Source organism: Bacillus sp. PSXD-155 (genome assembly GCF_049310765.1).
GTDB classification, from domain to species: Bacteria; Bacillota; Bacilli; order Bacillales; family Bacillaceae_G; genus Bacillus_A; species Bacillus_A cereus.
Genome location: NZ_JBMOWC010000002.1, coordinates 57,672 through 114,928, shown reverse-complemented (window position 1 = coordinate 114,928; position 57,257 = coordinate 57,672). Strand labels below are relative to the sequence as shown.

Sequence of the window (57,257 nt, the reverse complement as noted above, 5' to 3'; positions counted from 1 at the left end):
GAAATATTTCTCGTAATCCCCAACAAGAGTATAACACAATTATATAAATAATGTATACTATTTATTTCTTTTTGTTTGTGTGAATGCATTATTTCCCTATTAATATTTCATTTCAGGCGTATTGAGAAAAACTTTCAGGAAAATGTGAATATTAATTGACAAATGAATATCATTTCTTTAGTATAGGTTGGGACGGATACTCTCTTATCCCGAGCTGGCGGAGGGACAGGCCCGATGAAGCCCAGCAACCTCACTTGTATTGATAAATGCAGGTGAATAGGTGCTAAAACCTGTGCGAGGCTACAGGTCTCGAACGATAAGAGCGAAGGGCAAAAAGCAGTATGCAAGTAGCAAATTAAACCTTTCCTCTATGTAAAGTAGGAAAGGTTTTTCTGTATGCTTGTGTGGGAGAATAAATGTATGTCGCAGTTTGTGGCAAATTAAGGATGAGTTCCGTACAATATATACAATTACTGTAGGGAGGTTTACCACATGACAAAAAAACGTCATCTGTTCACATCTGAGTCTGTAACTGAAGGACATCCAGATAAAATTTGTGACCAAATTTCTGATTCAATTTTAGATGCGATCTTATCAAAAGACGCAAATGCACGTGTAGCTTGTGAAACAACTGTAACAACTGGTTTAGTATTGGTAGCGGGGGAAATTACGACTTCTACTTACGTAGATATTCCAAAAATCGTTCGTGAAACAATTCAAGGCATTGGTTACACACGCGCAAAATACGGATTCGATGCAGAAACTTGTGCTGTTTTAACATCTATCGATGAGCAGTCTGCTGACATCGCTATGGGTGTTGACCAAGCGCTAGAAGCACGCGAAGGTCAAATGACTGACGCTGAGATTGAGGCAATTGGTGCAGGAGACCAAGGTTTAATGTTTGGTTTCGCATGTAATGAAACACAAGAGTTAATGCCACTTCCAATCTCGCTTGCTCACAAATTAGCTCGCCGTTTAACTGAAGTACGTAAAGATGATACATTATCATACTTACGTCCAGATGGAAAAACGCAAGTTACAGTTGAGTATGATGAAAATGGTAAACCAGTACGTGTTGATACTATCGTAATTTCTACACAACATCACCCAGATGTTACATGGGAAGAAATCGATCGCGACTTAAAAGAGCACGTAATTAAAGCTGTAGTACCAGCAGAATTAATGGATGGAGAAACAAAATTCTTCATTAATCCAACTGGCCGCTTTGTAATTGGTGGACCACAAGGTGATGCTGGTTTAACAGGACGTAAAATCATCGTTGATACTTACGGTGGATACGCTCGCCATGGCGGCGGTGCATTCTCTGGTAAAGATGCAACAAAAGTTGACCGTTCTGCAGCATATGCAGCTCGTTATGTTGCGAAAAACATCGTAGCAGCTGGTCTTGCTGACAAAGCAGAAGTACAACTTGCATACGCAATCGGTGTAGCACAACCAGTATCAATTTCAGTTGATACATTCGGCACAGGTAAAGTATCTGAAGACGTACTAGTAGAACTAGTTCGTAACAACTTCGATCTTCGCCCAGCTGGTATTATTAAAATGCTAGACTTACGTCGCCCAATTTACAAACAAACAGCAGCTTACGGCCACTTCGGACGTACTGATGTAGATCTTTCATGGGAACGTACAGACAAAGCTGCAGCTTTAAAAGAGCAAGCTGGTCTATAATATATGAAAAAAAGCTTTGCGCGGTGAGCGCAAAGCTTTTTTTATTTCGTTTTACTTACAATTTGAATGCATGATTTGCAATATACTTCGCCTTCTAGCTCAATATACTTTTTCGTATTAGTCATGCCTTTTCATACGTTTGTATTTCCTTTTTACATGATTTACAAAGGGTGGGTTTCTTCTGGAAGATATGCAATCAACCTTTCATTTGACGTGCTTTACCTGCGCAAAAGGCACTGCTTAGTAAAAATAGTGTCGCGAATATAATGCTTACTAATGTAGCGTATGGAATTGCACCTTTTAAGGAAAAGCCGACAGTGATTGAAGCGATGAATAAGAGGATGAATGTTGTTGTTAATTTTTTATAAAGTTCCATACTATGTAGACCTCCAATTTATTTTTTAGTACAAGTTTTAAAATTGAATTCTATTATGTAGAAAATATAAAGAGTAACTAAAGATGTGTAGTCTAGGAGTATAAGAAAGTGCAATTTCCTTTTTGTGGGTTAGTATACTTATATTGTATCATGGCGCATTATTGGCTTCATACATAATTGTGTAAAGATATGTATGATAAAATGAAGAAAAGTCTTTAAGAAAGGAAAGATAAAAAATGAGTGTAACTGAACATAAAAAACAAGCTCCAAAAGAAGTGCGTTGCAAGATTGTTACGATTTCCGATACACGTACGGAAGAAACGGATAAGAGCGGACAACTATTACATGAATTGTTAAAAGAAGCGGGCCATACAGTAACCTCTTATGAAATTGTAAAAGATGATAAAGAAAGTATTCAGCAAGCAGTGTTAGCTGGTTATCATAAGGAAGATGTAGATGTTGTATTAACAAATGGCGGTACTGGTATTACGAAGCGTGATGTAACAATTGAAGCAGTGTCAGCTCTATTAGATAAAGAGATTGTCGGGTTTGGTGAGCTGTTCCGCATGATTAGTTATTTAGAAGATATCGGAAGCAGTGCAATGTTAAGTAGAGCGATTGGGGGTACAATTGGGCGCAAAGTAGTTTTCTCGATGCCAGGATCGAGCGGGGCGGTTCGCCTTGCGATGAATAAATTAATTTTACCGGAATTAGGCCATATTACATTTGAGCTACATCGCCAATGAGTAGGTGGGCTGGAATTGTATTAGCGGGCGGTATGTCGAGTAGATTTGGTGAGCCGAAAGCGTTAGCGAGCTGGCAAGGTAGTACTTTTATTGAGCATATTTTGAAAGAGATGACAAGTGCGCTCCAAGAAGTTGTAGTCATTAGTCATTCTGATATAAAAGAGCGAGTAGAGCAATTCGTACAAGTTCCTGTTATAGAAGATATTCCGCACTATAAAGGAAATGGGCCGCTTGCCGGCATTGTATCAGGAATGGAATACATAGAAGCAGATTGGTACGCTATTATGCCTTGCGATGCGCCAAATGTTTCGCATGAATGGTTTACCATTTTACTGGAGCAAACGAGCAATGAATATGATGCGGTTGTACCTATTATTAATGGAAGAAAACAACCGCTGCTTGCGGCGTATCATAACCGCGTGAAAGAAAAGATTTATGCTTTACTTCAGGAAGAAAAAAGAAGTATGGGGCAGCTTTTATCACAATGTAATGTGAAGTATGTTTCTGGAGAAGATGTACAAGCGAATGCTGATTGGTTTATAAATGTAAATACGAAAGAAGAATATGTGCAGGCTCAAAAAGACCTTTCAAATGAATGAAAGGTTTTTTGATATACGGAATTGGGGAACAATTGCTGTATAAAGGTATGTGAGTAAGTTGATTTTAAGGGGAATTCTTAAAATCATTATACAGCAAAAACACTGTATAACCATATATTAATTTTTATGGGTTTTTATCACAAGTCTGTTTAGTTATGTTTATTTTTGCTATAATAAATATGGAAATAAATGATATTTCACCTTATGTATCATTCATTCAACTAAAATTTACAAGTGTGTAATAAACTCCCTTCGTTTTTTGAAGGGAGTTTTTCTATTTAAGCAAGCAACTCTGATGCGTTATGCTGAAGGACTTCTTCATATTGGTTAAGCAAGCCACGAAAAATCTCATCCCAGTTCTTTGATTTCGCAAAAGATGAAGCTGCTATTCCCATCTGCTCAAGTTTTTCTTCATTTTGTAATAAAAAATAAATGGATGATAGAAATGCATCTTCATTTTTAGGCGGACAAAGAACTCCCGTTTTTCCATCTGTAATAATATTTTTAACCCCGCCACTATTTGCACCAATAACAGGTGTACCGCATGCGAGTGATTCAAGTACGACATTTCCGAATGTTTCAGTAGCTGATGGAAATACCATTATGTTAGAACAAGCATATGCAGCGGCTAAATCTGCACTTTGTAAATAGCCAGTAAAAGTGACATTTGTTTGCGGAACAGCTTCACGCAAATTTGTTGCTAGAGGTCCGTCTCCTGCGATGAGCCAATGAATGTCGTTTCGAGTATGCGATGTTTTAACGATAAGGTTTTGCAACGTATCAATATCTTTTTCAGGAGCAATTCGTCCTACATAGGAAAGAACGTACTTCGCTGTAATATTATATTTTTTTCGGAATAGGTCTGTATTGTAAGCTGGATGAAAGAGTGTGCAATCTACACCACGTCCCCAAATGGAGAGGGCCTGAAAGCCTTTATTTTTTAATTGATGTAATGTTTCAGGGGAGGGAACAAAATTTTTTTGCATATGACTATGAAACCATTTTAAATAGTTCCAAAGCATATTGGAGAGAAATTCAATTTTGTAATAGCGTAAATACGCATCGAAATCAGTATGATAAGAACCGACAACTGGGATGTTTAACTTTTTGGCGTAATACAGTCCACAAAGTCCCATGTTGAAAGGTGTGGCAATGTGAATAATGTCAGGTTTAAAGGAATGAAGTTCCCGTTTAATACGCGGAGTAGGAAAAGAAAAGCGACATTCTGGATATAATATTGTTAACGGGATACTTCTCATCTTGTTCACATTAGCTACGAAATTATCTTCAGCTGTATGCTGAGGAGCGAAAACAGAATAGGCGATCTGTTCTTTCTGAAAGTAACTTGTTAATCGTTCTAACGTTTTCGCAACCCCGTTAACTTGTGGCGTAAAAGTATCGGTAAAAATGGCGACTCTCATCATATCACTCCTTTATGTGAAAAGTGGGATGAATTGATAAAAAGAGATGATGCCAGAGCAAGTGCCAAGGCACATGCCGACGAATACATCTGACGGATAGTGAAGTCCTAAATAAATACGTGAAATACCGACGCATAATGCTAACGGTAATAGGAAAGCAAGTAAGCTTGGATTATAGCAAATAAATGGAATGAAGACAGAGAAAACGGCTGTTGTATGACCAGACGGGAAAGAGTGGTCTTTTAATGGATGGACTGGATATTTCGCATCCTGAATTGTTAAATAAGGACGTTTTCGTGGATACCACCTTTTTAATATTTGTACAGGAATATGGCTAATTGCTAAAGAAATAGCAGTAGCGATTGCTGCTTGGTGTAAAGTCCCTTTTGCAAAAATTAAAAAGAAAAGTGTAAGTGCAATGGAGAAAGTAGCACCACCGATATGGGTAATATTGCTGAAAAAGATATTTAACGTTTTTTGATCAAAGTAGCGATTAATTCCTTTAAAAATGTAACATTCTATTTTATATAATCCACTGACCTTCATGAAAATTCTCCTCCCTCGTTTACATATATATGGAGATATTAGCTTTTATTTTAATAAGATTTTGTTGAGGGAGTAATAATGTTTTGTAAAGAAAAAGTTAGTTTTTATATAAAAAAAGCTGCCAGTATTATGGCAGCAGTAAAATCATTTTTGTAGTGATTTATAATATTGACCTTTTTCAACATACTGCGTACGAATACGCTCCATATCTTTACGGTCTTCTTCTGTTAATTCACGAATGACTTTCGCGGGGCGACCGAAAGCTAACGTGTTTGGTGGAATTTTCTTTCCTTGTGAAACGAGGCTTCCAGCGCCGATAAAAGCTCCTTCGCCGATTTCAGCACCATCTAATATAATGGATCCCATTCCAATTAAAGCATCTTTTTTAATATGACAGCTATGTAAAATAACTTGATGCCCAACTGTAACATCATCTTCTAAAATAAGAGGATATTGAGGGCTTTGGTGGAGTGTACATTGGTCTTGTACATTTACTCGGTCTCCAATTATTGTTGGTGACACATCACCACGGATGACTGTATTAAACCAAATACTTGATTCCTCGCCAACGGAAACGTCGCCTGTAATCGTAACATAGTCAGCGATAAAAGCACTACTCGCAATTTTCGGATTTTTTTCTTTGTAAGGATATATCATGTAAAGTCTTCCTTTCCTAGAGACTAGTTTTAGTGTATCAAATTATGAGAAAGAGTGAAATGGAGGAGGTCCATATGTGGAATTATGAAGCAGAGGAAGCAAAAGCTGTCATTGTTATCGTGCACGGCGCAATGGAATATCACGGACGTTACGAAGCCGTTGCGGAAATGTGGAATCATATCGGCTACCACGTAGTGATGGGGGATCTTCCATCACATGGAACAACTTCAAGAAATAGAGGACATATTGATTCATTTGATGAATACATAGAGGAAGTTAAATTATGGGTGAAAGAAGCAAGAAAGTATAGGTTACCTATTTTTCTATTCGGTCATAGTATGGGTGGTCTTATCGTCATTCGTATGATGCAAGAAACGAAGAGAGAAGATGTAGAGGGTATTATTTTGAGTTCGCCTTGTTTAGGGGTAGTGACTGGACCCTCTGCTCCGCTTCAATTTGCTTCAAAAATATTAAATGTTGTGGCTCCAAAATTGCAATTTGCAACGAATCTTACGGTGGAAATGTCAACAAGGAATCATGAAGTGAGAGATGCAATGGAGAATGATTCATTGTTCTTGCGCAAAGTATCAGTACGTTGGTATAGTGAATTGTTTAAGTCTATCGAAATTGCTCATAAAAAAATAGACGATTTTCCAGACGTTCCGCTCTTGCTAATGCAAGCATGTGAGGATAAACTTGTAGATAAAACACGTGTCCGCATGTGGTTTGATAATGTTAAAATAGGTGATAAGGCATATAAAGAATGGCCGAATTGTTATCACGAGTTATTAAATGAGTATGAGCGTGATGAAATTTTGAATTATATTCAGTCATTTACTGAAATACATGTCAATAATATAGTAAAAACAAACAAATAAATCATTATTTGTACATTTAATAGAGGAGATGAAGGAAGAAGTGAACGTACCGAGTAATCCCATAACGCTCATGGCGAAAGTATACCGTGATGTGTTTCCGGTTGTACACCATGAGCTAGCGATGTGGAAAGAGCGTGCCTACCATATTCCGAATGATGAGCTTCATAGTCAGGCAATCGCAAGTATTGAGCATAAAACGTTTCATTGTGAGGGTGGTGGCATTTTATCGCTGCTAGCAAATGAACACCGAGAGGAATGTATTCGTTTTATCGTAGCGTATCAAACAATCAGTGACTATTTAGATAATTTATGTGATCGCAGTACATCACTTGATCCGAATGATTTTGCCGCGCTACATGAATCAATGTTAATGGCACTATCACCTGAAGTGGAAGGTGGCGGTAATTATTATCGTTATCGTGATGATCAAGATGATGGTGGTTATTTAGATGAACTTGTTGAAACGTGCCAAGATGTTTTAAAGAAAACGAAGCACTATGACAAAATCGCTCCTGTTCTTCATGAACTTGCTTGTTATTATTGTGATTTACAAATTCATAAACACGTGAAGTTAGAAGAGAGAGAACCGCGCCTGAAAACATGGTTTGAAGCACATAAAGAAAACTTACCTGAGATGAGCTGGTTTGAATTTTCAGCATGTGCCGGTTCTACGCTTGGAATTTTCTGCCTTGTAGCATATGCATTTCATGATGAATTACATGATGAAGATATTGCGAAAATTAGACAAGGATACTTTCCTTACGTACAAGGACTTCATATCTTACTTGATTATTTCATCGATCAAGAAGAAGACCGCATAGGCGGAGATTTGAATTTCTGTAGTTATTATGAAAACGAGCAAGCTATATTAGATCGTATGAAACACTTTGTAGAAGAAGCAGAGAAGAGCATTGGTGATTTGCCTCATGCGAAGTTTCATCGCCTTATAAGCCGAGGGTTACTTGGTATTTATTTATCAGATCAAAAAGTATCAGCACAAAAGAATATGCACAAAATGGCACGGCGCATTGTAAAATACGGAGGGCTTACTTCACGATTCTTCTATTGGAACGGGAAGATGTACCGAAAGAAAATGGCGCAGTGATGAAGAAAACCACTCATGTAGAGTGGTTTTCTTTTTATTATGATCGTATTTTTGAAAATACATATATGAGAAGTTCAATCGCAAAAATAACTAAAACAGATAGTCCGAATAAAGGCATGACAGCGCCTAGTATAATCATCATGATAAAGAAAACGAGTACGCTTTTCTTATCTCTTTGCTTTGGAGGTGCTGCTAATTTTCCTTTTGGCTTTCTTGCTAACCACATTTTTACTCCGTAATAAATAAGAAGTAATAGAGATAATGTCGTTAGTAAGCATAATATTTTATTTGGCCATCCGAATAAATGTCCTTCATGAAGCGGAATACCGTAAGTGAACCATTGTGCAAGTAATCCATAATCACGATAGTCCGTTTTTGAAATGAGTTCCCCGCTATATTGATCAAAGTAAGCTGTTATCTCTTCACTTGGTGCAACGTGCATCCCTGTAATACCAGAACCGCTCGATTTCGAAACAGTGAATACACCTTTCGGATCAGCTGGTAGTGAAATAACATATGGCTTCTTTATTTCAATTCCTTTTTGTAATTCATCGACAGAAATTGCTTTCGGTTCATTTGAATTCGATTCAGGAGGAGCTTCTTTTCTTGTTGCCCACGGCAATTCTTTTACCTTTGATTCAGGCGGTGCCATGTACAATTTTGGATATCCGAGTGATTCATTAGAAGATGCAATTTTATAAATTTGGTTCCCCATAAATCCTGACCATGGCAATCCAGATGCGATTAGCAGAAAGAGAGGAATTGTAAATATAATACCGATAATAGAATGACGTCTTTTTGCTTTTTCTCGCTTATTGGATGATGGTGTGTTTTTGAATTGGCGTATACTCATGTACAATCCGGTTACAATTAAAAAGATTGTCCAGCATGCTGCAAGTTCTACAGTATAGTTGACGACAGTGCCACCAACTAAAAGAGAACTATGTAATTCCCGCATGATATTGGCAAATGTTTCACTTGCGTTTTGATCCCCAACAATTTGATTATTACTATCTAAATACACATATTTTTGTTGCCCAGTATACTCATTTGCAATTGTAAGTCTCGTATTATAATCCCCATTAAACTCACTAATTTTCGCCACGCTATAATGTGGATATTTTTTCTCTGTTAAGGAAATAGAATCAGACATCGAAATAGATTCTGTTTGAGCACTCTTCCCAAAATATAAATCTTTATAGATGAAATCTTCAACTTCCTCCCGAAATAAATACCCAATTCCGCTCAGTGACAACGTAATAAGAAGCGGCGTAATAAAAAGCCCAGCATAAAAATGCCAACGCCAAAAAATGTAATGAAGCGAACGATTTTGTTTCATACTTTCAGTTCCCCTAACCTTCCCTATATGAATAACTACTTATTTAATATAGCGAGATTAAGTGTGATTACTTTGAAAGAATTGTGAAGAAAGTTAAAAGTTTTTAGGGGTTTCAACAAACATAAAACACATTTCAAAAGGAAGGTGTTCAATGTTTATAAATGTTTCTTCTTATTTGATAAATACATTTCAACAACCGCCTCAGCAAGACATTGAGCAGAATCAACAAAATCCTCACTAGCCACTACATTCAAATCGGTACATGCGATAATAGCGGTATCAACTTCATCTTTCAATTGTAAAACGAGCGTATTCCATAATTCGCGAACTTCTTCAACCTCCCCAGATTTAATATAAGTAATGATTTGATTAATCATTTCCTGCCATTTTTCATGATGAATATACTCTATATTACGTTTTGCAATCCCATCTTGGTAAATCCCAGCTTGAACAGTTGCTTCTGTTGCGAGAAGAGCAACTCTTTTTGTATTTTCAGGAATTGTTTTTAACGTCTCATCAACTATATTCAAAATAGGAATAGAAAGAGATCGCTGTAATTCTTCAAAATAAAGATGCGCTGTATTGCACGGCATAGCGATAAAGTCTACGCCAGTACTTTCAAGTTTTTGTGCCCCTTCAATAATCGCTTTTTTCATCGCTTCGTGATCAATAGGGCGATCCATGTAAAACGGTGTTGGGCACGAATAAATCATCATATGAGGAAAGTCTATATCATGTTTTGCTCCGTATATTGTTTGGCACCTTGCTACAACTGTATCGACGAATGGACCAGTTGATTTTGGCCCCATTCCTGCTAGTATTCCGATCATTGTTTCGTCTCCTTTAAGAATGTTTATATCCATTATATAGGAAAATAAAAAAAAGACGTGCAGTGAATGCACGTCTTTTTTTGTTATGTTTTGTCGAACAATCGATATATCCTAGAAATCGTTGATATATTGTAAGTTATGATAGATATATCGAAAAAATCGTTGATATATCCCGAGTTACGATAGATATAATTGAAAAATCGTTGATATATTATCGCTTCTCAATCGCCACAATAAATGGCGGGTTATTTTGTTGATTAATGAAGCCGTATCGCAGTACGTGTGCTTGTTTTTGGTCTAGTTCTTCGGCAAATGTAAGTACAGCGTCGCGTTCTACTTGTCCTTCTGGGTGTCCGTGGTAAATAACAAGGACGATGATACCTTCAGGTGCCATTACTTCTAATAATTGTTCGATCGCTGAGATTGTTGAGTTCGGTTTTGTAACGATATGCTTGTCTCCGCCTGGAAGGTAACCTAAGTTGAAAATTGCGCCTGTTACTTTTCCTTTTGCATCTTCTGGTAATACGGATAGAAGTGTATCGTGACTATCGTGAACTAAAACAGTACGTTCGAAAAGTTCTTTTTCTTTTAGACGAGTTGTTGAGCTTTCAATTGCCTCTTTTTGAATATCAAATCCAAATACTTTTCCGTTATCTCCAACGATTTCAGCTAGGAAGCAAGTGTCATGCCCATTGCCGAGTGTTGCATCTACAGCGTAATCGCCTTCTTTTACTGCTGTTTGCAAGAGAGTGCGAGCAAACGGTAATACACGTTCTAATTTCATTTTTGTTTCTCCTCATTTGCATATTTTCCTTGCCAGCTTCCGCGGCGTACAAATTCTGCATCGATGGAATTTAATACTTCCCATTTATTTAAGCTCCACATTGGGCCAATCATTAAATCAGGTGGACCGTCACCTGTGATACGGTGCACAATTACGTCTTCTGGAATAATTTCAAGTTGGTCAACAACGAGACTTACGTAATCCTCAAGAGAAAGGAACTCGAGTTGTCCTTTTTCATATTGCTTCACCATTGGCGTTCCTTTTAATAAGTGAAGTAAGTGGATTTTAATTCCTTGTACGTCAAGCTTCGCTACTTCACGAGCTGTTTCCATCATCATGTCGTAATCTTCAAGTGGAAGGCCGTTAATAATATGAGAACAAACTCGAATGCCGTGCTTACGTAATTTATTTACACCTTCCACATAAGACGGATAATCGTGAGCGCGATTAATAAGATTTGCAGTACGTTCATGAACAGTCTGTAGTCCGAGTTCAACCCAAAGGTAAGTGCGTTTATTTAAGTCCGCTAAATATTCAACAACATCGTCCGGTAAACAATCTGGACGAGTCGCAATAGAAAGACCGACAACGTCTTTTTCTGCTAGAAGCGGTTCGAATTTTTCTTTTAACACTTCAAGTGGTGCATGTGTATTTGTGTACGCCTGGAAATAAGCGATACATTTTCCGTCTTTCCACTTTGAGCGCATTTTTTCTTTCATTTCATGATATTGCGTTATAACATCATCGCGGCGATCGCCAGCGAAGTCACCAGATCCAGCAGCACTGCAAAATGTACAACCGCCATAAGCAACTGTACCGTCACGGTTCGGGCAATCGAAGCCAGCATCTAATGAAACTTTAAAGATTTTTTCACCAAATTCATTTCGTAAATGATAATTCCATGTATGATAACGTTTATTGTCGTTTGTATATGGAAAAGGGTTTTGAACCTTCATTACTTTCCCTCCTAAGCCGAGTCAAAATAACACAAAATCCATTATAACATACTCATAAGGTTCATAAGGAAGGGACACACTAAAGGGGAATTGAAGCAAGGAGGGACAATTATGGCAGAGCGTCAATCACTTGAATCGTATATTACACAAGCGGAACAAGCGGTGGAATATGCGAAAGAACAATTAGACCAAGGTATGAGACAAGAGCATTATAATACGATGGAGTATTCGGATGCGCAGTTGCAATTAGAACAAGCATATAACGATTTACAAACGATGCAACAACATGCGAATGATGAGCAACGTGAGCAATTAAATAGAGCACGTATGGCAATTCGCCAATTGCAACATCAAATGATTATTACACCGCACTAATAAGGAGTGAATGTAATGGCGAAACGTTCAGATCAAAATAACCCAGAGCAAAAAACACAAAATGGACATAACGCTGAGTTTTCGAATGAACTTGATCCGATTGTTCAAGTAAAACAGCGTAATAGTAAAAAAGGACAACCTCAAAAGTCGAAACAATCAGAGTAGACCAGGTCGCAATATGACCTGGTTTTATTTTGCTATATGACAATAATGTAAGATTTATGTAAGGTTTGTCGATAGTTGCGAGCAGCTTTCTCCAGTAGAGTAAGGAAGGATTAAGTTTTATACAAGGAGTTGCTTTATGGGGAACAATATGACAAACAAACGAATTGATGAGCTAGATTACATTCGTGGCTTTGCACTACTGGGGATTATTTTAGTAAATATTCTCGCATTACTTAACATTAAAATTCCAGATCCTAATACAGTGGATGCTAGCTATCAAAGGTTTCTATACTTATTTGTAGAAGGTCGTTTCTTCTCAATCTTCTCATTCTTATTTGGAGTGGGATTCTATATCTTCATTACAAGAGCAATTGCGAAAGGAAAAAATGGATATGTTCTATTTCTACGCCGTGTAGTTGCACTATTTATTTTCGGTTTGATTCATTACATGTTTCAGCCTGGAGAAGCGCTAACGTTATATGCAATTTGCGGATTGATCGTTTTACCATTTTATAAAGTGAAAAAACAAGTGAACTTAGTTATTGGTCTTATTTTAACAATTGCCTTTAGCATAATGGGTGTTAAAGAACTATTGCCACTTGGCTTAATTTTATTAGGGCTTGCTGCAGGGCAATATTGTGTATTTGAAAATCTTTCAAAAAACATAAAGAAAGTCGCTATTTTTACAGGTGTTATGTTTGTTTTAAGTGTCGTAGCTGTATGGTATCAATACGGGCAAGTGCCTGCTGCTCCATTTGTAAATATGATACTTATGAATGAAGACGGAACAATGGATGCTGCAAGCCAATTTTTAAAAATTGGTGTTACAGTTGGACCAATTATCTCAGCTTTCTATGTTGGAGCATTAATTTTATTACTTCAATTAAAACCAGTTCAAACATTGTTAGCACCACTGAAATATTATGGCCGAATGGCTTTAACGAATTATATTGGACAAACTGCAATGATTTTAATTGCAGGAAGTGTATTTAACTTTGCAGAAAACTTAACTTACATGGAGACGTTATATGTGTGTATTGCAATTTATGCAATTCAAATTGTATGTAGCGTAATTTGGATGAAAATCTTTAAAATGGGTCCATTAGAATGGATTTGGCGAGTTGTTACGTATTGGACGGTAACACCTTTAAAGAAATAGAGAGAGAAATGGGCTATTCCTTTTGTGGAACAGCCCATTTTTATTTTCATCTTTTTCGGAAAGTTGATATTCCTTCGCGAATCGCTAATAAAATTTCATTTATCAACGAACCTTACACACTTATCTTTTTTATATTACAAAAGTGTAAGGTAAATGTAATGTTAACAAATAGCAGTTCGCCTCTAAAAAGCGCAAAATAGGTAATGGAAAAACAAGCGTAGGAGGATATATATGACGAAACCAGTTGTAGACGTGAAAAACGTTCAAAAAGTGTACGGTAAAAAAGGTGAGAACCAATCACATGCATTAAAAGGTGTTTCATTCTCAATTCAAGAGGGTGAGTTTGTAGGGATTATGGGACCATCTGGTTCTGGTAAAACGACATTATTAAATGTAATTTCAACGCTTGATAAAGCAACGGGCGGCGTTGTTGAAATTGCGGGTACGGATATTACGAAAATGAAGCAAGGTGAGCTTTCTGATTTCCGTTCACAAAAATTAGGATTCATCTTCCAAGACTTTAACTTATTAGAGAACTTATCTATTTATGAAAACATCGCACTTCCATTATCTCTTCAAGGTGTCGCGTCACGTAATATTGGACCGAAAGTAGAAAAAGTAGCGGATATGTTAGGGATTACAGAAATTCTTCAAAAGTATCCATCTGAAGTATCTGGTGGACAGAAACAACGTTCAGCAGCAGCGCGTGCTCTAGTACATGAACCAGCAATTATTTTAGGAGACGAGCCAACAGGAGCGCTTGATTCTAAAAATGCAACGAGTTTACTTGATGCGATGACAAACTTAAATAAAGATCAAGGCGTATCTATTATGATGGTTACACATGATCCATACAGTGCAAGTTACTGTCAGCGTATTTTATTCATTCAAGATGGTGAGCTATATAAAGAAATTCACCGCGGCGGTACACGTGAAGAGTTTTATAAAGAAATTTTAGATGTGCTTGCGGACTTAGGCACACAAAAAGCGTAAGAAAGGAGGTTCTAGAGCATGTTATTTAAACTTTCCATGTCAGGGCTAAAAAGTAAGCTGAAAGATTATATCGTCTTACTTGTTGGTCTTGTCATGTCCATTTCAATTTTTTATATGTTCCAAACATTAGCGTTAAACGAGGCCTTCCTTAAGGAAAATTCTACTATTGGTCAAATTGGATTTGTATTCCAAGCAGGTTCATTTTTACTAGCTATTATAACGTTCTTCTATATTTTGTATGCGAACTCTTTCTTACTATCTCTTCGTCAAAAAGAGTTTGGTATGTATATGATGTTAGGAGCAAAAAAGCATAAAGTTACATTACTTATGTTTATTGAGACAATTGTATTAGGCGCTGCGTCTCTTGCAATTGGAATTGCAGTTGGTGTAGGACTTGCAGAAGGTATCGGTCAATTATTGATGAAACAATTAGAATTTGCTGGTGAAGGCTATAAAGCATTTTACCTGCCATCTATGACTGTTACGTGCATCTTCTTCTTTGCACTATTTGTATTATCGGCAATTATGAACAGTATTAAATTATCACGTATTTCTGTCCTGCAACTTGTACATGCAGACGCACAAACAGAACGTGTTGCAGTAAAAGGAAAAATGACAGGTGTAGTTGCATTCCTTGCGGTTATTTTATTAGGAATGGGCTATGCATCAATGATTTACATGGAAAAACTAAGAGAAATGGGAATCATTATTGCATTAATTACAACGACAGTTGGTACTTACATGCTGTTTGGATCACTTCTCCCGGTCTTTATTAAAAAGTTAAAGAGTAATAAAAAGCGTAGTGAAAAAGGACTTAACGCTTTTACATTTGCACAATTAAATTTCCGTATTAATAGCCTAACAAAGGTACTTGCAACAGTAGCGATGTTAGTTGCTCTTGGAGCAGGTGCAATTTCAGGTGGTATGGCGTTTAAAAATAACGCTATCAAACTGTCTGATGGTTTAGTAATCTATGACTCAGTTGTTCATAATCCTACAGCTGAAGAAAAGAAAATTTTAGACGGTATTACATTTAAAGAAAAAAATGAATATCGCTACAAAGTTGATGATAAATACGTTTATTATGTAAAAGAAGATTTAGAAAAAAATCGTCCTTTCGTAAAAGATATGACAAATATGAAGTCGATGAAGGATTTAGTGAATACAAAGAAGGTTTCACAGGAACTACCAGTAGGTGCAGTTTCTAGAGAAATGAATGAAAAAGATGCGAACGCTAAAGAACTTCCAGAAGAATGGGTTGATGCTTTTAGCACAATTCATCCGTATTATATATACGAAGATCATGCAATTAAAATTGTAGATCAAAAAATGTACGATGGGATAAATGGTAAAGAAGGTATAGCATTTATCGGAAAAGCAGATGATTTCTTAGCATATACAAAAGAATGGAAAAAACTTGACGAGTTGCAGCTAGATAAATATAAAAATGTAAAAGCTGAAAGATTAAATAGTAAATATCAAACTTACGACATGTTATACGGCATTGCGAGTGGAACAGTATTTATGGGATTCTTCCTTGGAATTGCGTTCTTAGCAATGATGGCAAGCTGTCTTATGTTTAAAATTCTTTCTGGTGCATCAAAAGATATTACGCGTTATCAAATGCTTCGTAAAATCGGTGTGCGCCGTGAGTTATTAACGAAATCGATTTATAAAGAGTTATTCTTAGTATTCTTATTCCCAGCAATTGTGGGTATCGCTCACGTATTAGTTGGTATGAATATTTTCGGATTTATTTTAATCGATCCGTACTTCCGTATTTGGGTACCAATCGTAATTTTCGTAGTTATTTATGCGATTTATTACTTCATTACAGTTCAATTGTATAAAGGAATTGTTCTTCCGAAAGAAGATTAATAATAAAAACCGAGCAAAAACGCTCGGTTTTTATTATTTTCAGAAAAAACACTTTAATGTTACTGAAATATATAATATAATGTAAATAAGTAACGTGATATAAAAGTAGGAGCAGCTGGGTAAGGAAAGGAGGAATCCAATCTGTAGAAAAAAGCTGAACTTTTACCCCCATTTCTTTTCTAACCACAACGTATTTGTACAATCGTAAATTTCCAAATTGAAAATTGCTTGGGTCACAAAAGTATATTGTGAAAATAATGGATAACACATGGAAATCTCATAGCATGATAAGGTAAAATGGACAACATAATGAGAAAATTACCGTTCATAAGATGAGGAGAATACATGTATGGAAGTTGTAGAGGCATTAAAAGATATAAGCCAAATTGAGGCTATGAAAAAATATTTAAAAGAGCACTCTCAGCGAGATTATCTTTTATTTGTTATTGGAATTAACACAGGATTAAAAATTACAGAACTACTTAGTATGAAATTTGAAGATGTATTAAATGAAGACGGGACTGTTAAAGAGTTTTATACTCTTCCTGTGAAAGATGAAAAATTTAAACAAGATATTTATTTAAATACAAAAGTAAAAGAAGCGCTTTTAGATTACGTACAATCTATTGGCGTTAAAAGAGAAAATTACGTATTTCAATCTAATAAAACGCCAAATTCAATTACGCGTCAACAAGCGTATCGTGTAATTCATAATGCTGCAGAAGCAGTTGGAGTTGTTGGTAAGATCGGAACAAATTCAATGCGAAAAACGTTTGGATTTCATGCGTACAAAAGAGGGATAGCGATTGCGCTGTTGCAAAAACATTTCCATCACGCGACTCCATCAGAGACGCTAAAGTATTTAGGCATCTCAAAGGATGAGACCTTTAAAACGGAGATTGATGTCGATTTATAAAAGCCGTAACTAAAAAAATTAGGAGGCGGAAAATATGAATATTAGAGAGAGTGAACTGCCGGGTATTGGATGTAAGTTTGAAGTGATTACAAAAGGTAATGAAAAGATGGTTATCGTTATTCATGATGATGGCCGAAGAGAAATGTACCATTTTGATGCTGATCATGAGGAGAGTATTTCAAGCGTCTCTCTTCGTGATTCCGAAGCGAGACAAATTGCAGCTATATTGGGCGGGATGGTATATAGACCACAAGCTTTAGATACGATTGAAATGGCCTTTGAAGGATTATCAATTGAGTGGTTTAAGGTGGAAAATAATGCACCAGTCGTACAAAAAACAATTGGTAGTTTACATGTCCGAAACACATATAATGTAACGATCATTGCCATTTTGAAAAAGAATATGAAGAAGTTCTTTAATCCAGGCCCAGATTCTATCATTGAAGCTGGCGATATGCTCGTATTATCAGGCGAAAGACATGAAGTAAAAAGAATTATTAATGAGTTGCTTTCAGTAGGAGGGGATTCATAGTCGATGGATACTTTAATCTTTGAAGTTGGGACTGCGTTAGTATTAGTCGCTTTTGCAGCTATTCTCGCTGCAAAGTTAAAGTTCTCGATTATTCCGTTTTTCATTATACTCGGTATGCTAGTGGGGCCACATGCGCCAGATTTAGGGCTTATCGATTTAAGATTTATTGAAAGCGGAGAAGTTATTTCCTTCCTCGGCCGTGTTGGCGTTATATTCCTCTTATTCTATTTAGGCTTAGAATTCTCAATTAAAAAATTAATTAAATCTGGAAAATCAATTGCTTTTGGGGGGACTGTTCATATATCGCTTAATTTTATATTAGGTTTACTTTACGGATATATAATGGGTTTCCCCTTATTAGAAACATTAATTATTGCTGGGATCATAACAATTTCATCGAGTGCAATTGTTGCGAAAGTAATTGTTGATTTAAGAAGATCTGGTAATAAAGAGACGGAGCTAATTTTAGGAATCATTATGTTTGATGATATCTTTTTAGCAGTATATTTATCAGTCGTTTCAGGATTAGTACTCGGAGGGGCAACGTCATTTGTAGGTGCTCTTACATCTATTTTAATCGCAGTAGGGTATATGCTACTATTCTTTGTAGTTGCTAGAAAAGCTACACGATTTTTAAATAAAATGTTAGATATTTCGTCCAATGAAATTTTCATTATCGTAATATTCGCTATTTTATTCTTTGTAGCAGGATTTTCAGAAACGATTCATGTCGCGGAGGCAATTGGAGCATTATTATTGGGGCTCGTCTTTTCTGAAACAGAGCATAGTGATCGAATTGAACAGCTCGTTGTTCCATTTCGTGATTTCTTTGGAGCTATATTCTTTTTCAGCTTCGGTTTAAGTATAGACCCATTTTCGCTTGGGGGAGCAGTGTGGTTGGCATTAGGAGCAGTTTTCATTACTCTTATCGGTAATTTTACTGCTGGAATGGTTGCGGGGCGTAAAGCTGGGTTATCGCATAAGGCTTCTACGAATATCGGTTTAACACTTGTATCACGCGGAGAATTTTCCATTATCGTCGCGAATATTGGAATTGCGGGCGGCTTAATGGCAACGATTAAACCATTCTCAGCTTTGTATGTTTTAATATTAGCATCGTTAGGACCTTTGTTAACGAAAGAATCTGGGAGAATATATTCCTTACTAGATAAAATATTTAAATGGAGCGCTAAAGAAAGTGCGAAGCGAGAAAAAGAAGTTGGATAGTACAAATAAGGGTAGACTGCATGAAAATTTCATGCAGTCTACCCTTTTATATATTGTTACTGTCGTCGTTTTTTGTCGGTAAGTCGATATAATTGAAAAATCGCTGATATATTTCAAGTTGTGGTCGATATAATTGAAAAATCGCTGATATATTTTGAGTTGCGGTCGATATATTTCCAAAATCGCTGATATATTTTGAGTTGCGGTCGATATATTTCCAAAATCGCTGATATATTTTCAAGCAGGGATAAATATAATTTCATTTACCGTCGAACCATTATCTGAATTTCATCAACTATTAATCAGTTGCCTTCCTATTTAAAAACGACTACAATTTTACTGTTATATATATGAACGAAAAAAATAGAATAGGAGGGGAAACTATGCCAAGGAAAGTATGGCTATTAGTAGCTGGGATGATTATTAATGTCACGGGTGCTTCTTTTTTATGGCCTTTTAATACAATTTATTTGCATGATCACCTAGGAAAATCTTTATCTGTGGCCGGGATGGTACTAATGATCAACTCGCTTACTGGTGTAATCGGAAACTTGCTCGGCGGTGTTTTATTTGATAAATGGGGCGGTTATAAATCAATTTTAGTAGGGATTGTCATTACACTTGTATCGATTTTAGGTCTTGTGTTCTTCCACGGTTGGCCGTTATATGTTGTGTGGCTAGCGTTAATCGGCTTCGGTTCTGGGATGGTCTTCCCATCGATGTACGCGATGGTTGGTACGGTTTGGCCAGAGGGCGGAAGACGAGCGTTTAATGCGATGTACGTTGGACAAAACGTTGGTATTGCGATTGGAACAGCGTGCGGTGGTTTAGTTGCTTCATATCGTTTTGATTATATTTTCTTAGCGAACTTTATTTTATACTTTGTTTTCTTCTTAATTGCTTTTATTGGATTCCGTGGTATGGAAGACAAGAAGGAGCCAGGAGTACAAAAAGAAGTCGAAATGAAAAAAGGTTGGTCACTTACACCTGGATTTAAAGCACTTCTTATCGTGTGTGTAGCATATGCTTTATGCTGGGTTACATACGTACAGTGGCAAGGAGCGATTGCAACACATATGCAAGAATTGAATATTAGCCTTCGTCACTATAGTTTATTATGGACGATAAACGGAGCGATGATTGTTTGTGCACAGCCACTTGTTAGTATGCTAATTCGCTGGATGAAGCGTTCTTTAAAACAGCAAATTATGATTGGAATTTTCATTTTTGCAGCTTCATTCATTGTGTTAAGTCAAGCGCAACAATTTACGATGTTCCTCGTTGCGATGGTAACATTAACAATAGGTGAGTTATTTGTATGGCCTGCGGTTCCAACGATTGCAAATATACTTGCACCAAAAGATAAATTAGGGTTTTATCAAGGGGTTGTAAATAGTGCGGCGACTGTAGGGAAAATGTTCGGGCCGGTCGTTGGCGGAGCAATTGTGGATTTATACAATATGGAAGTATTGTTTATAGCAATCATGGTAATGCTTGTAGTAGCGCTTATAGCAACGAGCATTTATGATAAACGAGTAAAAGTAGAAGAAACAGTTGAAGAAAAAATTGCAGTTTAGTTTGACGGAACATGTAACATGTTTTAGAATATATTTAAATAAAACAACCTTTAGAACAAGGGAGATAGCTCGGCTGTCTTAAGATGAATTCGTTAGTTATGAAGAGTAACGATTAACCGAGAAGTCCTCGCTTTAAGTAAGCTCTTAAGAGATACTAGGTGAAGGATAGTTCACGTAACTTATATGTGTAATAACAGTGAGAAGGAGTAGTAGTAATAGAAGCTGGTTTAGAGAGTTGACGGTCGGTGCAAGTCAATCCACGTTTCGTTATGAACTCGCCTTTGAGTTGCAGTTGTGAAACTAATAGTAGCAATTGCCGTTAATCCACGTTACGGATCTAAGCGAATGTATATTTTTACATTAATTTAGGGTGGTACCGCGGGAATCTATAACCTCTCGTCCCTTTCTAGGGATGAGAGGTTTTTTGTATTTTGGGCGGTGAAAATAAATAGAATTTCAAGGAGGGTATCTCATGAGCTTTAATCATCAAGAAATTGAGAAGAAGTGGCAAGGGTACTGGGAAGAGAATAAAACATTCCGTACGCCAGATGAGACAGAAAAACCAAAATTTTATGCACTAGATATGTTCCCATATCCATCAGGTGCAGGCTTACACGTAGGACATCCAGAAGGTTATACAGCGACAGATATTTTATCTCGTATGAAGCGTATGCAAGGATATAACGTTCTTCATCCAATGGGATGGGATGCATTCGGTCTTCCAGCAGAGCAATATGCACTTGATACTGGAAACAGCCCAGCTGAATTTACAGAGCATAATATTAATACGTTCCGTAACCAAATTAAATCATTAGGTTTCTCTTACGATTGGGACCGTGAAGTAAATACAACAGATCCAAACTACTATAAGTGGACACAATGGATCTTCCTAAAACTATTTGAAAAAGGCTTAGCTTACGTTGATGAAGTACCTGTAAACTGGTGCCCAGCACTTGGTACAGTACTTGCAAACGAAGAAATCATTGACGGTAAGAGTGAGCGTGGTGGACATCCAGTTGAGCGTCGTCCGATGAGACAGTGGATGTTAAAAATTACAGCTTACGGAGATCGTCTATTAGAAGATCTAGATGAGCTTGATTGGCCTGAAAGCTTAAAAGATATGCAACGTAACTGGATCGGTCGTTCTGAAGGTGCAGAAGTACACTTCAACATCGACGGTACAGATGAGAAGTTCACGGTGTTCACAACGCGCCCTGATACACTATTTGGTGCAACATACTGTGTACTTGCTCCAGAACATGCACTTGTTGCAGAAATTACAACAGCAGAACAAAAAGAAGCGGTAGAAGCTTACATTAACGCTGTAAAAATGAAGAGTGACCTAGAGCGTACAGAACTTGCGAAAGAGAAAACTGGTGTATTCACTGGTGCTTACGCAGTTAACCCAGTAAACGGTGAGAAATTACCAATCTGGATCGCTGACTATGTTCTTGCAACTTACGGAACAGGTGCTGTAATGGCAGTTCCAGCTCACGATGAGCGTGACTATGAATTCGCATCAGTATTTAATCTTCCAATGAAGGAAGTTGTAAAAGGCGGAGATATTACGAAAGAAGTGTACACAGGTGATGGTGCACACGTAAACTCAGCATTCCTTGATGGCTTAAATAAAGAAGAAGCAATCGCAAAAATGATTGAATGGCTTGAAGTAACGAGCGCAGGAAATCAAAAAGTAACGTACCGTCTACGTGACTGGTTATTCAGCCGTCAACGTTACTGGGGTGAGCCAATTCCAGTAATTCACTGGGAAGATGGTACAATGACAGCTGTGAAAGAAGAGGAATTACCATTAGTTCTTCCGAAGACAGAAAACATCCGTCCTTCAGGTACAGGTGAATCACCACTTGCTAACATTGACGAGTGGGTAAATGTTGTAGATCCTGAAACTGGTAAAAAAGGTCGTCGTGAAACAAATACAATGCCGCAATGGGCTGGTAGCTGTTGGTATTACCTACGTTACATCGATCCAAACAATAGTGAAGCACTTGTAGATCCTGAAAAAGTAAAACAATGGCTTCCAGTTGATATTTATATCGGTGGTGCAGAACACGCTGTACTTCACTTACTATATGCTCGTTTCTGGCATAAAGTATTATACGATATCGGTGTAGTTCCAACGAAAGAACCGTTCCAACAATTATTCAACCAAGGTATGATTCTAGGTGAAAACAACGAGAAAATGAGTAAATCAAAAGGTAACGTTGTAAACCCTGATGATATCGTAGCAAGCCACGGTGCAGATACACTTCGTCTATACGAAATGTTCATGGGCCCATTAGATGCTTCAATCGCTTGGTCTGAAAATGGTCTTGACGGAGCTCGTCGTTTCCTAGACCGCGTATGGCGTCTATTCGTTCAAGATAACGGTGAATTAAGTGAGAAAATTACTGACGCACCAAATAAAGAGCTTGAAAAAGCTTACCACCAAACAGTGAAGAAAGTAACAGAAGACTATGCAGAGCTTCGCTTCAACACAGCGATTTCTCAAATGATGGTATTCATCAACGATGCATACAAAGCTGAAACACTTCCAAGAGAATATGTAGAAGGTTTCGTAAAAATGATTGCACCAGTTGCACCTCATATCGGGGAAGAGCTATGGAGCAAACTTGGATACAATGAAACAATCACATATGCAAGCTGGCCAACGTTTGATGAGTCTAAACTTGTAGAAGATGAAGTTGAAATCGTTGTTCAAGTTATGGGTAAAGTTCGCGCAAAACTAACAATGAGTAAAGACGCATCAAAAGAAGAAATGGAACAACTTGCACTTGAAGCAATTCAAGACCAAATTGAAGGGAAAACAGTTCGTAAAGTAATTGTTGTTCCTGGAAAACTTGTTAACGTTGTTGCAAACTAATTAACGCTAAATAAAAGCTCAGAGCATTTAGGCTCTGAGCTTTTTTGTGTAGAAAATCATTTCTGGATTAGATTAGTCTAAGTTTTTAATTATTCCATTACGTACAAATAAAAGAGCGGAATTCCCATACAGACAAACACCTATTTTTCTATAGGAAATATGATAAAAAAGGTAGGCTAAATTGAGTAGAAGAGGTGAAAGGAATGAAAGGGATGAAAGGGATGGACAATAATGCACCACATGGCTTCTTCGGAGGTGGATCGGGTAGTTATGAACAAATGATGTTAATGGGAGGGGCTGACCAACAAGGATACGGTGGAATTCCGAGCTGGATGGGTGGAGGCTCAGGCGGATTTCCAACATCGGTAGCTGGCATGCAAACTGGAATGCCTACATCAATGGGAGGCTTTTCGACATCAGGGGCTGGAATGCCTACAATAACAGGTGGATTTCCAACATCAGTAGCTGGTGTACAGACAGGAATTCCAGTAGGAGCACCAACTACATTTCCTTCTTTCGTTGGAGGAGTGCAGACAGGATTTCCGGTACCAGGAATAGGTGGGTATCCGCAAGTTATTCACGGTCATCATGGACATCACCACCATCAAGGTCAACATGGCCATCATGGACACCATCATCACCAAGGTCAACACGGCCATCATGGACACCACCACCAAGGTCAACACGGCCATCATGGACACCACCACCAAGGTCAACACGGCCATCATGGACACCACCACCAAGGTCAACACGGCCATCATGGACATCACCACCATCAAGGTCAACACGGCCACCAAGGACATCACCACCATCAAGGTCAACACGGCCATCATGGTCATCACCAACAACAAGTACATCACCATGGACACCACCACATTCATCCGCAAGCTGTTCTTTATCAAACGCATCAAGGTCATCATGGACATCACCACCAAGGCCAACATCATCACCACCAAGGCCAACATCATGGACACCAAGGCCAACATCATGGACACCAAGGTCAACAGCACCAACAATATCAACAACAGCAACAAACTTCTCCTTGGACAGGAGGAATTGGAGCAGGAGGAGCAGGGGCAGCAGCAGGAGCAGCTAGTATTAGTGGAGCAGCAGGACATGCGGGACACGTGGGTCATTAATGAGCTGCAGAAAAAAAGACATAATAAAAAACTGCTAGGAAATCCTAGCAGTTTTTTTCAGCTTCTTGACGTTGACGTTCAATTTCAGCACGAAGCTGTGGTTCTGGTGCTTGCCAGCCTTCTGGTTTTAGAATTTTACCGTCGCCCTCACGGAATCGAGGTTTCCCATCAGGGAATAGTTTTGCCATGTTTGCGTTATTTACAATTTCGAATCCTTTATCTGGACGTACGCCCATTTCGGCAAACGTTCCGAATGCAAAGTAAATAAGGTCAATTAGTGCATCATATTGATCTTCAACAGTCGTTGCTTCTAGAAATTCTTCTAGTTCTTCTTGCATAAAACTCGCACGAATTTTTGCACGCTCTTCTGTTAATTTCGTTGGAATATTTGTTACAGGATGTCCGAATACTTCATGCATTTTCGCAACAAGTTCATATCCTTTATCTAAACCTTTTTCGTTTGTCATGTTGTTTCATCCTTTCTCGCTTAGTGCCGAATCTCATTGTAACATAAGGTGATTATGAAATGAAAAGAACATCTTATCGAAATAAGATGTTCGCTCGTTATTCTTCTTTTTTTATTAAAAGGGATAAAATAAGGTCGATGCCAAACATACCAAGGAGTAACATTGGTATAACGACAAGCAAGTAACGTGTGAAGGAAACATTTTTTAAGTATGTATGAGCAAATAAAAAGACGCCGAGAAATAAAATACCATTTAAAATAGGCTTTACTAATTTTTTAGACATAAGCTCCCCCATAAATATCTTCTCTCTCTATTTAATAATAAAAAACTCCTCTCTCCGTTGTATCATGCTGGAGAGAGGAGTTCAATCATTTCTCATTCAATTACACCAGAATTTGTAATATTTACGGTGTATTTTATATGAACCGGAACATCTTTATACATTTGTCGCCACTCTTCTAATTTGAATGGGCGATAATGTTGTCTATATTTTGCTCCTAGTGCAAGAGGATCAACATTTAGAGATTTAAACTGTTTAATTAGTTTTGTAGCTTTTGCATCTAATTGTTTTTCGATTGATTTGGCTATTTTTGTTGTGTTTTTTTTGTTTTCTAAATTAAATTTTCTAGAAAGCTCCTGAATACGAGCATCCATCTTAACGTGAATATAGAAAGAAGGTTTCCCATCTTTTATGTTTACTTCGTAGGTAGGAACGGAACGAATGTTATTAATCATTGTATAGCCAGGATTGGTTTTAAATTCATGTGAGTCCAAACGGTGCTTTTCTAGCAGTCCTTTGAAAACAAACATATCGTGGTACTTAATTGTTCCAACTAACTTATCCTTTTTCAAGAGACCAATACCAATAATTTTTATTTTATCTCCATGTTTTTTGAGGATAGGCATATAGGAATCTTGTCCTTCACGGTAGTATCTGAAGGCACCTAAATATAAATTGTCAGTTGGCAAAGGGCCAGTGTCCATATTATGTTCTAACATTTTTTTTATATAAATCGCAACATTGTAAGAGGTACTATATTTTCCTTTAAATAGTTCAGTACCACTGCCTTCTAATAGTCCAACATACAGTGAGTTACCAATATTCACATCACGAATTAATGTGTCAAAAGAATTGGATAATCCTTTTTTAGCAATCTTTGTTGTGAATAAGGCGACACGCATTTGACCGCTTGCGAAAGGTTGTGAAGATTCTAAAGATGTATCTGCCTTTACTTGTTTTACTGCGTTTCCTGTTCCTTCATAAACTTGAACTTTATTTCCCTTTTTTTGTATAGGACAAACGAATGTAACTTTTACTTTATTATCTTTTGCTGTATCGAAGGCAGTTCCTTGAATGAGTTGAACATCATCAATAATATTTTTTTGTAAGCAACCAGTTAGACTGAAGATACTGATGCAAACAAGAAGTATTAACTTTCTTTTTGTTTTGTCCATTTTCTTTTCACCCACACAATACTAAATAGAATTGGGATGTATATATATATAAGCCAAAAACTAACTTTAGATACATTACTAATAAAATCATTGATATCATGCCTGTTCGTTAAAAGTTGTGAAACAACTAAGGTGATAAGCATCAAGGCAATTAAAATCCCACGTTGTTTAACACGAAAAATTTCATGAGTTCCTCTAGTAGCAGCCCATAAAGGTAGGATAAAGCTTGTAATAATAACGAGAGCATAACCAGAAATAGCGATATACTCAAGTCGCTCTATAAAAGGAAGCTTAATAACTTGTGTCATGGACAGTTGAGACCAAATTGTTTTGAGTAGTTGTTTTTCGCTAAAGAATGTAAAAGCGAGAATGGTACTAAACAAATATAGAATATTGGAAAATAATGCCCCATATTGCGCGAATTTATGGGATTTCTCTGGCTCTTTAACAAATGGATAAATCATAAGGAAAATTTCAAATCCTGTCATACTATAAATAGATAGTTGAGCTGCTTTCAAAATATCGGTAAAAGAATGTGAAAATATTGGAAGTAAGTTATCCCAATGTGAGAATTTCAAAATGAAAAGGCTAAGAAAAAGATAACCTAATGTCCCACCAACAGAAATAACACAAATTCCTGTAATGACTCGGAATCCTGATGAAATAATGTAATAACTTATTAAGCATAAAAAGAATGTGAGCATCCAGGTGGATGCACTAGGAAACATCCATACTTGAATAATTTCGACATATGTTCTAACAACAGAAATGCTTACAATAAAAAAATAAACCATAAAAATGATATTAATACCATTTCCGATCCATTTTCCAAAAAGTTGTTTGTGTAAATCAATTAAGTTTCCCTCTACATTTTTTAATGAATAATACATCATCCAGATTAGAATATGAATGATGATTCCTGTGAGGAGAACTCCCATCCAGCCGTCGTATCCAGCAGCTTTTGCGATAATTCGAGCAAAACCTAGAACGCCAGCCCCGAATTGTGCACTGTGAATTAAGAAGAAAACAAAGATAGGAGATATTTGATATTTTTCTTGAACTTTACTCATCAATGCACCTCATTTCTTAATCATCAAAGTCCGAGCTATGTTTTGTCGAAATGCCTTTTGCTGCTTTTTTTACATGCTGTGGTCTTGCTTGCACATCTCTTGTATCAATCATTGTTAATGGAAAACGAATCCAAGAATCTTTAACTGATTGTTGCCTTGTCGGATAAAACAAAGCGTACGGCTTACGTAAGGAAGTAAGTCTAAATAGATGAGTAAATAAAAAGATAAATCCAAGAGAAATACCGAAAAGTCCACCTATTTCTGCAAATATGAGAAACGGGAAGCGTAGTAATCGAACAGCATTCCCCATTTTATAAATAGGTGTAATAAAAGAAGCGAGTGCTGATAGTGCAACGATAATTAATAAAATGTTACTCGTTAACCCAGCTTGTACAGATGCTTGCCCGATTACGATACCGCCTACAATACCGAGTGTTTGCCCGACTTTCATCGGTAACCTTGCGCCGGCTTCTCTTAATAAATCGATAACTAATTCCAAAAAAAGTGCTTCAATTAAAGGTGGGAACGGTACTTGCGCCCTTGATAAAATTAAAGTTTCAAGTAAATCACTCGGAATGAGTTCGTAATGATAATTTAAAACGGCAACATATAATGGAGCTGCACAAATTGAGAAAAGGACAGCGATAAGCCGTAAAACTCTTGAAAATGTTGCATATAGCCAAGAGACATTATAATCTTCTGGTGAAATAAAGAAATCGAAATATGATACGGGCGTTAATAGAACATTTGGTGAACCATCAACGAAAATTGCAATTTTTCCATCAATTAGTGCTTTTGTAACTCTATCAGTGCGCTCTGTATTGATATAGAGAGGGAAAATCGATTTTTCACCCATTAATTCTTGTAAATAAGCACTATCATTAACTTGATCATATTCAAGAGCGCGTAATGACTCTTCTAGAAAATCTACATTATCTTTTTCAGCGAGGTTGTCTAAATACATCATGACAACTTTTGTTTTGGAAAACTCGCCGATAATCATTTCTTTTGTTTGTAAATCTAAAACAGGAAGACGTTTTCGAACTAAATTAATGTTTGTATCAATATCCTCTACGAAACCTTCTTGCGGACCAATAACAGTTGATTCGTTTAAAGGAGGGGTTGGTGCACGATAATTATCAATTGCAATGTTTGCAAGCATACATTTTTGATCTTGCTGATTCAATTGAATGATCGCATGTCCCTTTAAAACCATGTCTTCAATTTTTTGCAAGTCGTTCGTAATTGTAATGCCACTCATCGGAATATGTTCTTTTAGTTCTTCTAGCGAAGTACAAGGTCTCTCTAAAAGAGTAGGCATTAAATATTTTTGTAATTTCTCCCCATCAAGTGAAGGGCGATAGTAAGAAATCCAATAAGGCATCGTTTCATCGTCAGATGTATGGTAATTAATAAAATCACTAGACTTTTTAAGTTTCTCTATTAAATCTTGTAGAGAATGAATACGGTCTTTTTCTGGTTTTGTAAAGTCATAAATACTATTACCTCCAGAGCTTTGTTGCTTACTTTGAGAAGGTTCATCTTGCTTAGCGTTTTGTTGTTTATCTTGAGACGAATCACCTTGTTTAGCACTTTGTTGCTTATCTTGAGACGAATCATCCTGTTTAGCGCTTTGTTGCTTATCGTGAAACGAATCATCTTGTTTAGCACTTTGTTGTTTATCTTGAGAGGAATCATCTTGTTTAGCGTTTTGTTGCTTATCCTGAGAAGAGTCATCTTGTTTAGCGCTTTGCTGCTTATCCTGAGACGAATCATCTTGTTTAGCGTTTTGTTGCTTATCCTGAGACGAATCACCTTGTTTAGCGCTTTGTTGCTTATCCTGAGAGGAATCATCTTGTTTAGCACTTTGTTGCTTATTCTGAGACGAATCTTTTTGCTCGTTATTTTCACCTTTATTATGTTTCATATTTCTAGTCTGTTCTTTGTTATCATCCTCTTGATTGTTAGAATGCTGCTCCTGATTATCTGTTTCGTTTGCTTCTGGTTTATTTGATTTTTTTTTCTTACGTAACCAATTCCAAATCATATGTATGCCCTCTTTAATCTTGTAATATAGTGCTATTTTGTGGCTAATTTTGTATATTATTCATTTATTTATGAAAAGAAGAAGGAGATTAGTTTGCATAGAAAAAAATCTTTAGTAAGCAGTTCATACTATAACGGGGAGAGGGAGAGTCTGTGCAAATTGTAAAAAAAGAGAAATTTGTTTTAAAAGAGTTTGCGTTTGAAAATGGCAGAGAAATTCCTGTTCAAATGGGATACGAGACATATGGTACGTTAAATAGAGAAAGGTCAAATGTGATTTTGGTTTGTCATTATTTTAGTGCAACAAGTCATGCGGCAGGAAAATATACAGTGCATGATGAGGAGTCTGGTTGGTGGGATGGGCTCATTGGACCTGGGAAAGCAATTGATACAAATAAGTATTTTGTTATATGTACGGATAACCTTTGTAATGTGCAGGCGAGGAATCCATATGTGATTACAACAGGACCGAAATCGATTAATCTAGAAACTGGAGAAGAATATGCTATGGATTTTCCGGTTTTTACATTTCTTGATGTAGCTCGTATGCAATATGAGTTAATAAAAGGTATGGGAATTTCAAGGTTACACGCTGTAATCGGACCGTCGGCGGGGGGAATGATTGCACAACAATGGGCGGTTCACTATCCACATATGGTAGAGCGGATGATTGGCGTTATTACGAACCCACAAAATCCAATTATTACGTCAGTAAACGTAGCGCAAAATGCGATTGAGGCAATTCAACTGGATCCAAGTTGGAAAGATGGAAAATATGGAGAAGAGCAGCCTATAAAGGGGCTTCATTTAGCGAGTAGAATGATGTTTATGAATGCGTTTGATGAGCATTTTTATGAAATGGCATTTCCTCGTAATAGTATCGAGATAGAACCTTATGAAAAGTTTTCTACATTAACATCATTTGAAAAAGAGATAAATACAGCGACATATAGAAGTATAGAGTTAGTAGATGCAAATTCATGGATGTATACTGCGAAGGCAGTTTTATTGCATGATATTGCACATGGGTTTTCTTCACTAGAAGAATCTCTTTCTAACATAGAAGCGAATGTACTTATGATTCCGTGTAAACAAGATTTGCTTCAGCCGTCTCGTTATAATTATAAAATGGTAGATATTTTGCAAAAACAAGGAAAATATGCGGAAGTGTATGAGATAGAAAGTATAAATGGGCATATGGCAGGAGCATTTGATATTCATTTATTTGAAAAAAAGGTTTATGAATTTTTGAATCGGAAAGTATCTAGTTTTGTGTAAAAGACAAATGATGGGGAAAAGGTGCAATGTTTGTAGTAGGCACCTTTTTTTACATAATTTGTAGACGGAAAATATATGTAGCGATTGCTATACCGAAAAACGCTATGCCAAGCAATAGAAATAAGAATGACATCTCTTGTGGGGAGTTTATTTTTCTATTATTTTTCATACTAAGAGCAATAATTGCAGCGAGTAAGAACACAATGCCCATAATGAAAAGAAAAAGCGTCATTTTAATCGACTCCTTTCATAAAACAAGTATATTGAGGATACAATGTGCTAGTTATGTTTGTAAAGAATAAATTTTTAGAGAAAATTGAGAAATAGTTTTTCGATTCTTTGCGTTCTTTCTTTTGCGTGCTAAAATTGGTAGAGAATGTTTGTGAAAAAGAAACGAAAGGTTTTATTGTATATAAGGAGGAACTACATATGACAGAAGTTAATACAATTACTACAGAAGAGGTACAAGAGCGTTTAGAAAATGGAGAAACGTTATTTCTAGTAGACGTAAGAGAAGATGAAGAAGTAGCGGCAGGAAAGATTCCAGAAGCTGTACATATTAAAATGGGCGATATCCCACATAAAGTAGATTTCTTTAATAAAGAGAATGAATATATCTTTATTTGTCGTTCGGGAATGCGCAGTGAAAATGTATGTCATTATTTAAATGAGCAAGGGTTTAAAACAGTGAACATGGTTGGCGGTATGCTTCAATATGAAGGTGAAACGAAATAGTTAATAGTTAAAAACTTGGAACGAGTCTGTTTCAAGTTTTTTTCTTTTGCATACAGTATAAAAAAGGAGGAGGGGGAAATGGGAATTAATTTGCGTAAAGTGAAAATTATTAATAATACAGGCGCTGTTAATGTCGGTGACTGTTATGATATCTCGCCTTTAGCTGTGGCGAAAGTATATGCAGGAGCTGGAGGATCGAGTGCGGCTATTTTTTTAAATGGAAAAAGGCAGCCAGAAGCGGTGATTAGAACATCGGTATTTCTTCCGCCTTTGGCAACAAGTACACGTACGTTAGGTTCATAAAGGAAAGGTAGAGTGTAATTATGCCTGCGCATATAAAAGAATTTGTTATTGTGAATAACACTGGAAATATATTTACCGGTGATAATTTGAGTGATACTTCATTTACTGCTTCGAAATCATATAGTGGTTCAATGGGGTGCGCTTGGATTGATGTTGTTACAGTAATAGGGACGGAGACAAAGCTTTGTTTACAGCCGGGTGATTCGGTGACGACAACATATACAAGAGGCACTCCTGCTGGTACTGTAACAGGAACAAATATGGGGCAAAGTGTAAATGCATCGGGTATAGCACAAGCTGTCCCTAATACAGATAATATGGATTCAACTGCAGGACTCCCTTAAGAAATTAAGGGAGTTTTTATTATTTAAAATAAAAATAGTCTTGGAAATTATTTTTGTAAATAGATTAAGAAGAGGCTTATTTATTATGAAAAAGACGGTTTGTAGGTGGTGAAAGTGTGAAGAATCGTGATAATAATCGGAAGCAAAATCCGTTAAGCTCTAATTTTAGAATTCCACCCGAACTTATTGGGCCTACTTTCCCCCCTGTTCCAACTGGATTTACAGGTATAGGGATTACTGGTCCAACCGGTCCACAAGGCCCAACAGGACCTCAAGGACCAAGAGGATTACAAGGTCCGATGGGGGAGATGGGCCCGACAGGACCTCAAGGTGTGCAAGGGATACAAGGATTAGTTGGGCCAATAGGTGCAACTGGACCAGAAGGACAGCAGGGGCCACAAGGATTGAGAGGACCACAAGGAGAAACTGGAGCGACAGGACCTCAAGGGGTGCAAGGGTTACAAGGTCCGATTGGTCCAACGGGAGCGACTGGGGCACAAGGTATACAAGGGATACAGGGATTACAGGGGCCAATTGGAGCGACGGGACCTGAGGGACCTCAAGGAATTCAAGGCGTCCAAGGGTTACCGGGTGCAACTGGTCCACAAGGAATACAAGGAGCACAAGGGATACAAGGAACACAAGGACCGAGTGGAAATACAGGTGCAACCGGAGCGACTGGTCAGGGGATAACAGGTCCGACGGGAGTAACCGGTCCAACAGGGATCACTGGCCCGTCAGGAGGACCTCCTGGTCCGACGGGGCCGACTGGTGCGACAGGTCCGGGTGGTGGACCAAGTGGAAGTACAGGTGCGACTGGAGCAACGGGGAATACTGGGGCTACAGGAAGTACAGGGGTAACAGGAGCAACGGGAAGTACAGGTCCGACTGGAAGCACGGGAGCACAGGGCTTGCAAGGAATCCAAGGGATTCAAGGGATTCAAGGGCCAATTGGGCCAACAGGTCCAGAAGGTCCGCAGGGTATTCAAGGTATTCCTGGTCCGACGGGAGTAACTGGTGAACAAGGAATACAAGGAGTTCAAGGTATTCAAGGGGCAACGGGAGCAACAGGGAATCAAGGTCCACAAGGTATACAGGGGGCTATAGGGCCTCAAGGGGCCACAGGAGCAACAGGAGATCAAGGTCCACAAGGAATACAAGGAGTACCAGGGCCATCAGGAGCAACAGGCCCACAGGGAGTTCAAGGGATACAAGGTCCGATGGGTGATATAGGACCAACAGGTCCAGAAGGCCCAGAGGGACTTCAGGGCCCGCAAGGAATCCAAGGTGTGCCAGGGCCAGTTGGAGCAACGGGTCCAGAGGGTCCCCAGGGGATACAAGGTATTCAAGGACCGGTAGGAACAACAGGCCCACAAGGTTCACAAGGAATTCAGGGAATACAAGGTGTGCAAGGGATAACGGGAGCAACTGGAGTACAAGGAGCAACTGGAATTCAAGGGATACAAGGGGAAATAGGAGCAACGGGTCCAGAGGGTCCCCAAGGGGTGCAAGGTGTTCAAGGGGAGATTGGTCCAACAGGTCCGATGGGTCCCCAAGGTGTGCAAGGAGTACAAGGAATTCAAGGAGCGACGGGCGCACAAGGAGTGCAAGGTCCACAGGGAATTCAAGGAATCCAAGGTCCGACGGGGGCAACAGGAGATACGGGAGCAACTGGGGCGACAGGGGAAGGCACTACAGGCCCAACAGGATTAACCGGTCCAACAGGGGTAACAGGCCCATCTGGAGGACCAGCCGGACCGACCGGCCCAACGGGGCCATCAGGTCCGGCGGGAGTAACTGGTCCATCTGGTGGACCACCTGGCCCGACAGGAGCAACCGGGGCGACAGGAGTAACAGGAGATACTGGGGCGACAGGCTCAACTGGAGTGACAGGAGCGACAGGAGAAACGGGAGCAACCGGAGTGACAGGGTTACAAGGTCCCCAAGGAATCCAAGGTGTGCAAGGAGATATCGGTCCAACTGGTCCGCAAGGGATACAAGGTCCCCAAGGGATACAAGGAGTAACTGGTGCGACAGGAGATCAAGGCCCACAGGGAATCCAAGGCCCGCAAGGCGACATAGGTCCAACCGGTCCCCAAGGAATTCAAGGGATACAAGGTCCCCGAGGGATTCAAGGAGCAACCGGAGCCACTGGAGCACAAGGTCCACAGGGTATTCAAGGTATTCAAGGAATTCAAGGTCCGACAGGCCCACAAGGCCCAACTGGAATCCAAGGGGTACAAGGAGAGATAGGTCCAACCGGTCCACAAGGTGTGCAAGGATTGCAAGGCCCACAAGGTCCGACAGGGGACACAGGGGCAACGGGAGCTACTGGAGTAACCGGAGCGACAGGTCCTCAAGGAATTCAAGGCCCGCAAGGAATCCAAGGCCCAACGGGGACTACTGGGGCAACAGGTTCACAAGGGATTCAAGGTCCAACTGGGGATACAGGTCCAACAGGTTCACAAGGGATTCAAGGTCCAACTGGTCCAACAGGAGCTGGAGCAACCGGAGCCACAGGAGCGACCGGAGTCAGTACAACTGCAACGTATGCGTTTGCGAATAATACATCAGGAAGTGTTATTTCTGTTTTGTTAGGTGGTACGAATATTCCGTTACCAAACAATCAAAATATTGGATCAGGAATAACCGTTAGTGGTGGAAATACTGTATTTACAGTTGCGAATGCAGGAAACTATTATATAGCCTATACAATTAATTTAACGGCAGGATTACTTGTAAGTTCCCGTATAACTGTAAATGGCAGTCCGCTTGCGGGAACGATAAACGCCCCGGCAGTGGCTACTGGTTCATTTAGTGCAACAATAATTGCTAACTTGCCTGCTGGAGCTGCAGTTAGCTTACAATTATTTGGAGTAGTTGCGTTAGCTACATTATCTACGGCAACGCCAGGGGCTACTCTAACTATTATTAGATTAAGTTAATAAGCAGAAAACCTTGAAACTTTTATGTTTCAAGGTTTTTTTATCCTTGTATCTGGAAGTAAACCTCGTTAACCAGAGGGAGTGGATACCCTCTAATTATTTAAAGTTTCACTTTATTCCCTTGAGCAAAAACATCGCAGTTCGAAAATATATTATAATAGAATGAAAAGAAAGAAATTTGGCAGAAAGGGAGGGTGGCGATGCAGGAGATGGTTAAAGATTTTTTTGGACGCCCACTTCAAGATTTACGTATATCTGTCATTGATCGTTGCAATTTTAGATGTACATATTGTATGCCAGCGGAAATATTTGGGCCAGATTATGCTTTTTTAAAAGATGAGTTTTTACTAACTTTTGATGAAATTGAGCGTTTGGCAAAATTATTTGTTAACATCGGTGTACGAAAAATTAGAATTACTGGCGGTGAGCCACTACTTCGTAAAGATTTAGCAAAACTTATTGCACGTCTTGTGAAAATTGATGGGCTAATAGATATAGGGTTAACGACAAATGCTATCCATTTAACGAAACAAGCGAAGGCATTAAAAGAAGCTGGATTACATAGAGTGAATGTTAGTTTAGATGCGATAGATGATGACATATTTAAGAATATTAATGGTCGAAATATTAATACGAAACCGGTAATTAAGGGAATTATAGCAGCTAAAGAGGCGGGGCTGGAAGTAAAGGTAAATATGGTTGTGAAAAAAGGGATGAACGATCATCAAGTACTTCCGATGGCTGCGTATTTTAAAGAGCAAGGAATCACGCTTAGGTTTATTGAGTTTATGGATGTTGGTAGTACAAATGGGTGGAATTTTGATCAAGTAGTTACAAAACGAGAATTGATTGAGATGATTCATAAGGTGTATCCGCTTGAGCCGGCTGAAGCCCATTACTTTGGTGAAGTTGCGAAGCGATATCGGTACGTTGGAACAAATGTTGAAGTTGGTTTTATTACATCTGTTTCTGAGTCATTTTGTGCCTCTTGTACGAGGGCGAGAATTTCGGCAGATGGAAAGTTTTATACGTGCTTATTTGCGACAGATGGTTTGAATGTAAGAGAACTTCTTAGAGGAAATCTTTCGGATGAAGGGTTATTAAGTGTTATACAAGATGTATGGATGAATAGAAAAGATAGGTATTCGGATGAACGGACAGAAGAAAGTGCAAAAAATCGTCCGAAAATCGAAATGTCTTATATAGGAGGATAAGAAAGGGGGCTATCGCATGCAGGAGCGATATTCAAGACAAATATTATTTTCTGGTGTTGGAGAAGAAGGACAGAGAAAAATAAGAGAGAAGCATGTGCTTATTATTGGTGCTGGTGCTCTCGGTGCGGCAAATGCAGAAGCGATTGTTAGAGCAGGGGGTGGAAAAGTAACGATTGCTGATCGTGATTATGTAGAATGGAGTAATTTACAAAGACAACAACTATATACAGAAGAAGATGCAAAGCAGTATAAACCGAAGGCGATAGCGGCTGCAGAACATTTACAAGCGATTAATTCTGAGGTGGAAATAAATCCGGTTGTGACGGATGTAACGGTGCAAGAAATGGAAGAGCTAGTGCGTGATGTAGATTTAATATTAGATGCGACAGATAATTTTGAAACGCGTCTTCTCATTAATGATATTTCACAAAAATATAATATTCCGTGGATATATGGTGGTTGCGTCGGGAGTTACGGAGTAACGTATACAATTTTACCAGGGAAAACACCGTGTTTTCGCTGTTTAATGGAGCATCCGGCGAGCGGAGCAACATGTGACACAGCTGGTATTATACAACCGGCAGTACAATTAGTAGTTGCGCATCAAATTACGGAAGCGCTGAAAATATTAGTAGAAGACTTTGGGGCGCTTCGTGAAACGATGTTATCGTTTGATCTTTGGAATAATCAACAGATGGCATTTAAAGTGAATAGACAGAAAAAAGATACTTGTTTATCTTGCGGAAGGTTACGTACATATCCGAGTTTAACATTTGAAGCACAAACAAAAACAGAAGTGCTATGTGGGCGAAATACAGTACAAATTCGCCCAGGTGTGCGGAAGAATTTTAATTTAGAAGAAATTAAAAAGCGCTTACAAAGAAGCGTAGAGATAAAGGCGACACCTTATTTATTATCATTTCCGGTAGAAGAATATCGTTTTGTTTTATTTACAGATGGCAGGGCGTTTATTCATGGGACGAATGATATGAATGTAGCGAAAAGTTTATATGCAAGATATATAGGTTGAACCTAAAGGAAATCCTTTAGGTTCAACGGAGAGAGGATTATGAATTTCTCGTATAATCTCCACTTTTTCCACCTGTTTTTTCAAGTAAGTACGTTTCGCCGATAATCATACCTTTATCGACAGCTTTACACATATCATACACAGTAAGAGCGGTAGTGGAAGCAGCTGTTAAAGCTTCCATTTCAACACCGGTGCTACCTTCTGTTTTAACTTTTACTTCAATGAGTAAACGATATTGTTCTTCTGATTGTTTCCAATCGAAAGAAACGTCAACACCTTTTAATAATAAAGGATGGCACATTGGGATAATATCAGAAGTTCGTTTCGCAGCCATAATGCCTGCGATTTGCGCAACTGCTAATACGTCACCTTTCCCAATTTCATTGTGAGAGATTTTATCGTAAATTTCTTTCGTAACGACAATGCTAGAGCACGCAATTGCTGTTCGAACGGTTGTTTTTTTGTCGCTTATATCAACCATTTTTGCGCGTCCTTGGTCATTAAAATGTGTAAATGAAGACATGGAATTCCTCCTTGAAGTAATTTCTATTGAATACATAAAGTTTAATCGAGATAAAAAAAATTGCAAATATGAGGTGAGAAACGATGGTAGAAAAACGAATTCCAATTCAAGTTGCTGAGGCAGTAGAACGGGTAATGAAATATGCGAAGTATGGTGAAGTAGAAGAAATTTCTATTACGGAAAGTTACGGGAGAATTCTCGGGGAAGATGTTGTCTCAGATCATGACGTTCCTCATTTTGATCGTTCCCCTTACGATGGTTTCGCCATTCGAGCAGAAGATACGAAAGGAGCAACCCAAGAGAATCCAATTGAATTTGAAGTAATAGGAGAAATCGGGGCGGGGTCTGTTTTTTTAGAAGAAGTAGGAGCTTTTAAAGCTATTCGCATTATGACAGGAGCAGCTATTCCAGAAGAATGTAATGCAGTCGTAATGCTCGAGCTGACAGAAGGGTTTGAGAAGAACGGGAAAACATATATGAAGTTAAAACGCCCTTTTAATAACGGTGACAATGTGTCGTTTAAAGGAGAAGACATAAAACAAAATCAAGTTCTCGTTAAGAAAGGTGTTGCAATTAATCCAGGTGTTGCGGCCTTACTAGCAACGTTTGGATATAGCACTGTGAAAGTTGTAAAACAGCCTGTTGTCGGTATTGTAACAACAGGAAGTGAATTACTAGAAGTACATGAGCCGTTACAGCCGGGGAAAATTAGAAATAGTAACTCGTATATGATCGCAGCTCAAATTATGAAAGCTGGCGGGAAAGTTCGTTATTATGGTCAACTCGCCGATGAGCTAGATGCATGTTTTACAGCTGTTCAATTAGCGATGGATGAGGTCGATATTTTAATTACAACAGGCGGTGTATCAGTAGGAGATTATGACTACTTACCAGCTATTTATGAAAGGTTACAGGCGAATGTACTCTTTAATAAAATAGCGATGAGACCGGGAAGTGTAACGACAGTAGCTGAAGTTGATGGGAAGTTACTTTTCGGTTTATCAGGAAATCCGTCTGCTTGTTATGTAGGCTTTGAATTATTTGTGCATCCAATTATAAAAACGTATTTGTATGCGAAGGAACCTCACGTATATAGAGCGGATGCTATTTTACAAAAAGATTTTTCAAAGCCAAATCCATTTACTCGTTTCGTAAGAGCAAACGTAACGATTGTGGACGGGGCGTTACAAGCGATGCCGGTTGGTTTAGATAAATCGAGTGCGGTATCTTCACTTGCAGATGCGAATGCTTTTATCGTGTTACCTGGAGGAACGAGAGGATTTGAGACTGGGATGAAAGTATCCGTATTATTGTTAGAGCACTCTGAGGGATGTGATTGGCCATGGGCAAAGCCCCTTCAATCTTACAAATAGTAGGATATCAAAATAGCGGAAAAACGACACTTGTAGAGAAAATTGTGCATGTGTTAGCTGAAAGTGAAATGAAAGTTGCTACAATTAAACATCACGGGCACGGAGGTTTTCCAGAAGTAGCGCAAAAAGATAGCGAAAGACACCGTAAAGCTGGTGCTGTCGTAAGTAGTGTAGAAGGTGCTGGATTGCTTTCACTTTCTTCACTAAGAAAGAAATGGTCCTTGCAAGAAATTATTCGCTTATATGAGTTTTTTGAAGTGGATACAATTTTAATAGAGGGCTATAAAAAAGAGAACTACCCGAAAGTAGTGTTACTTCGTTCTGCGGAAGACGTTGAACTTTTACATAAAGTAGAAAATATAGTGGCGATTATTACGTGGTATGATGTCCCGGCAAATATACGAGAAGAATATAAAGTATTTCATATAACAGAAGAAGAGTTGTACATAGACTGGTTTTTACAAACGGTTAGGAGTGCGAAATGACAAATACATATTATGAAGTAATTGATACAGAAATCTCGATTGAAGAGGTAACGAAGAAAGTGATTCGACGTGAATGCGGTGCTGTTACAACATTTATTGGAACGGTTAGAGAGTTTACGAAAGGGCGTCGTACATTATACTTAGAGTATGTTGCTTATAAGACGATGGCAGAAAAGATGCTAGAGAAAATTGGTCTGGAAGTGAAAGAGAAATGGCCGGGTACATATGTTGCGATTACACATCGCATCGGTACGTTGCAAATTTCTGATATAGCGGTTGTTGTTGCTGTTTCAACACCACACCGTAAAGCGGCTTATGAAGCGAACGAATATATTATGGAACGCATAAAACAAATTGTTCCGATTTGGAAAAAGGAGTTTTGGGAAGATGGTGACTCATGGATTGGTGATCAATTAGAAAAAACACCATATCCGGCGGGAGAGCCTGGGAAGGAGCTATAAGTATGATTAGAGTATTGTTATTTGCGCACTTGCAAGAAGAAGCAGGGACAAGTGAATTACAAATAGAGAAAGAAAATATTACAGTTGCAGAGTTAAAAGATGTTGTTGCGAAAGAATATAATGTACCAGTTTCAGAGCCAATTATGGTTGCGATTAATGAAGAATACGCAAATGAAGATGACAGGGTCCAAGATGGTGATGTGGTTGCACTTATACCACCAGTGAGTGGTGGTTAATATTGGATTCCTTAAAACGACTTTCCTAAGTAGGGGAAGTCGTTTTTTTATGGCGTTTTTGAGAACACTAACTTATAGGATAAGGAGGACGTTATGAAAAAAATATGTGTAATTATTACAGCGATATGTTCTATCTTTTTCTCTTCTCCAAGCGATTCTTTCGCGAAAGAATCAAGAGAACAGCTTTTAGAGAGTGCGTTATTGAATAGGTACTATTCGGTTATTAGACAAGTGACAGAAGATCAATATGAATGTGATGCAGTTATAAATATAAAGCGTCTCGGCAGGAAAGATGAATTTGTACCTAGATTTGAAGTGACGCTACAATTTCTTACATTTCAAGGGGCGCATAATCCGCCAAATGACAAAGTTACACTTACTTTGGAGGATTATTTAGATCATATAAAGGTAAAAAATGTGGAGCGAGAAAAAAATGTTTCTAATGATGTTGTAGAAAAGATTTGTGCTCGCAAAAAAGAAAAAATGAAAGCTCATTCTAATGATTGAGAGCGGTAACTTATTCCGCTATTTGCGGGATGATTAAAGTTTCAATTTATAACATTTTACAGAGAAAGGTAATGGGCGATGGATATATTTTTAGCAATTTTACCAGCTATATTTTGGGGGAGTATTGTGTTATTTAACGTAAAACTGGGCGGGGGACCGTATAGTCAAACGCTTGGAACAACGTTTGGAGCACTTATTTTCTCAATTGTTGTTTATATTTTTATGAAGCCAGTATTAACACCTACCGTGATTGGGGTTGGAGTTGTGTCAGGTTTATTTTGGGCGCTTGGTCAGGCGAATCAATTGAAAAGTATTGATTTAATGGGCGTTTCGAGGACGATGCCAATTTCAACAGGACTTCAATTAGTTGCGACGACTTTATTTGGCGTTATCGTATTTCATGAATGGTCCACGACAATATCGGTCGTCCTTGGGATTTTAGCGCTCGTTTGTATTATTGTCGGTGTTATTTTAACATCACTTCAAAGTGAAGAAGAAAAAAATGCAGAGCAAGCAGCAAATTTTAAAAGAGGTATCATAATTTTATTAATTTCAACAGTCGGTTATTTAGTTTACGTAGTAGTGATTAGGTTATTTAACGTAGATGGTTGGTCGGCTTTATTACCACAAGCAGTTGGTATGGTATTAGGGGGGATTTTACTTACGTTTAAGCATCATCCATTTAATAAATATGCGATAAGAAATATTATTCCAGGATTAATATGGGCAGCTGGAAATATGTTTTTATTCATTTCACAACCGCGTGTCGGAGTCGCAACAAGTTTCTCGCTATCGCAAATGGGAATTATTATTTCCACGCTTGGGGGGATCCTTATATTAGGTGAAAAGAAAACGAAACGCCAATTAACGGGTATCGTTGTCGGTATCGTTTTTATTATCGCAGCCGGAATTATGTTAGGTATAGCAAAAAGTTAAAGGAGGTATTGAAATGTATAGTGATTTAGAAGGAAAAGTGGTCGTTATTACAGGATCAGCAACTGGTCTTGGTAGGGCGATGGGAGTAAGGTTTGCTAAGGAAAAAGCGAAAGTGGTTATTAATTATCGCTCACGAGAATCAGAAGCAAATGATGTGTTAGAAGAAATTAAAAAGGTAGGCGGAGAAGCGATTGCTGTAAAAGGTGATGTCACGGTCGAATCAGATGTTGTGAATCTCATTCAATCTGCTGTGAAAGAATTTGGTACGCTTGACGTTATGATTAATAATGCAGGGATAGAAAACGCGGTACCGTCGCATGAAATGCCACTTGAAGATTGGAATAAGGTAATTAATACAAATTTAACAGGTGCTTTTTTAGGAAGTCGTGAAGCGATTAAATATTTTGTAGAACATGATATTAAAGGGTCTGTCATTAATATGTCTAGTGTTCATGAGAAAATTCCGTGGCCACTATTCGTGCACTATGCAGCGAGTAAGGGTGGTATTAAACTGATGACAGAAACGTTAGCGCTAGAATATGCGCCAAAAGGTATTCGAGTAAATAATATTGGACCAGGTGCAATTAATACGCCGATTAATGCAGAAAAGTTTGCTGATCCTAAAAAACGTGCTGACGTAGAAAGTATGATACCGATGGGCTATATTGGAAACCCTGAAGAAATTGCAGCAGTAGCAACTTGGCTCGCTTCTTCAGAGGCGAGTTATGTAACTGGAATTACGCTATTTGCAGATGGTGGAATGACGTTATATCCATCGTTTCAAGCTGGGCGTGGGTAATATAAAAGGACGAAGAGATAAAACTCTTCGTCCTTTTTTTACAAAAAAAATAGCGGCCAGCTATTTTAAATTTAGTGATTAATTGTATCTTGAAGAAATTCTGTTGCTTGATGTTCAGTAACATTTTGTACGAGCGCGACTTCGCTGATCATCATTTTTCGTGCATTATCTAGCATTTGTTTTTCGCTCGCATTTAATGTTCTCTCTTTATTACGGCGAAGTAAATCACGAACCACTTCTGCGCTATCTTGTAAATTGCCATTTTTCATTTTTTCCATATTCATTGTATATCTTTGTTTCCATGAGAGTGATGGGTCTGACTCCCCGTTTTGAAATTCAAGAAGTATATCATCTAACGTACCTCGATCAACGATATAACGAATACCCGATTTTTTTAATTGTTCCATCGGAAGCATTACTTGCATATCTTTACTAATGATGCGTATCACACAATATTGACGTGAAGTACCTAATATTTCTTTCTCTTCAATTGCTTCGATAATTCCTGCACCGTGCATTGGATAAACGATTTTATCACCAATTTGAAACAAATCATCCACCTCCATATGTGGTAACCACTTTTAATGATAGCATACGTATGTAAAAATGTCAAATTTTATATAATAACATAATATTTATATTCGAGTCAATAAGATAAAGTGCTTTTTTATGTTTTTTTTGGGGACCTTATTTATAGTGATTTTTTTAGAAAAATAGTACAGGTGAAGAAAGAAGGCATATCCACTTATTTTTAAGCATAAAATGTAAAAGCGCTAATACAATATACCTAAATCCGTTCTTTGCAAAGGAGGGAGAGAAGGTGGGGCGCACAATAAAAATTGATATTACAAATAAAGTTGTAGCTAAATTTAGACCAAATTATTTGGAATTATATACGAGTAAATTTATGATAGGTAAGTTTTATGTCTATACTGAAGATAAAGAATATGTGTTAGAAGACGGATATATATATGAGAATGGAAAGTTTTATCGCATCATAGATACGCACCGTGGCAATAATCAAGCGGCGGAGGGCTGCGATCTAGGACGGTGTTAACATGATTCGTGTGAAGGTGTTTGATGAAAGTCACGAAAAAGACTTAGAAGATGCTGTAAATGTGTTTTTGAAAAAGATTGATGATAGCAACTTTGTAGATATTAAATATCAAGTTGGTGTTTCCATTAACGACGATGAAAACCAAATTTATTGTTTTTCAGCAATGATCGTTTATAAAGCATAAAAAAGAGCTGGGTGAGCCAGCTCTTTTTTATGCTTTATGTTGGGACAACATGTGTCGGTAATACATTCATAATAGATTGGGGTGCGCCTAATTTCTTTGTCGTTAAAAGAGGCTCCCCTGTTTCGTGATTTTGGGCATCTTTACACATACCAAGGTGATAACGATCACCTAAAAATGGATCAATATAAAAACCATTTTTGAATACTTTATCATTTGGATGTTTTTCATGATGAATATCAGAGCAGTTAATACAATAGAACATAGCGTTCAACCCCTTTTTATTTTGTTTGAAAAAAGTGAGTCGGTAGTCATTTCGCTCCTAAGGAAATGTTGAGGAGAAGAGAAATAACTACCGACTCAAATGGTGGGCATATTCCTTCTGATTTGTCATATCTCGCGTATTGTCCCTGAGGGAAGGAGGAGAGACGAAGTACGCATGATATAAGTAAGGCGCTTCTTTCAATATGAATGATGGAGTTTCATGTTGAGAGAAGTTTTTATTTTGTATTGCCTTTGTGAGTATATTATGAGGAAATGCTAAGAGGGTGTTTGTCCTGTTGAAAAAATGTTGAGAATTTCTCAACAGTAAAAGAATTAGCGTTGACATGAAACTAAAAGGTGTTATATTATCGAAGTGAAACCAAAAGGTGTTATGTTATAACGCCGAGTAAAGGAGAATGAACATGGAACAACAAAATACATTAAATGATATTAAACAAACAATCGTTTTTAACGCGTCTATTCAAAAGGTATGGAGTGTAGTATCAACTGCAGAAGGGATTGCGTCATGGTTTATGCCAAATGATTTTGTATTAGAGGTAGGACATGAATTTCATGTGCAATCGCCATTTGGGCCATCACCATGTAAAGTGTTAGAAATTGATGAGCCAAACCATTTATCTTTCTCATGGGATACAGATGGCTGGGTTGTTTCATTTAATTTGAAAGACTTAGGAGATAACAAAACAGAATTTACGTTAATTCACGGCGGCTGGAAACATCCTGATGAAATTCTTCCGAAAGCGAATGCGAAGAGCTCTATTATTCGCGATAGAATGAGCGGTGGTTGGGTAGCGATTGTAAATGAAAAACTGAAAAAGGTTGTCGAAGGCTAAGTGTCCTCGTCAGCAGCGAAATATGATGTATTTCAAGCAATTGCTGATCCAACCCGCCGAGAAGTAATACGGTTATTAAGTGACAAAGAGTTACCGATTTCCAAAATAACGGATCATTTTCCAATGAGTCGTACTGCGGTTGTAAAGCACCTTCATATTCTTTCGGAAGCGAATTTAGTAAGTGGAAGAAAAAGCGGAAGAGAGAAGATATATCGTTTGCATCCAGAACCATTAGAAGAATTACAACAGTGGCTCTCGTATTATGAACGTTTTTGGGATAATAAATTATCCATGCTGAAACATATTGTGGAGAATGAAGAATAAAAAAAGGGTGACCAAAATGGTCATCCTTTTTATTGTTGCTCACTTGTTTGTGTAGCTGGCTTTAATAAAAGCCAAGCAATAATTAATGTAAATACTGCTAATACGAAAGTGCTCATATAAATGACGTGTACGCTTGATGCTAATGCGGATTGTGATTCGGTTACTACGTTTGCTGTAGTACCGCCATGTCCACCAGATACAAGATCAAGATTTTTAATACCACGTGCGTGAATCATCGTATTGAAGATTGTACCGAATATTGCAGCACCTAACGTTTGACTAAATGTATTAATAAATGTATTTAAACCAACAGCTGTCCCGCGTGTATGAGCTGGCACGGCTGCTTGAATTGTTACCATGTAAATCGGTGTCACAAGCCCCATTCCTAAGCCGAATAATCCGACTGCTACATAAATAAGGAACGATGGTGAATTTGTTGATAGTGTAAATAATAAGAACGTAGCAACTGATAAGATGCTAGCTCCAAGTAAAATAATTTGTTTCGTTTTTAACTTGCCAACTAAGTTACCCGAGAACATAGCACCAAATGTCCACATAACAGGAATTGGCATTAAAATGAGTCCAGCTTCTGTTGCATTTTTTCCTAAAACACCCTGGCTCCAAATTGGAAGATACACAGTAATACTAATAATCATTGCGCCAGCAATAAGAGTTAATATATTTATCGTAGATAATGTACGGTTAGAGAAAAGTGCTAGCGGAATTAATGGTTCCGGAGATTTTTTCTCGATGAATAAGAAAATAATAAATGAAACGACGGCGAAGATTAATAGGCCGATAATTGTTATGTCTCCCCAGTTTTGCTTACTGCTACCTGTTAATAATGCATATAGTAGAGCGATTGTACTTAATGAAAAAACTGTTGCACCAAGATAATCGATATGATGTTTAGCAGGTTTAATAGATTCTTTGTAGTAAATTACAATCATTAAGCAAGCGATAATTCCGAATGGAACGTTTAAGAAGAAGATATAACGCCAAGAAAGGGAATCAACTAAAAATCCACCTACTAACGGTCCGATAACACCGGATACACCCCAAACGGCACTCATCCAACCTTGTGCTTTCGCGCGGTCTTTCGCTTCGCTATATAAGTCTCCAATAATCGTCATTGTGATTGGCATAACAGCACCAGCACCGATACCTTGAAGCGCGCGGAAGAAAATTAATTGTTCCATCGATGTAACGACTCCGCAAAGTGCAGAACCGACTAAAAAGATTGTAGCCCCGATCAGTAAAACCTTTTTACGACCGAATAAATCAGCGAGCTTTCCGTATATTGGAGTCGAAACAGCTGTTGCAAGCATATAAATTGCATATACCCAACTAACAAGTTCGACGCCTGACAAATCACTCGTTATACGAGGGATTGCTGTACTAACAATCGTTCCTTCTACCGCAGAAAGAAACGTCATTAACATTAAAGACATCATGACTTTTTTTCTCATTTGTTTTCCCCTTACCCTTTTTTAAATATTCAACAATATAAAATATAAAGGTACTAAGGTATATAAAGCAACAAAAAAGCAATGGAAAGTTACATGGAGCAGATGTTTGTCGCTTCTTGTCGGTAAGTCGATATATTTGAGAAATCGCCGATATAAGTTGTAGAATCGCTGATAAATTTGGAAAATCGCCGATAATGATTTCATGGCAATATTAAAAAAAGAAACAGGAATCCCTGTTTCTTTTTTTAATATTGCATTTTCGCGTTTTCTCCAGCTGTCGTTCCAGCAATTCTACCAGTAACAAGGGCTGATGTAATATTATAGCCACCAGTATAACCATGGATATCAAGAACTTCTCCGCAGAAATATAAGCCGTTCGTGAATTTAGAAGACATTTCTTTCGGATTAATTTCTTTCACGGATACACCTCCGCCAGTAACGAATGCTTTTTCAATTGACTGCGTACCATTTACATTTACAGTAAACTCTTTAAAGTCTTTCACAAGTGCACGAATCTTTTCGTGAGAAACTTGTCCAGCTTGTTCACTACCGTCAATTTCATTTTTTTCTAATAAGAATAGGAAGTAACGTTCAGGGACATAACCTTTTAAAACGTTTTTAATTCCTTTTTTCGGATCTTCTTTCATTTGTTTCAGCATGCGCTGAAATAATTGCTCACTATTTTCCTCTGGCAATGCATCAATACTCATTTGTATTGTGTTCGTTTTAAACTTTTTCATTGCTTTCACGACGAATTGACTACAGCGAAGAGCAGCAGGACCAGATAGGCCAAAATGAGTGAAGAGCATGTCCATTTTGTGAGAAATGATAGCTTTTCCTTTCGGGTTTAATACGCTTAAGTTTATATCACGTAAAGCAAGACCTTGTAATGAGCGATCACGTATAAACGGCTCGTTTGACAGGATAGGTACTTCTGTTGGGAATAATTCTGTAATTGTATGACCTGCTTTTTCAGCCCAAGCGTATCCGTCTCCAGTGGAACCAGTTTGAGGAACGGATTTTCCGCCAACAGCGATAACGACGTGATTTGTTTCTAACACTTCGCCTGTTTGCAGTACAACTGCCTTCGTTTGACCATTTTCATATTCAATCGTTTCAACAGGCGTATTTGTACGGATTTTTACACCTAAGTCTTTTAATCGTGTTAAAAGTGCGTCTACAACAGATTGTGCTTTGTTTGACACAGGGAACATGCGACCGTGGTCTTCTTCTTTCAATTTAACACCGAGATTTTCGAAGAATGTAATAATATCTTCATTATTAAAAATAGAAAAAGCGCTGTATAAGAAGCGACCGTTTCCTGGTATATGTTTAACAATTTCATCAAGTGGTAGACGGTTTGTTACGTTGCAGCGTCCGCCGCCAGAAATCGCAAGTTTACGCCCAAGTTTATTTCCTTTATCAAGAAGTAAGACATTTGCGCCTTCTTCTGCAGCACCAATTGCAGCCATTAGCCCAGAAGGACCGCCGCCGATGACAATAACATCATAATGCATAATATATCGACCTCATTTTCTACATTTCCTGCCTAAAAGAATAGCATGTTTTCCCTTAAAAGAAAAATAGAGTGAAGTACTGCTTAATGAGAGAATTGTGGTACAATACAAAAGTTAGAGTTCAGCACTATCCTGCTATTTGTAGGCGATAAGACTAAAACCTCAAGATTTAGGAGAAGTAAATAGGGAGTCTGTTAGCCTGTAAATGCTCGAATGGTTCAACTAATAAGGAGTAGGAGAGAAGTCTCCAACTAATTATAGTTTCACTTTATGTAGATGTAGGAGGATTTTTGTATGTCCGATTCGAAATTTCTGCGCGGAACGCTTATTGTTACGCTAGGGACATTTTTAGTAAAGTTCTTAGGCATGATTTACGTCTTTCCGTTTCATGCATTAGTAGGCACAGAAGGCGGAACGCTCTATACATATGGATACATTCCATATACGATCTTTTTAAGTATCGCAACGGCAGGTGTGCCGCTTGCTGTTTCAAAATTTGTTTCCAAATATAATGCGCTTGGCGATTATAAAACGAGCCGGAGAATGTTCCGCTCGGGAATGGTTATGATGATAGTAACAGGAGTTCTTTCGTTCCTAGTACTGTACATGACGGCGCCACTGTTTGCAGAAGCGATGCTTGGTAAACAAAGTATACACAATAATGTAGGAGAAGTTACGACGATCATTCGTCTTGTAAGTTTCGCACTTATTGTTGTACCAGCAGCGAGTTTAATTCGTGGTTATTTCCAAGGTCACCAGTCTATGGGACCAACTACCGTTTCACAAATTATTGAACAAATTATTCGTATCGTCTTTTTATTAGCTGGTAGTTTTATCGTTATTAAAGTACTTGGCGGTACAGTTGCAACAGCAGTTGGAGTAGCGACGTTTGCTGCGTTCGTTTCAGCGGTTGGAGCACTCGGTGTGTTAATTTGGTACTGGTTAAAACGTAAAAAATATTTGGATCAATATTTAATTGAACAAACTGTACCAGAATCAACAGTAAGTACCGTTCAGTTGTTTAAAGAGTTATTCGCATATGCGATTCCTTACGTTGTAATTGGGTTAACAATTCCTTTATATCAACAAATTGATACATTGACATTTAACTCAATTATGCAGGCGATTGGTCAAGGTGATATCGCAGAGCGAGCGCTTGGTATTTTCACAATGTGGACGCATAAGTTAATTATGATTCCTGTATCACTTGCAACAGCGTTTAGTTTAACGCTTGTACCAGCAATTACAAAATCATTTACTGAAAAACAATACCGCTATTTGAAATTACAAATTACACAAACATTCCAAGCAAATATGTTTTTAACATTGCCAGCAGTTATCGGTATTTCAACACTTGCATATCCAATTTACACTGCTTTCTATGACTCAGATCCATTAGGTGGACAAGTATTAATGTGGTATGCACCAGTTGCATTGTTATTTGCTTTATTTACAGTAACAGCGGCAATTCTTCAAGGGATTAATCAGCAAAAGCATGCGATTGTCGCGCTTATTATGGGTGTTATTTTGAAATTTGTATGTAACGTAATCTTTATTCGTTATTTCGGTACAGTAGGAGCAATTCTAGCGACCGCAGTTGGTTTCTTAGCTTCTGTTTGGTATACAAATCGACAAATTAAAAAATACGCACACTATTCATTCGGTGTTGTATATAAAAGAACATTCCAAATTGCAGTACTGACACTTATAATGGTCGTTGCTGTAAAACTATCACAATGGCTTCTATCCTTCATGATTTCGCCTGATGGCCGTATTGGTGCTCTTATAACAGTTGCGATTTGTGCAGGTATTGGCGGTCTTGTTTACGGATTGTTAGCAATTCGCACAGGAGTACTTGAAAGAGTATTTGGCGGAGAAGCATTAGATAAAATTCAACGTAAACTTGGTAGTAGATTTAAAATAAAGTTGAAATCAAGAGGGGCGTAATTACGTCCCCTTTTCTATGATAAATAAAGAAGGTGAAAAACGTGAGATTAGATAAATTATTAGCGAATATGGGATATGGAAGTAGAAAAGAAGTAAAGAAATTATTGAAAGATGGCGTTGTGAAAATTGATGGAACGCCAGTAAAAGATGCGAAAGTTCATGTAAATGTAGAAGAGCAAGAAGTTATGATTCACGGTGAAGTTGTGGAATACAAAGAGTTTGTTTACTTAATGATGCATAAGCCACAAGGTGTTATTTCAGCGACGGAAGATGATAATCATGAAACAGTAATAGATTTATTAGAATTAGAAGATGCAATCTTTGATCCGTTCCCAGTTGGACGACTTGATATCGATACGGAAGGTTTCTTATTGATAACAAATGATGGGAAGTTATCACATCAATTATTATCTCCGAAAAAGCATGTGCCGAAAAAATATTATGCACACGTTGCAGGAGTAGTAACAGAAGAGGATGTAAAAGAGTTTGCTAAAGGTGTTATTTTAGACGATGGCTATGAAACAAAGCCAGGTGCGCTTACAATATTGAAAAGCGATGATATTTCTGAAATTGAGCTTGTGATTACGGAAGGAAAATTCCATCAAGTGAAGCGTATGTTTGAAGCGGTAGGGAAAAAAGTAGTCTACCTAAAGAGAACAGAGATGGGTCCGTTAGTATTAGATGAAGAACTAGAACTTGGACAATACCGAGAGCTAACAGATGAAGAAGTAGAAATGTTAAGAACATACCAAGTAGATACTGAAAAGTAGTACCTTTATAGGTGCAGAAAAAACCCCTTTCTAATAGTTAGAAAGGGGTATGTATTTATTTACATACAATTATTTTTCGTTATGAGGTCATTCTCACTTTCTTTCCTGTTGTTGTCCACTTACCGCGGCAAGGGCTATACACGAGTTCATTAAACTGCAACACATTTAGATCACGTTGTATCGTTCGCGGTGTGATCCCGAACTCATCTACAAGGTCTTTCGTCGTTACCGTTCCGTTTTCATTGATGTACATATAAATTGATTTAATGCGTGTTAGCATACGAGTAGTTGTAGGTTTCAAGAGAAAACCACTCCTCTACTAGTTTTTTTGACCCCATTCAGGAAAGAAGGTCGTTACTACCATTGTACTCTACATGATAAAATTCATGCTTTAATCTACTTAAATTTTACAAAAGTTTAACAAATATTTATATAGAAAAATATTGGTAGTTGACATTGTATATATGGTCAGTCAACTAACACATAAAATTCTACGTAAAACGCCAAATTCCTGCAAATTTTTTTGAAAAAATAAAAGAAAAACTAATAAGAAATGTCTGAAATATTACAATTGTTCGGTATTTAGTTTTCGTGTATGGCATAAGGGATTTCGGTTTGCTATGATGAAAGAGATAATATAGTGAAGGATGGATGCGTGATGTCAGCGATTAATTGGACTGAAGAAGTTGCAAAACGAAAAGATGATTTAATTCGTGATACACAACAATTTTTACAAATTAAAAGTGTATGGGAAGAAGAATCGGCGAAAGAAGGCGCACCATTCGGTGAAGGTGTAGAAAAAGCGCTATCTTTCATGTTACATAAAGGAGAAGCTGAAGGTTTTGCTTCTAAAAATTTAGAAGGATATGCAGGTCATCTTGAAATGGGACAAGGAGAAGAGTTAGTAGGTATTCTTTGTCACGTTGATGTTGTACCAGAAGGAGATGGCTGGACGACTCCTGCGTATAGTGCGGATATTCGCGACGGAAAGATTTTTGCACGTGGTGCAATTGACGATAAAGGCCCAACGATGGCAGCATATTATGCGATGAAAATTGTGAAAGAATTAGGCTTACCTCTTTCAAAACGTGTTCGTATGATTATAGGAACAGATGAGGAAAGCAATTGGAAATGTGTAGATCACTACTTTAAAAACGAAGAAATACCAACAATCGGTTTTGCACCAGATGCAGACTTTCCAATTATTAATGCAGAAAAAGGAATTTCTGATATACAAGTTGTGCAAAATGGTAGTGAAGAGAAAAAAGGTACATATGAACTTGTTTCATTTGATTCAGGGCGTCGTTTAAATATGGTTCCTGATTTTGCAGAAGCGGTTATTACAGGAGAAGATGTAAATGCACTTACAGTAGCATATGAAGAGTATTTACAAACTGCTAAAAAAATAGGGAAATCGACTATAGAAGGCAATACAGTGACGTTGCAAATAGAAGGAATTTCAGCGCACGGATCTACTCCTGAAAAAGGAGAAAATGCAGGTTTATTATTAGCAAACTTCTTAACTACAGTTTCACTTGATGGAAAAGCAACTGCATTTGCGACATTTGCAACAGAAACATTTACTGGTGATATTTTTGGTGAAAAAGCTACTATTGCTTATAAAGATGAAATTAGCGGTCCATTAACAGTGAATGTTGGTCGCCTTTCTTATAAGAAAGAGAATGGTGGTAATTTAGGATTAAACGTACGTTACCCAGTTACGACTAACTTTGAAGAAATGATTGCAAAGTTAAAAGAATATGTAGGTACGTATGGATTTGCAGTAGCAGACTATTCTAACTCTCGTCCGCATCACGTTGATAAAGATCACGAGTTAATTCGTACGTTGCAACGTGTATATGAGGAACAAACAGGTGAAAAAGCTGAATTGTTAGCAATCGGCGGAGGTACTTATGCTCGCTCATTAAAAGCTGGTGTGGCATTTGGACCGCTATTCCCTGGAAAAGAAGAACTTGCGCATCAAAAAGATGAGTACATTGAAATTGAAGACTTATTAAAAGCAACAGCAATTTATGCGCAAGCAATTCATGAACTAGCGAAGTAAAGTGAAACTTTAATCGCCGATATATGAATAATGACCGCTCTCTACTTTAGAGGGCGGCTTCTTTTTAATTGAATGAGATAAGAAAGAAAAGAAACAATAGAAAGAAGGAGACGGTGTACATGGATAGGCATTATTTTGTCGCAATTACGTTACCAAATCATATAAAAGAAGTGCTGTCTAAGTATAAAGAGGATACGAATGAGGAATTACCATTTCGCTCGTGGGTACATAAGGAAGATTATCATATTACCCTTTCCTTTTTAGGAGGTGCGACAGAAGAACAGTTAAAAGGGATAAAGAATGGATTACAAACACTTACAAAAACAAAAGAACTATCGTTCACGTTACAAGGTTTTTCAACGTTTGGTAGAGAAGATCAGCCCCGTATTTTTTGGGCGAAGGTAAGTGAGAATCACGATTTGTTTCAGTTGCAAAAGCAAGTACATGTCATTTGTGAAGAAAATGGATTTTCTCTAGAAACACGCCCGTATCATCCACATATTACTGTTGCTCGTAAATGGATAGGAGAAGAAAAGTTTCATTTAGAAAGTATAAAAGAAGTACCTGAAATATCATTTCAAGCAGATACAATTACTTTATACGAATCCCACGTGAAAGAAACCCCGAAGTATAAATCGATTGCTGAAATAAAATTACAAAAATAGAATGGTGAAAACGTTTTTTATGCAGGTGAATATACTATAGAGAAGAATGGAGTTACTGTATAGAGTCTTGTTGATAAGAAAAGCCTTATCATTTGCAGCTCATTTTATCTCGCTCATTAAAGTTTCACTTTATTTTAACTTTGAGAATGATGGTGATTTTTTTATGTTGAAAGTAAAACGTCCATTTGATGCCTATTTAGATGAAATGAATAAAATTACAATTTTGCTCCCACATGCGTATGGAACAAGTCGGACATTTCGTTTGCAAGAAGGAAGTAATGTGAAAGATTTACCGATTGCTCATACGATTGCGCTTCCAGATGCAACGAAGTATGAGTGCTTTATAGAAGAGCCGCTAGATGTGGGAAAGTATTATACAGTACGAGATGAACGGAATGAAGAAACGGATTTACAAATAGGTGCTGTTATTCGAACAACAATTTTCGATGAAAAGTATTATTACGAAGGTACAGATTTAGGTGCTGTGTATCAAAAAGAAGAAACGACATTTAAAGTATGGGCCCCAACTGCAAGGCTTGCGAAAATAAGAATTTATAAGAGCGATAAAGAATATGCCGATCATGAAATGTACAGGGGAGAAAACGGAGTTTGGATTCAAACATTACAAGGTGATTTAGACGGAGCACGCTATACATTTCTTGTTTGTATTAATTTAATATGGAACGAAGCTGTAGATCCTTATGCAAAGTCGGTGACGGTAAACGGAAAACACGGTGTTGTTATCGATTTAGAAAAAACGAATGTAACAAGAAGAGAAGGATTACCACCATTACAATCAATGACAGATGCCATATTGTATGAACTGCATATTCGTGATGCGACTATACATCAAAATAGTGGAGTGATTCAAAAGGGAACATATAAAGGATTGATGGAAGAGGGAACAACAGGACGGAATGGGACTTTAACAGGGTTGTCTCATATAAAAGATTTAGGTGTTACACATGTTGAACTATTACCGTTATATTGTTTCGGTGGTGTAGATGAGGCGAATCCTTCGTCTGCCTATAATTGGGGGTATAATCCATTATATTACAATGCACCAACAGGATTTTATGCTACAAATCCCTCTGATCCGTATAACAGGATAGTAGAGTGTAAACAGTTAATCGAGACATTTCATGAGCATGGCATTAGGGTAATTATAGATGTTGTATATAATCATGTTTATGAAAGAGAGCTATCATCATTTGAAAAGCTTGTTCCAGGATACTATTTTCGTCATGGTGAAGATGGTATGCCTTCTAATGGGACGGGAGTCGGAAATGATATAGCATCTGAACGGAAAATGATGAGGAAATTCATTGTAGAGTCTATTTTATATTGGCTTACTGAATACAATGTCGATGGATTCCGATTCGACTTAATGGGAATTTTAGATGTTGATACAATGAATATGATAGAAAAAGAAGTGCGAAACATAAAACGAGATGCTTTGTTATTAGGAGAAGGATGGGATTTACAAACACCGCTTCCTCGTGAGGAAAAAGCAACGTTAAATAATGCGAAGAAAATGCCACATATGGCGCAGTTTAATGATCAATTTCGTGATGGGATAAAAGGGAGTACATTTCATATAAATAAGCGTGGTTTTGCATTTGGTGGGCATGTAGACTGTAATCATTTGCAGTATATTGCAGCAGGAAGTCTTTTAAGTATGAAAGAAACAGGGCTGTTTCTAGAGCCGGCGCAAAGCATTAACTATGTAGAATGTCATGATAATATGACGATGTGGGATAAACTAGTGCGCAGTAATGAAGAATCAGAAGCGATTTTGAAAAAACGTCACCTGCTAGCGAGCGCAATGGTTATTCTTTCACAAGGTATTCCTTTCTTACATGCAGGACAAGAGTTTTATCGTACGAAGAAAGGAAATGAAAATAGCTATAATGCAAATGATGAGATCAATCAATTAGATTGGGATCAAAAAGAGAAAGAAATAGAGACCGTTAACTATATAAAAGGTTTAATTGCGATTCGTAAAGAGCATGGGGCATTCCGATTACAAAACGCAGACCTTATAAAAAAACATATGACTTTTTTACAAACATCTACAGAAGTACTTGCATATCACCTAGAGCATGCAGAATCGTTTGGGCCGTGGAAAGAGATTGTCGTTTTATTTAATAGCGGTTTAGAAGCTAAAACTGTGCAACTTCCGAAAGAAGAAACGTGGCATGTGATAGTAGACGAAAAGCAAGCGAAAATAGAGCCAATTTCTTCATTTAGAGGAAAGGAACTTAGGCTCGCTCCAATTAGCACGTATATATTGACGATAATGTGACAAATCGCTACTTGACGATGAGAATGTAATAAATGTAGAATTGACAAAGGTGACGATTTTGATAAGTTGTCATTCTATGACAGGTTTTGTAAAATAAAATAGAGAATTTTTGGCTGAGGCTAATTTTTCTTTTCATTTACAGTAAAATATATGAATCCACAACATGTGTAGAAATGTTGCGGTTTTTCTTTTCATAACTATAAAAGATAAGGATTTGTTAACGGGTAATGAATATGGAATGGTTGGAACAATTATTAGGAAAAGAGTGGAGTCTTGTACCGGCTGGTGGAGTAACGGGCGATGCATATATTGCGCAAAACGGACAACAGAAGTTATTTTTAAAGCGGAATACATCGCCCTTTTTAGCGGTATTGTCAGCAGAAGGAATTGTTCCAAAATTACTTTGGACAAGAAGGGTAACGAACGGTGATGTAATTTCTGCTCAAAAATGGCTTCCGGGACAGAAGTTAGAGCCAGAGGATATGAAACTAGAACGTGTTGCGAAACTTTTGAAGAAAATTCACTCCTCTAAAGCGCTTGTACAGATGATTCAAAGACTTGGGAAGCAACCGCTTCACGCACAAGAGTTATTACAACAACTGCAACTCGTTTTAAGAGGAGATATAAGGGATGATGAAACAATTCAGCAAGGCCTTCAATATTTAATGGATTCATTAAAAGCTATTGAATACAATGAATTCGTTGTATGCCATTGTGATGTAAACCATAACAACTGGATATTGTCGGATGAAGATGAGTTGTTTTTAATTGATTGGGATGGAGCTGTAATTGCTGACCCAGCTCTAGACCTTGGTATGTTATTATATTGGTACATTCCGCGCCAGGAGTGGAGTGAGTGGC

At 37.8% G+C, this 57,257-nt stretch carries 60 protein-coding genes, 1 riboswitch and 1 other annotated feature (1 of these 62 only partly in view); of the genes, 40 read left to right on the top strand and 20 right to left on the bottom strand.

What is annotated here, in order from left to right; translation table 11 throughout:
- Window positions 1-201: 201 nt before the first annotated feature.
- Window positions 202-323: riboswitch (SAM riboswitch) on the top strand.
- Window positions 324-492: 169 nt separating this feature from the next.
- Window positions 493-1,692: a methionine adenosyltransferase gene (metK, locus tag ACO6VI_RS02045; RefSeq protein WP_000163117.1), complete on the top strand. Its 1,200-nt coding sequence runs from the start codon at window positions 493-495 to the stop codon at window positions 1,690-1,692.
- A gap of 196 nt (window positions 1,693-1,888) precedes the next feature.
- Here the strand turns inward: metK and ACO6VI_RS02040 are convergent, their stop codons facing one another.
- Complete coding sequence (locus tag ACO6VI_RS02040; protein WP_000424797.1) at window positions 1,889-2,068, bottom strand: hypothetical protein; 180 nt, start codon at window positions 2,066-2,068, stop codon at window positions 1,889-1,891.
- Between the two features lie 236 nt (window positions 2,069-2,304).
- Here ACO6VI_RS02040 and ACO6VI_RS02035 point away from each other — a divergent pair, with 236 nt between their 5' ends.
- Together ACO6VI_RS02035 and ACO6VI_RS02030 are read left to right on the top strand one after the other, a co-directional pair.
- The gene (locus ACO6VI_RS02035; protein WP_000117130.1) at window positions 2,305-2,814 is read left to right on the top strand and encodes a MogA/MoaB family molybdenum cofactor biosynthesis protein; all 510 of its coding nucleotides are present in this window, start codon (window positions 2,305-2,307) and stop codon (window positions 2,812-2,814) included.
- The gene (locus ACO6VI_RS02030; RefSeq protein WP_098840230.1) at window positions 2,811-3,413 is read left to right on the top strand and encodes a molybdenum cofactor guanylyltransferase; all 603 of its coding nucleotides are present in this window, start codon (window positions 2,811-2,813) and stop codon (window positions 3,411-3,413) included. Before ACO6VI_RS02035 ends, ACO6VI_RS02030 begins: the two co-directional genes overlap by 4 nt.
- A 278-nt stretch (window positions 3,414-3,691) precedes the next feature.
- Here the strand turns inward: ACO6VI_RS02030 and ACO6VI_RS02025 are convergent, their stop codons facing one another.
- The 3 genes from ACO6VI_RS02025 to ACO6VI_RS02015 form a co-directional block, all read right to left on the bottom strand.
- On the bottom strand, window positions 3,692-4,834 hold the full coding sequence (locus tag ACO6VI_RS02025) for a glycosyltransferase family 4 protein (protein ID WP_098840231.1): 1,143 nt from the start codon (window positions 4,832-4,834) through the stop codon (window positions 3,692-3,694).
- Window positions 4,835-4,846: 12 nt separating this feature from the next.
- Window positions 4,847-5,380 carry a phosphatase PAP2 family protein gene (locus ACO6VI_RS02020; RefSeq protein ID WP_000868582.1) on the bottom strand — a complete coding sequence of 178 codons (534 nt, stop codon included), beginning with the start codon at window positions 5,378-5,380 and terminating at the stop codon, window positions 4,847-4,849.
- Between the two features lie 144 nt (window positions 5,381-5,524).
- A complete protein-coding gene (locus tag ACO6VI_RS02015) occupies window positions 5,525-6,037 on the bottom strand; it encodes a gamma carbonic anhydrase family protein (protein ID WP_000640208.1) in 513 nt (170 codons plus the stop codon).
- A gap of 74 nt (window positions 6,038-6,111) precedes the next feature.
- On the opposite strand from ACO6VI_RS02015, the gene ACO6VI_RS02010 reads away from it, so the two are divergent.
- Window positions 6,112-6,915, top strand: a complete 804-nt coding sequence (locus tag ACO6VI_RS02010; RefSeq protein WP_422422973.1) for an alpha/beta hydrolase — start codon at window positions 6,112-6,114, stop codon at window positions 6,913-6,915.
- A gap of 40 nt (window positions 6,916-6,955) precedes the next feature.
- Window positions 6,956-8,020 carry a tetraprenyl-beta-curcumene synthase family protein gene (locus ACO6VI_RS02005; RefSeq protein ID WP_001102475.1) on the top strand — a complete coding sequence of 355 codons (1,065 nt, stop codon included), beginning with the start codon at window positions 6,956-6,958 and terminating at the stop codon, window positions 8,018-8,020.
- 37 nt (window positions 8,021-8,057) lie between these two features.
- Here the strand turns inward: ACO6VI_RS02005 and ACO6VI_RS02000 are convergent, their stop codons facing one another.
- The 4 genes from ACO6VI_RS02000 to ACO6VI_RS01985 all read right to left on the bottom strand — a co-directional run bounded on the left by ACO6VI_RS02000 (window position 8,058) and on the right by ACO6VI_RS01985 (window position 11,929).
- The gene (locus ACO6VI_RS02000; protein ID WP_422422972.1) at window positions 8,058-9,359 is read right to left on the bottom strand and encodes a PepSY-associated TM helix domain-containing protein; all 1,302 of its coding nucleotides are present in this window, start codon (window positions 9,357-9,359) and stop codon (window positions 8,058-8,060) included.
- A 155-nt stretch (window positions 9,360-9,514) separates the two neighbouring features.
- On the bottom strand, window positions 9,515-10,189 hold the full coding sequence (locus tag ACO6VI_RS01995; RefSeq protein ID WP_422422971.1) for an aspartate/glutamate racemase family protein: 675 nt from the start codon (window positions 10,187-10,189) through the stop codon (window positions 9,515-9,517).
- A 211-nt stretch (window positions 10,190-10,400) separates the two neighbouring features.
- Entirely contained in the window at window positions 10,401-10,973 is a 573-nt protein-coding gene (locus ACO6VI_RS01990; RefSeq protein ID WP_000764492.1) for a class I SAM-dependent methyltransferase, read from the bottom strand.
- Window positions 10,970-11,929 carry a TIGR01212 family radical SAM protein gene (locus ACO6VI_RS01985; RefSeq protein WP_000868033.1) on the bottom strand — a complete coding sequence of 320 codons (960 nt, stop codon included), beginning with the start codon at window positions 11,927-11,929 and terminating at the stop codon, window positions 10,970-10,972. The genes ACO6VI_RS01990 and ACO6VI_RS01985 overlap by 4 nt, the downstream gene beginning before the upstream one ends.
- A gap of 111 nt (window positions 11,930-12,040) precedes the next feature.
- On the opposite strand from ACO6VI_RS01985, the gene ACO6VI_RS01980 reads away from it, so the two are divergent.
- The 11 genes from ACO6VI_RS01980 to ACO6VI_RS01930 all read left to right on the top strand — a co-directional run bounded on the left by ACO6VI_RS01980 (window position 12,041) and on the right by ACO6VI_RS01930 (window position 24,771).
- Window positions 12,041-12,304, top strand: coding sequence for a YtzC family protein (locus ACO6VI_RS01980; RefSeq protein WP_000840869.1), 264 nt, complete (start codon window positions 12,041-12,043; stop codon window positions 12,302-12,304).
- A gap of 15 nt (window positions 12,305-12,319) precedes the next feature.
- Window positions 12,320-12,469: a hypothetical protein gene (locus ACO6VI_RS01975; protein WP_001129340.1), complete on the top strand. Its 150-nt coding sequence runs from the start codon at window positions 12,320-12,322 to the stop codon at window positions 12,467-12,469.
- A gap of 136 nt (window positions 12,470-12,605) precedes the next feature.
- On the top strand, window positions 12,606-13,628 hold the full coding sequence (locus tag ACO6VI_RS01970) for a DUF418 domain-containing protein (RefSeq protein ID WP_422422970.1): 1,023 nt from the start codon (window positions 12,606-12,608) through the stop codon (window positions 13,626-13,628).
- 231 nt (window positions 13,629-13,859) lie between these two features.
- A complete protein-coding gene (locus tag ACO6VI_RS01965; protein ID WP_000165837.1) occupies window positions 13,860-14,621 on the top strand; it encodes an ABC transporter ATP-binding protein in 762 nt (253 codons plus the stop codon).
- 18 nt (window positions 14,622-14,639) lie between these two features.
- Entirely contained in the window at window positions 14,640-16,499 is a 1,860-nt protein-coding gene (locus ACO6VI_RS01960; protein ID WP_422422969.1) for an FtsX-like permease family protein, read from the top strand.
- Between the two features lie 349 nt (window positions 16,500-16,848).
- A complete protein-coding gene (locus ACO6VI_RS01955) occupies window positions 16,849-17,415 on the top strand; it encodes a tyrosine-type recombinase/integrase (protein WP_000454210.1) in 567 nt (188 codons plus the stop codon).
- A gap of 34 nt (window positions 17,416-17,449) precedes the next feature.
- Window positions 17,450-17,947, top strand: a complete 498-nt coding sequence (locus tag ACO6VI_RS01950) for a cation:proton antiporter regulatory subunit (RefSeq protein ID WP_001026053.1) — start codon at window positions 17,450-17,452, stop codon at window positions 17,945-17,947.
- Window positions 17,948-17,950: 3 nt separating this feature from the next.
- Window positions 17,951-19,174 carry a cation:proton antiporter gene (locus ACO6VI_RS01945; RefSeq protein WP_422422968.1) on the top strand — a complete coding sequence of 408 codons (1,224 nt, stop codon included), beginning with the start codon at window positions 17,951-17,953 and terminating at the stop codon, window positions 19,172-19,174.
- A 383-nt stretch (window positions 19,175-19,557) separates the two neighbouring features.
- Window positions 19,558-20,751 carry an MDR family MFS transporter gene (locus tag ACO6VI_RS01940; protein WP_063548822.1) on the top strand — a complete coding sequence of 398 codons (1,194 nt, stop codon included), beginning with the start codon at window positions 19,558-19,560 and terminating at the stop codon, window positions 20,749-20,751.
- A 187-nt stretch (window positions 20,752-20,938) separates the two neighbouring features.
- Window positions 20,939-21,158, top strand: a binding site (T-box leader).
- Between the two features lie 65 nt (window positions 21,159-21,223).
- The gene (gene leuS, locus ACO6VI_RS01935) at window positions 21,224-23,632 is read left to right on the top strand and encodes a leucine--tRNA ligase (RefSeq protein WP_000009466.1); all 2,409 of its coding nucleotides are present in this window, start codon (window positions 21,224-21,226) and stop codon (window positions 23,630-23,632) included.
- A gap of 212 nt (window positions 23,633-23,844) precedes the next feature.
- Window positions 23,845-24,771: a hypothetical protein gene (locus tag ACO6VI_RS01930; protein ID WP_422422976.1), complete on the top strand. Its 927-nt coding sequence runs from the start codon at window positions 23,845-23,847 to the stop codon at window positions 24,769-24,771.
- Window positions 24,772-24,815: 44 nt separating this feature from the next.
- Here the strand turns inward: ACO6VI_RS01930 and ACO6VI_RS01925 are convergent, their stop codons facing one another.
- The 5 genes from ACO6VI_RS01925 to ACO6VI_RS01905 all read right to left on the bottom strand — a co-directional run bounded on the left by ACO6VI_RS01925 (window position 24,816) and on the right by ACO6VI_RS01905 (window position 29,810).
- Window positions 24,816-25,238, bottom strand: a complete 423-nt coding sequence (locus ACO6VI_RS01925; RefSeq protein ID WP_063548816.1) for an HAD family hydrolase — start codon at window positions 25,236-25,238, stop codon at window positions 24,816-24,818.
- Between the two features lie 97 nt (window positions 25,239-25,335).
- Window positions 25,336-25,521: a hypothetical protein gene (locus ACO6VI_RS01920; RefSeq protein ID WP_063549372.1), complete on the bottom strand. Its 186-nt coding sequence runs from the start codon at window positions 25,519-25,521 to the stop codon at window positions 25,336-25,338.
- Window positions 25,522-25,613: 92 nt separating this feature from the next.
- Window positions 25,614-26,693 carry a Ger(x)C family spore germination protein gene (locus ACO6VI_RS01915; RefSeq protein ID WP_063548814.1) on the bottom strand — a complete coding sequence of 360 codons (1,080 nt, stop codon included), beginning with the start codon at window positions 26,691-26,693 and terminating at the stop codon, window positions 25,614-25,616.
- Window positions 26,669-27,763 (bottom strand): spore germination protein, encoded by a 1,095-nt coding sequence (locus ACO6VI_RS01910; protein ID WP_063548812.1) that lies wholly within the window; start codon window positions 27,761-27,763, stop codon window positions 26,669-26,671. Before ACO6VI_RS01910 ends, ACO6VI_RS01915 begins: the two co-directional genes overlap by 25 nt.
- A gap of 16 nt (window positions 27,764-27,779) precedes the next feature.
- Window positions 27,780-29,810, bottom strand: a complete 2,031-nt coding sequence (locus ACO6VI_RS01905) for a spore germination protein (RefSeq protein ID WP_080469886.1) — start codon at window positions 29,808-29,810, stop codon at window positions 27,780-27,782.
- Between the two features lie 152 nt (window positions 29,811-29,962).
- Between ACO6VI_RS01905 and ACO6VI_RS01900 the strand changes: the two genes are divergently transcribed.
- A complete protein-coding gene (locus ACO6VI_RS01900; RefSeq protein WP_078994654.1) occupies window positions 29,963-31,087 on the top strand; it encodes an alpha/beta fold hydrolase in 1,125 nt (374 codons plus the stop codon).
- Window positions 31,088-31,136: 49 nt separating this feature from the next.
- Here ACO6VI_RS01900 and ACO6VI_RS01895 read toward each other — a convergent pair whose 3' ends face one another.
- Window positions 31,137-31,319 (bottom strand): hypothetical protein, encoded by a 183-nt coding sequence (locus tag ACO6VI_RS01895; protein ID WP_063548808.1) that lies wholly within the window; start codon window positions 31,317-31,319, stop codon window positions 31,137-31,139.
- 197 nt (window positions 31,320-31,516) lie between these two features.
- Between ACO6VI_RS01895 and ACO6VI_RS01890 the strand changes: the two genes are divergently transcribed.
- The 6 genes from ACO6VI_RS01890 (at window position 31,517) to ACO6VI_RS01865 (ending at window position 37,658) form a co-directional block, all read left to right on the top strand.
- A complete protein-coding gene (locus ACO6VI_RS01890; RefSeq protein WP_000141254.1) occupies window positions 31,517-31,822 on the top strand; it encodes a rhodanese-like domain-containing protein in 306 nt (101 codons plus the stop codon).
- A gap of 78 nt (window positions 31,823-31,900) precedes the next feature.
- A complete protein-coding gene (locus tag ACO6VI_RS01885; protein ID WP_000512463.1) occupies window positions 31,901-32,125 on the top strand; it encodes a spore germination protein in 225 nt (74 codons plus the stop codon).
- A 20-nt stretch (window positions 32,126-32,145) separates the two neighbouring features.
- Window positions 32,146-32,469, top strand: coding sequence for a hypothetical protein (locus ACO6VI_RS01880; protein WP_088021574.1), 324 nt, complete (start codon window positions 32,146-32,148; stop codon window positions 32,467-32,469).
- Window positions 32,470-32,585: 116 nt separating this feature from the next.
- Window positions 32,586-35,414 (top strand): BclA-related collagen-like exosporium protein, encoded by a 2,829-nt coding sequence (locus tag ACO6VI_RS01875; protein WP_088021575.1) that lies wholly within the window; start codon window positions 32,586-32,588, stop codon window positions 35,412-35,414.
- 200 nt (window positions 35,415-35,614) lie between these two features.
- On the top strand, window positions 35,615-36,628 hold the full coding sequence (moaA, locus tag ACO6VI_RS01870) for a GTP 3',8-cyclase MoaA (RefSeq protein ID WP_088021576.1): 1,014 nt from the start codon (window positions 35,615-35,617) through the stop codon (window positions 36,626-36,628).
- A gap of 16 nt (window positions 36,629-36,644) precedes the next feature.
- Window positions 36,645-37,658 carry a molybdopterin-synthase adenylyltransferase MoeB gene (locus ACO6VI_RS01865; protein WP_088021577.1) on the top strand — a complete coding sequence of 338 codons (1,014 nt, stop codon included), beginning with the start codon at window positions 36,645-36,647 and terminating at the stop codon, window positions 37,656-37,658.
- Window positions 37,659-37,695: 37 nt separating this feature from the next.
- On the opposite strand, the gene moaC is transcribed toward ACO6VI_RS01865, so the two are convergent.
- Window positions 37,696-38,181, bottom strand: a complete 486-nt coding sequence (moaC, locus tag ACO6VI_RS01860; protein ID WP_078994656.1) for a cyclic pyranopterin monophosphate synthase MoaC — start codon at window positions 38,179-38,181, stop codon at window positions 37,696-37,698.
- An 83-nt stretch (window positions 38,182-38,264) separates the two neighbouring features.
- Between moaC and glp the strand changes: the two genes are divergently transcribed.
- The 7 genes from glp to ACO6VI_RS01825 all read left to right on the top strand — a co-directional run bounded on the left by glp (window position 38,265) and on the right by ACO6VI_RS01825 (window position 42,978).
- Window positions 38,265-39,554, top strand: a complete 1,290-nt coding sequence (glp, locus tag ACO6VI_RS01855; RefSeq protein WP_053563525.1) for a gephyrin-like molybdotransferase Glp — start codon at window positions 38,265-38,267, stop codon at window positions 39,552-39,554.
- Complete coding sequence (gene mobB / locus ACO6VI_RS01850; protein WP_098356025.1) at window positions 39,524-40,039, top strand: molybdopterin-guanine dinucleotide biosynthesis protein B; 516 nt, start codon at window positions 39,524-39,526, stop codon at window positions 40,037-40,039. The genes glp and mobB overlap by 31 nt, the downstream gene beginning before the upstream one ends.
- Window positions 40,036-40,500 carry a molybdopterin synthase catalytic subunit MoaE gene (gene moaE / locus ACO6VI_RS01845; RefSeq protein WP_000185943.1) on the top strand — a complete coding sequence of 155 codons (465 nt, stop codon included), beginning with the start codon at window positions 40,036-40,038 and terminating at the stop codon, window positions 40,498-40,500. Before mobB ends, moaE begins: the two co-directional genes overlap by 4 nt.
- Before the next feature lie 2 nt (window positions 40,501-40,502).
- Complete coding sequence (moaD, locus tag ACO6VI_RS01840; RefSeq protein ID WP_000621772.1) at window positions 40,503-40,736, top strand: molybdopterin converting factor subunit 1; 234 nt, start codon at window positions 40,503-40,505, stop codon at window positions 40,734-40,736.
- A gap of 93 nt (window positions 40,737-40,829) precedes the next feature.
- Complete coding sequence (locus ACO6VI_RS01835; protein WP_000717656.1) at window positions 40,830-41,243, top strand: DUF3888 domain-containing protein; 414 nt, start codon at window positions 40,830-40,832, stop codon at window positions 41,241-41,243.
- A 78-nt stretch (window positions 41,244-41,321) separates the two neighbouring features.
- A complete protein-coding gene (gene glcU, locus ACO6VI_RS01830) occupies window positions 41,322-42,179 on the top strand; it encodes a glucose uptake protein GlcU (protein ID WP_000350865.1) in 858 nt (285 codons plus the stop codon).
- A gap of 13 nt (window positions 42,180-42,192) precedes the next feature.
- Window positions 42,193-42,978 (top strand): glucose 1-dehydrogenase, encoded by a 786-nt coding sequence (locus ACO6VI_RS01825; RefSeq protein WP_053563527.1) that lies wholly within the window; start codon window positions 42,193-42,195, stop codon window positions 42,976-42,978.
- 71 nt (window positions 42,979-43,049) lie between these two features.
- On the opposite strand, the gene ACO6VI_RS01820 is transcribed toward ACO6VI_RS01825, so the two are convergent.
- A complete protein-coding gene (locus ACO6VI_RS01820) occupies window positions 43,050-43,544 on the bottom strand; it encodes a CarD family transcriptional regulator (RefSeq protein ID WP_000451446.1) in 495 nt (164 codons plus the stop codon).
- Window positions 43,545-43,798: 254 nt separating this feature from the next.
- Here ACO6VI_RS01820 and ACO6VI_RS01815 point away from each other — a divergent pair, with 254 nt between their 5' ends.
- Together ACO6VI_RS01815 and ACO6VI_RS01810 are read left to right on the top strand one after the other, a co-directional pair.
- On the top strand, window positions 43,799-44,035 hold the full coding sequence (locus tag ACO6VI_RS01815; protein WP_000533803.1) for a DUF2553 family protein: 237 nt from the start codon (window positions 43,799-43,801) through the stop codon (window positions 44,033-44,035).
- A gap of 1 nt (window position 44,036) precedes the next feature.
- Window positions 44,037-44,219 carry a sporulation protein Cse60 gene (locus ACO6VI_RS01810; RefSeq protein ID WP_000621751.1) on the top strand — a complete coding sequence of 61 codons (183 nt, stop codon included), beginning with the start codon at window positions 44,037-44,039 and terminating at the stop codon, window positions 44,217-44,219.
- A gap of 34 nt (window positions 44,220-44,253) precedes the next feature.
- On the opposite strand, the gene ACO6VI_RS01805 is transcribed toward ACO6VI_RS01810, so the two are convergent.
- Window positions 44,254-44,481, bottom strand: a complete 228-nt coding sequence (locus ACO6VI_RS01805) for a DUF3973 domain-containing protein (protein WP_016080023.1) — start codon at window positions 44,479-44,481, stop codon at window positions 44,254-44,256.
- Window positions 44,482-44,902: 421 nt separating this feature from the next.
- Between ACO6VI_RS01805 and ACO6VI_RS01800 the strand changes: the two genes are divergently transcribed.
- Window positions 44,903-45,334 (top strand): SRPBCC family protein, encoded by a 432-nt coding sequence (locus ACO6VI_RS01800; protein ID WP_000437769.1) that lies wholly within the window; start codon window positions 44,903-44,905, stop codon window positions 45,332-45,334.
- Entirely contained in the window at window positions 45,335-45,658 is a 324-nt protein-coding gene (locus ACO6VI_RS01795) for an ArsR/SmtB family transcription factor (protein WP_000098837.1), read from the top strand.
- 29 nt (window positions 45,659-45,687) lie between these two features.
- Here ACO6VI_RS01795 and ACO6VI_RS01790 read toward each other — a convergent pair whose 3' ends face one another.
- Window positions 45,688-47,127 carry an MDR family MFS transporter gene (locus ACO6VI_RS01790; RefSeq protein WP_001228030.1) on the bottom strand — a complete coding sequence of 480 codons (1,440 nt, stop codon included), beginning with the start codon at window positions 47,125-47,127 and terminating at the stop codon, window positions 45,688-45,690.
- A gap of 245 nt (window positions 47,128-47,372) precedes the next feature.
- Window positions 47,373-48,644: an NAD(P)/FAD-dependent oxidoreductase gene (locus ACO6VI_RS01785; protein ID WP_088021579.1), complete on the bottom strand. Its 1,272-nt coding sequence runs from the start codon at window positions 48,642-48,644 to the stop codon at window positions 47,373-47,375.
- A 294-nt stretch (window positions 48,645-48,938) separates the two neighbouring features.
- Here ACO6VI_RS01785 and ACO6VI_RS01780 point away from each other — a divergent pair, with 294 nt between their 5' ends.
- Both ACO6VI_RS01780 and ACO6VI_RS01775 read left to right on the top strand, forming a co-directional pair.
- Window positions 48,939-50,591 (top strand): putative polysaccharide biosynthesis protein, encoded by a 1,653-nt coding sequence (locus tag ACO6VI_RS01780; protein WP_001284026.1) that lies wholly within the window; start codon window positions 48,939-48,941, stop codon window positions 50,589-50,591.
- Between the two features lie 41 nt (window positions 50,592-50,632).
- On the top strand, window positions 50,633-51,361 hold the full coding sequence (locus ACO6VI_RS01775; protein ID WP_001234948.1) for a pseudouridine synthase: 729 nt from the start codon (window positions 50,633-50,635) through the stop codon (window positions 51,359-51,361).
- Between the two features lie 79 nt (window positions 51,362-51,440).
- Here the strand turns inward: ACO6VI_RS01775 and ACO6VI_RS01770 are convergent, their stop codons facing one another.
- Window positions 51,441-51,662: a DeoR family transcriptional regulator gene (locus ACO6VI_RS01770; protein ID WP_000805512.1), complete on the bottom strand. Its 222-nt coding sequence runs from the start codon at window positions 51,660-51,662 to the stop codon at window positions 51,441-51,443.
- A gap of 357 nt (window positions 51,663-52,019) precedes the next feature.
- Between ACO6VI_RS01770 and pepV the strand changes: the two genes are divergently transcribed.
- The 4 genes from pepV to ACO6VI_RS01750 all read left to right on the top strand — a co-directional run.
- The gene (gene pepV / locus ACO6VI_RS01765; protein WP_422422967.1) at window positions 52,020-53,426 is read left to right on the top strand and encodes a dipeptidase PepV; all 1,407 of its coding nucleotides are present in this window, start codon (window positions 52,020-52,022) and stop codon (window positions 53,424-53,426) included.
- Window positions 53,427-53,545: 119 nt separating this feature from the next.
- Window positions 53,546-54,091: an RNA 2',3'-cyclic phosphodiesterase gene (thpR, locus tag ACO6VI_RS01760; protein WP_063548796.1), complete on the top strand. Its 546-nt coding sequence runs from the start codon at window positions 53,546-53,548 to the stop codon at window positions 54,089-54,091.
- 163 nt (window positions 54,092-54,254) lie between these two features.
- Window positions 54,255-56,396, top strand: coding sequence for a type I pullulanase (gene pulA / locus ACO6VI_RS01755; RefSeq protein WP_023523197.1), 2,142 nt, complete (start codon window positions 54,255-54,257; stop codon window positions 56,394-56,396).
- A gap of 227 nt (window positions 56,397-56,623) precedes the next feature.
- Window positions 56,624-57,257: the 5' portion of a phosphotransferase family protein gene (locus ACO6VI_RS01750; RefSeq protein ID WP_002094168.1), read on the top strand. It continues 164 nt past the right edge of the window; only the first 634 of its 798 coding nucleotides appear in the window; the start codon lies at window positions 56,624-56,626; the stop codon falls past the right edge of the window.

Bases quoted from the DNA above. Each gene is read 5' to 3' on its own strand.
- metK (WP_000163117.1), top strand. From the start codon at position 493: ATGACAAAAAAACGTCATCTGTTCACATCTGAGTCTGTAACTGAAGGA.
- ACO6VI_RS02040 (WP_000424797.1), bottom strand. From the start codon at position 2,068: ATGGAACTTTATAAAAAATTAACAACAACATTCATCCTCTTATTCATC.
- ACO6VI_RS02035 (WP_000117130.1), top strand. From the start codon at position 2,305: ATGAGTGTAACTGAACATAAAAAACAAGCTCCAAAAGAAGTGCGTTGC.
- ACO6VI_RS02030 (WP_098840230.1), top strand. From the start codon at position 2,811: ATGAGTAGGTGGGCTGGAATTGTATTAGCGGGCGGTATGTCGAGTAGA.
- ACO6VI_RS02025 (WP_098840231.1), bottom strand. From the start codon at position 4,834: ATGAGAGTCGCCATTTTTACCGATACTTTTACGCCACAAGTTAACGGG.
- ACO6VI_RS02020 (WP_000868582.1), bottom strand. From the start codon at position 5,380: ATGAAGGTCAGTGGATTATATAAAATAGAATGTTACATTTTTAAAGGA.
- ACO6VI_RS02015 (WP_000640208.1), bottom strand. From the start codon at position 6,037: ATGATATATCCTTACAAAGAAAAAAATCCGAAAATTGCGAGTAGTGCT.
- ACO6VI_RS02010 (WP_422422973.1), top strand. From the start codon at position 6,112: ATGTGGAATTATGAAGCAGAGGAAGCAAAAGCTGTCATTGTTATCGTG.
- ACO6VI_RS02000 (WP_422422972.1), bottom strand. From the start codon at position 9,359: ATGAAACAAAATCGTTCGCTTCATTACATTTTTTGGCGTTGGCATTTT.
- ACO6VI_RS01995 (WP_422422971.1), bottom strand. From the start codon at position 10,189: ATGATCGGAATACTAGCAGGAATGGGGCCAAAATCAACTGGTCCATTC.
- ACO6VI_RS01990 (WP_000764492.1), bottom strand. From the start codon at position 10,973: ATGAAATTAGAACGTGTATTACCGTTTGCTCGCACTCTCTTGCAAACA.
- ACO6VI_RS01985 (WP_000868033.1), bottom strand. From the start codon at position 11,929: ATGAAGGTTCAAAACCCTTTTCCATATACAAACGACAATAAACGTTAT.
- ACO6VI_RS01980 (WP_000840869.1), top strand. From the start codon at position 12,041: ATGGCAGAGCGTCAATCACTTGAATCGTATATTACACAAGCGGAACAA.
- ACO6VI_RS01975 (WP_001129340.1), top strand. From the start codon at position 12,320: ATGGCGAAACGTTCAGATCAAAATAACCCAGAGCAAAAAACACAAAAT.
- ACO6VI_RS01970 (WP_422422970.1), top strand. From the start codon at position 12,606: ATGGGGAACAATATGACAAACAAACGAATTGATGAGCTAGATTACATT.
- ACO6VI_RS01965 (WP_000165837.1), top strand. From the start codon at position 13,860: ATGACGAAACCAGTTGTAGACGTGAAAAACGTTCAAAAAGTGTACGGT.
- ACO6VI_RS01960 (WP_422422969.1), top strand. From the start codon at position 14,640: ATGTTATTTAAACTTTCCATGTCAGGGCTAAAAAGTAAGCTGAAAGAT.
- ACO6VI_RS01955 (WP_000454210.1), top strand. From the start codon at position 16,849: ATGGAAGTTGTAGAGGCATTAAAAGATATAAGCCAAATTGAGGCTATG.
- ACO6VI_RS01950 (WP_001026053.1), top strand. From the start codon at position 17,450: ATGAATATTAGAGAGAGTGAACTGCCGGGTATTGGATGTAAGTTTGAA.
- ACO6VI_RS01945 (WP_422422968.1), top strand. From the start codon at position 17,951: ATGGATACTTTAATCTTTGAAGTTGGGACTGCGTTAGTATTAGTCGCT.
- ACO6VI_RS01940 (WP_063548822.1), top strand. From the start codon at position 19,558: ATGCCAAGGAAAGTATGGCTATTAGTAGCTGGGATGATTATTAATGTC.
- leuS (WP_000009466.1), top strand. From the start codon at position 21,224: ATGAGCTTTAATCATCAAGAAATTGAGAAGAAGTGGCAAGGGTACTGG.
- ACO6VI_RS01930 (WP_422422976.1), top strand. From the start codon at position 23,845: ATGAAAGGGATGGACAATAATGCACCACATGGCTTCTTCGGAGGTGGA.
- ACO6VI_RS01925 (WP_063548816.1), bottom strand. From the start codon at position 25,238: ATGACAAACGAAAAAGGTTTAGATAAAGGATATGAACTTGTTGCGAAA.
- ACO6VI_RS01920 (WP_063549372.1), bottom strand. From the start codon at position 25,521: ATGTCTAAAAAATTAGTAAAGCCTATTTTAAATGGTATTTTATTTCTC.
- ACO6VI_RS01915 (WP_063548814.1), bottom strand. From the start codon at position 26,693: ATGGACAAAACAAAAAGAAAGTTAATACTTCTTGTTTGCATCAGTATC.
- ACO6VI_RS01910 (WP_063548812.1), bottom strand. From the start codon at position 27,763: ATGAGTAAAGTTCAAGAAAAATATCAAATATCTCCTATCTTTGTTTTC.
- ACO6VI_RS01905 (WP_080469886.1), bottom strand. From the start codon at position 29,810: ATGATTTGGAATTGGTTACGTAAGAAAAAAAAATCAAATAAACCAGAA.
- ACO6VI_RS01895 (WP_063548808.1), bottom strand. From the start codon at position 31,319: ATGACGCTTTTTCTTTTCATTATGGGCATTGTGTTCTTACTCGCTGCA.
- ACO6VI_RS01890 (WP_000141254.1), top strand. From the start codon at position 31,517: ATGACAGAAGTTAATACAATTACTACAGAAGAGGTACAAGAGCGTTTA.
- ACO6VI_RS01885 (WP_000512463.1), top strand. From the start codon at position 31,901: ATGGGAATTAATTTGCGTAAAGTGAAAATTATTAATAATACAGGCGCT.
- ACO6VI_RS01880 (WP_088021574.1), top strand. From the start codon at position 32,146: ATGCCTGCGCATATAAAAGAATTTGTTATTGTGAATAACACTGGAAAT.
- moaA (WP_088021576.1), top strand. From the start codon at position 35,615: ATGCAGGAGATGGTTAAAGATTTTTTTGGACGCCCACTTCAAGATTTA.
- ACO6VI_RS01865 (WP_088021577.1), top strand. From the start codon at position 36,645: ATGCAGGAGCGATATTCAAGACAAATATTATTTTCTGGTGTTGGAGAA.
- moaC (WP_078994656.1), bottom strand. From the start codon at position 38,181: ATGTCTTCATTTACACATTTTAATGACCAAGGACGCGCAAAAATGGTT.
- glp (WP_053563525.1), top strand. From the start codon at position 38,265: ATGGTAGAAAAACGAATTCCAATTCAAGTTGCTGAGGCAGTAGAACGG.
- mobB (WP_098356025.1), top strand. From the start codon at position 39,524: ATGGGCAAAGCCCCTTCAATCTTACAAATAGTAGGATATCAAAATAGC.
- moaE (WP_000185943.1), top strand. From the start codon at position 40,036: ATGACAAATACATATTATGAAGTAATTGATACAGAAATCTCGATTGAA.
- moaD (WP_000621772.1), top strand. From the start codon at position 40,503: ATGATTAGAGTATTGTTATTTGCGCACTTGCAAGAAGAAGCAGGGACA.
- ACO6VI_RS01835 (WP_000717656.1), top strand. From the start codon at position 40,830: ATGAAAAAAATATGTGTAATTATTACAGCGATATGTTCTATCTTTTTC.
- glcU (WP_000350865.1), top strand. From the start codon at position 41,322: ATGGATATATTTTTAGCAATTTTACCAGCTATATTTTGGGGGAGTATT.
- ACO6VI_RS01825 (WP_053563527.1), top strand. From the start codon at position 42,193: ATGTATAGTGATTTAGAAGGAAAAGTGGTCGTTATTACAGGATCAGCA.
- ACO6VI_RS01820 (WP_000451446.1), bottom strand. From the start codon at position 43,544: ATGGAGGTGGATGATTTGTTTCAAATTGGTGATAAAATCGTTTATCCA.
- ACO6VI_RS01810 (WP_000621751.1), top strand. From the start codon at position 44,037: ATGATTCGTGTGAAGGTGTTTGATGAAAGTCACGAAAAAGACTTAGAA.
- ACO6VI_RS01805 (WP_016080023.1), bottom strand. From the start codon at position 44,481: ATGTTCTATTGTATTAACTGCTCTGATATTCATCATGAAAAACATCCA.
- ACO6VI_RS01800 (WP_000437769.1), top strand. From the start codon at position 44,903: ATGGAACAACAAAATACATTAAATGATATTAAACAAACAATCGTTTTT.
- ACO6VI_RS01790 (WP_001228030.1), bottom strand. From the start codon at position 47,127: ATGAGAAAAAAAGTCATGATGTCTTTAATGTTAATGACGTTTCTTTCT.
- ACO6VI_RS01785 (WP_088021579.1), bottom strand. From the start codon at position 48,644: ATGCATTATGATGTTATTGTCATCGGCGGCGGTCCTTCTGGGCTAATG.
- ACO6VI_RS01780 (WP_001284026.1), top strand. From the start codon at position 48,939: ATGTCCGATTCGAAATTTCTGCGCGGAACGCTTATTGTTACGCTAGGG.
- pepV (WP_422422967.1), top strand. From the start codon at position 52,020: ATGTCAGCGATTAATTGGACTGAAGAAGTTGCAAAACGAAAAGATGAT.
- thpR (WP_063548796.1), top strand. From the start codon at position 53,546: ATGGATAGGCATTATTTTGTCGCAATTACGTTACCAAATCATATAAAA.
- pulA (WP_023523197.1), top strand. From the start codon at position 54,255: ATGTTGAAAGTAAAACGTCCATTTGATGCCTATTTAGATGAAATGAAT.